Origin of the sequence: Vibrio sp. SG41-7 (genome assembly GCF_014164465.1) — a bacterium.
Taxonomy (GTDB): Bacteria; Pseudomonadota; Gammaproteobacteria; order Enterobacterales; family Vibrionaceae; genus Vibrio; species Vibrio splendidus.
Map to the genome: position 1 here is coordinate 1 of NZ_JACJFF010000026.1, position 53674 is coordinate 53674.

The 53674-nt window shown below is 45.3% G+C and carries 51 protein-coding genes; 47 read left to right on the top strand and 4 right to left on the bottom strand.

What is annotated here, in order from left to right:
* Window positions 1-793 precede the first annotated feature (793 nt).
* The 45 genes from H5300_RS09350 to H5300_RS09570 all read left to right on the top strand — a co-directional run bounded on the left by H5300_RS09350 (window position 794) and on the right by H5300_RS09570 (window position 44800).
* Entirely contained in the window at window positions 794-1924 is a 1131-nt protein-coding gene (locus H5300_RS09350; protein WP_182795832.1) for a flagellin, read from the top strand.
* 81 nt (window positions 1925-2005) lie between these two features.
* On the top strand, window positions 2006-2431 hold the full coding sequence (gene flaG, locus H5300_RS09355) for a flagellar protein FlaG (protein ID WP_182795833.1): 426 nt from the start codon (window positions 2006-2008) through the stop codon (window positions 2429-2431).
* Window positions 2432-2453: 22 nt separating this feature from the next.
* Complete coding sequence (fliD, locus tag H5300_RS09360) at window positions 2454-4481, top strand: flagellar filament capping protein FliD (RefSeq protein ID WP_182795834.1); 2028 nt, start codon at window positions 2454-2456, stop codon at window positions 4479-4481.
* A 3-nt stretch (window positions 4482-4484) separates the two neighbouring features.
* On the top strand, window positions 4485-4790 hold the full coding sequence (locus H5300_RS09365; RefSeq protein WP_017060688.1) for a flagellar protein FliT: 306 nt from the start codon (window positions 4485-4487) through the stop codon (window positions 4788-4790).
* 12 nt (window positions 4791-4802) lie between these two features.
* Window positions 4803-5213 (top strand): flagellar export chaperone FliS, encoded by a 411-nt coding sequence (gene fliS, locus H5300_RS09370; RefSeq protein ID WP_004736194.1) that lies wholly within the window; start codon window positions 4803-4805, stop codon window positions 5211-5213.
* Window positions 5214-5441: 228 nt separating this feature from the next.
* Complete coding sequence (locus tag H5300_RS09375) at window positions 5442-6908, top strand: sigma-54 dependent transcriptional regulator (protein ID WP_182795835.1); 1467 nt, start codon at window positions 5442-5444, stop codon at window positions 6906-6908.
* A 185-nt stretch (window positions 6909-7093) separates the two neighbouring features.
* On the top strand, window positions 7094-8134 hold the full coding sequence (locus tag H5300_RS09380) for a PAS domain-containing sensor histidine kinase (RefSeq protein WP_017076823.1): 1041 nt from the start codon (window positions 7094-7096) through the stop codon (window positions 8132-8134).
* Window positions 8135-8167: 33 nt separating this feature from the next.
* The gene (locus H5300_RS09385) at window positions 8168-9577 is read left to right on the top strand and encodes a sigma-54 dependent transcriptional regulator (RefSeq protein WP_182795836.1); all 1410 of its coding nucleotides are present in this window, start codon (window positions 8168-8170) and stop codon (window positions 9575-9577) included.
* Window positions 9578-9709: 132 nt separating this feature from the next.
* Window positions 9710-10021: a flagellar hook-basal body complex protein FliE gene (gene fliE / locus H5300_RS09390; RefSeq protein WP_004736198.1), complete on the top strand. Its 312-nt coding sequence runs from the start codon at window positions 9710-9712 to the stop codon at window positions 10019-10021.
* Between the two features lie 16 nt (window positions 10022-10037).
* Window positions 10038-11780: a flagellar basal-body MS-ring/collar protein FliF gene (gene fliF, locus H5300_RS09395; RefSeq protein ID WP_017091069.1), complete on the top strand. Its 1743-nt coding sequence runs from the start codon at window positions 10038-10040 to the stop codon at window positions 11778-11780.
* Window positions 11773-12834: a flagellar motor switch protein FliG gene (gene fliG / locus H5300_RS09400; RefSeq protein ID WP_004736200.1), complete on the top strand. Its 1062-nt coding sequence runs from the start codon at window positions 11773-11775 to the stop codon at window positions 12832-12834. The genes fliF and fliG overlap by 8 nt, the downstream gene beginning before the upstream one ends.
* A 125-nt stretch (window positions 12835-12959) precedes the next feature.
* Complete coding sequence (gene fliH, locus H5300_RS09405; RefSeq protein WP_182795837.1) at window positions 12960-13760, top strand: flagellar assembly protein FliH; 801 nt, start codon at window positions 12960-12962, stop codon at window positions 13758-13760.
* Complete coding sequence (fliI, locus tag H5300_RS09410; RefSeq protein ID WP_010439337.1) at window positions 13760-15079, top strand: flagellar protein export ATPase FliI; 1320 nt, start codon at window positions 13760-13762, stop codon at window positions 15077-15079. The genes fliH and fliI overlap by 1 nt, the downstream gene beginning before the upstream one ends.
* 19 nt (window positions 15080-15098) lie before the next feature.
* On the top strand, window positions 15099-15536 hold the full coding sequence (gene fliJ / locus H5300_RS09415; RefSeq protein ID WP_004736204.1) for a flagellar export protein FliJ: 438 nt from the start codon (window positions 15099-15101) through the stop codon (window positions 15534-15536).
* Window positions 15537-15718: 182 nt separating this feature from the next.
* On the top strand, window positions 15719-17848 hold the full coding sequence (locus H5300_RS09420; protein ID WP_182795838.1) for a flagellar hook-length control protein FliK: 2130 nt from the start codon (window positions 15719-15721) through the stop codon (window positions 17846-17848).
* 53 nt (window positions 17849-17901) lie between these two features.
* Window positions 17902-18390 carry a flagellar basal body-associated protein FliL gene (fliL, locus tag H5300_RS09425; RefSeq protein WP_182795839.1) on the top strand — a complete coding sequence of 163 codons (489 nt, stop codon included), beginning with the start codon at window positions 17902-17904 and terminating at the stop codon, window positions 18388-18390.
* 7 nt (window positions 18391-18397) lie between these two features.
* Entirely contained in the window at window positions 18398-19441 is a 1044-nt protein-coding gene (fliM, locus tag H5300_RS09430) for a flagellar motor switch protein FliM (RefSeq protein ID WP_017087925.1), read from the top strand.
* Window positions 19442-19470: 29 nt separating this feature from the next.
* On the top strand, window positions 19471-19881 hold the full coding sequence (gene fliN / locus H5300_RS09435; RefSeq protein ID WP_004736208.1) for a flagellar motor switch protein FliN: 411 nt from the start codon (window positions 19471-19473) through the stop codon (window positions 19879-19881).
* The gene (gene fliO, locus H5300_RS09440) at window positions 19881-20297 is read left to right on the top strand and encodes a flagellar biosynthetic protein FliO (protein ID WP_017091071.1); all 417 of its coding nucleotides are present in this window, start codon (window positions 19881-19883) and stop codon (window positions 20295-20297) included. The genes fliN and fliO overlap by 1 nt, the downstream gene beginning before the upstream one ends.
* Window positions 20284-21213, top strand: a complete 930-nt coding sequence (gene fliP, locus H5300_RS09445) for a flagellar type III secretion system pore protein FliP (RefSeq protein WP_017076815.1) — start codon at window positions 20284-20286, stop codon at window positions 21211-21213. Before fliO ends, fliP begins: the two co-directional genes overlap by 14 nt.
* 11 nt (window positions 21214-21224) lie before the next feature.
* On the top strand, window positions 21225-21494 hold the full coding sequence (gene fliQ, locus H5300_RS09450) for a flagellar biosynthesis protein FliQ (protein WP_004736211.1): 270 nt from the start codon (window positions 21225-21227) through the stop codon (window positions 21492-21494).
* A gap of 6 nt (window positions 21495-21500) precedes the next feature.
* Window positions 21501-22283, top strand: coding sequence for a flagellar biosynthetic protein FliR (gene fliR / locus H5300_RS09455; protein WP_182795840.1), 783 nt, complete (start codon window positions 21501-21503; stop codon window positions 22281-22283).
* A gap of 9 nt (window positions 22284-22292) precedes the next feature.
* Window positions 22293-23423 (top strand): flagellar biosynthesis protein FlhB, encoded by a 1131-nt coding sequence (gene flhB, locus H5300_RS09460; protein ID WP_182795841.1) that lies wholly within the window; start codon window positions 22293-22295, stop codon window positions 23421-23423.
* Between the two features lie 212 nt (window positions 23424-23635).
* Window positions 23636-25735 (top strand): flagellar biosynthesis protein FlhA, encoded by a 2100-nt coding sequence (flhA, locus tag H5300_RS09465; RefSeq protein WP_182795842.1) that lies wholly within the window; start codon window positions 23636-23638, stop codon window positions 25733-25735.
* A gap of 27 nt (window positions 25736-25762) precedes the next feature.
* Complete coding sequence (gene flhF, locus H5300_RS09470) at window positions 25763-27346, top strand: flagellar biosynthesis protein FlhF (RefSeq protein WP_182795843.1); 1584 nt, start codon at window positions 25763-25765, stop codon at window positions 27344-27346.
* Window positions 27347-27359: 13 nt separating this feature from the next.
* Window positions 27360-28247: a MinD/ParA family protein gene (locus tag H5300_RS09475; RefSeq protein WP_004736216.1), complete on the top strand. Its 888-nt coding sequence runs from the start codon at window positions 27360-27362 to the stop codon at window positions 28245-28247.
* Window positions 28240-28974, top strand: a complete 735-nt coding sequence (locus H5300_RS09480; RefSeq protein ID WP_017076812.1) for an RNA polymerase sigma factor FliA — start codon at window positions 28240-28242, stop codon at window positions 28972-28974. The genes H5300_RS09475 and H5300_RS09480 overlap by 8 nt, the downstream gene beginning before the upstream one ends.
* 42 nt (window positions 28975-29016) lie before the next feature.
* A complete protein-coding gene (cheY, locus tag H5300_RS09485) occupies window positions 29017-29385 on the top strand; it encodes a chemotaxis response regulator CheY (protein ID WP_016767062.1) in 369 nt (122 codons plus the stop codon).
* Between the two features lie 106 nt (window positions 29386-29491).
* On the top strand, window positions 29492-30223 hold the full coding sequence (locus tag H5300_RS09490; RefSeq protein WP_004736219.1) for a protein phosphatase CheZ: 732 nt from the start codon (window positions 29492-29494) through the stop codon (window positions 30221-30223).
* Window positions 30224-30232: 9 nt separating this feature from the next.
* Window positions 30233-32407, top strand: a complete 2175-nt coding sequence (locus tag H5300_RS09495) for a chemotaxis protein CheA (RefSeq protein ID WP_182795844.1) — start codon at window positions 30233-30235, stop codon at window positions 32405-32407.
* Between the two features lie 13 nt (window positions 32408-32420).
* A complete protein-coding gene (locus tag H5300_RS09500; RefSeq protein WP_017076809.1) occupies window positions 32421-33542 on the top strand; it encodes a chemotaxis response regulator protein-glutamate methylesterase in 1122 nt (373 codons plus the stop codon).
* Between the two features lie 10 nt (window positions 33543-33552).
* Window positions 33553-34335: a ParA family protein gene (locus H5300_RS09505; RefSeq protein WP_017076808.1), complete on the top strand. Its 783-nt coding sequence runs from the start codon at window positions 33553-33555 to the stop codon at window positions 34333-34335.
* Window positions 34322-35395 (top strand): chemotaxis protein CheW, encoded by a 1074-nt coding sequence (locus H5300_RS09510; protein ID WP_182795845.1) that lies wholly within the window; start codon window positions 34322-34324, stop codon window positions 35393-35395. Before H5300_RS09505 ends, H5300_RS09510 begins: the two co-directional genes overlap by 14 nt.
* 74 nt (window positions 35396-35469) lie before the next feature.
* Window positions 35470-35964, top strand: a complete 495-nt coding sequence (locus H5300_RS09515) for a chemotaxis protein CheW (protein ID WP_004736225.1) — start codon at window positions 35470-35472, stop codon at window positions 35962-35964.
* Entirely contained in the window at window positions 35964-36476 is a 513-nt protein-coding gene (locus H5300_RS09520; protein ID WP_017090989.1) for a DUF2802 domain-containing protein, read from the top strand. Before H5300_RS09515 ends, H5300_RS09520 begins: the two co-directional genes overlap by 1 nt.
* Window positions 36477-36754: 278 nt before the next feature.
* Window positions 36755-37372 (top strand): cytochrome c biogenesis heme-transporting ATPase CcmA, encoded by a 618-nt coding sequence (gene ccmA, locus H5300_RS09525; RefSeq protein ID WP_012603450.1) that lies wholly within the window; start codon window positions 36755-36757, stop codon window positions 37370-37372.
* Window position 37373: 1 nt separating this feature from the next.
* The gene (gene ccmB, locus H5300_RS09530) at window positions 37374-38042 is read left to right on the top strand and encodes a heme exporter protein CcmB (RefSeq protein WP_004736228.1); all 669 of its coding nucleotides are present in this window, start codon (window positions 37374-37376) and stop codon (window positions 38040-38042) included.
* A gap of 178 nt (window positions 38043-38220) precedes the next feature.
* The gene (locus H5300_RS09535; RefSeq protein ID WP_004736229.1) at window positions 38221-38961 is read left to right on the top strand and encodes a heme ABC transporter permease; all 741 of its coding nucleotides are present in this window, start codon (window positions 38221-38223) and stop codon (window positions 38959-38961) included.
* 14 nt (window positions 38962-38975) lie between these two features.
* Window positions 38976-39182: a heme exporter protein CcmD gene (gene ccmD / locus H5300_RS09540; protein WP_004736230.1), complete on the top strand. Its 207-nt coding sequence runs from the start codon at window positions 38976-38978 to the stop codon at window positions 39180-39182.
* Window positions 39179-39661, top strand: coding sequence for a cytochrome c maturation protein CcmE (gene ccmE, locus H5300_RS09545; protein WP_017076805.1), 483 nt, complete (start codon window positions 39179-39181; stop codon window positions 39659-39661). Before ccmD ends, ccmE begins: the two co-directional genes overlap by 4 nt.
* Window positions 39658-41628 carry a heme lyase CcmF/NrfE family subunit gene (locus tag H5300_RS09550; RefSeq protein ID WP_182795846.1) on the top strand — a complete coding sequence of 657 codons (1971 nt, stop codon included), beginning with the start codon at window positions 39658-39660 and terminating at the stop codon, window positions 41626-41628. The genes ccmE and H5300_RS09550 overlap by 4 nt, the downstream gene beginning before the upstream one ends.
* A gap of 5 nt (window positions 41629-41633) precedes the next feature.
* Window positions 41634-42185, top strand: a complete 552-nt coding sequence (locus H5300_RS09555; RefSeq protein ID WP_017076803.1) for a DsbE family thiol:disulfide interchange protein — start codon at window positions 41634-41636, stop codon at window positions 42183-42185.
* Entirely contained in the window at window positions 42182-42670 is a 489-nt protein-coding gene (locus H5300_RS09560; protein ID WP_004736036.1) for a cytochrome c-type biogenesis protein, read from the top strand. The genes H5300_RS09555 and H5300_RS09560 overlap by 4 nt, the downstream gene beginning before the upstream one ends.
* Window positions 42670-43890 (top strand): c-type cytochrome biogenesis protein CcmI, encoded by a 1221-nt coding sequence (gene ccmI, locus H5300_RS09565; protein ID WP_182795847.1) that lies wholly within the window; start codon window positions 42670-42672, stop codon window positions 43888-43890. The genes H5300_RS09560 and ccmI overlap by 1 nt, the downstream gene beginning before the upstream one ends.
* Before the next feature lie 124 nt (window positions 43891-44014).
* Window positions 44015-44800, top strand: a complete 786-nt coding sequence (locus H5300_RS09570; protein ID WP_017076800.1) for a VacJ family lipoprotein — start codon at window positions 44015-44017, stop codon at window positions 44798-44800.
* A 95-nt stretch (window positions 44801-44895) separates the two neighbouring features.
* On the opposite strand, the gene H5300_RS09575 is transcribed toward H5300_RS09570, so the two are convergent.
* The 4 genes from H5300_RS09575 to H5300_RS09590 all read right to left on the bottom strand — a co-directional run bounded on the left by H5300_RS09575 (window position 44896) and on the right by H5300_RS09590 (window position 49336).
* Window positions 44896-46218, bottom strand: coding sequence for an outer membrane protein transport protein (locus H5300_RS09575; RefSeq protein ID WP_017076799.1), 1323 nt, complete (start codon window positions 46216-46218; stop codon window positions 44896-44898).
* Window positions 46219-46514: 296 nt separating this feature from the next.
* Complete coding sequence (locus tag H5300_RS09580) at window positions 46515-47768, bottom strand: outer membrane protein transport protein (RefSeq protein WP_151407703.1); 1254 nt, start codon at window positions 47766-47768, stop codon at window positions 46515-46517.
* A gap of 298 nt (window positions 47769-48066) precedes the next feature.
* The gene (locus tag H5300_RS09585; RefSeq protein WP_017084531.1) at window positions 48067-48795 is read right to left on the bottom strand and encodes a DUF3379 domain-containing protein; all 729 of its coding nucleotides are present in this window, start codon (window positions 48793-48795) and stop codon (window positions 48067-48069) included.
* Window positions 48788-49336, bottom strand: coding sequence for a sigma-70 family RNA polymerase sigma factor (locus H5300_RS09590; RefSeq protein WP_004736042.1), 549 nt, complete (start codon window positions 49334-49336; stop codon window positions 48788-48790). The genes H5300_RS09585 and H5300_RS09590 overlap by 8 nt, the downstream gene beginning before the upstream one ends.
* Before the next feature lie 562 nt (window positions 49337-49898).
* On the opposite strand from H5300_RS09590, the gene fadI reads away from it, so the two are divergent.
* Together fadI and fadJ are read left to right on the top strand one after the other, a co-directional pair.
* The gene (gene fadI, locus H5300_RS09595; protein WP_017076797.1) at window positions 49899-51206 is read left to right on the top strand and encodes an acetyl-CoA C-acyltransferase FadI; all 1308 of its coding nucleotides are present in this window, start codon (window positions 49899-49901) and stop codon (window positions 51204-51206) included.
* Window positions 51206-53422: a fatty acid oxidation complex subunit alpha FadJ gene (gene fadJ, locus H5300_RS09600; RefSeq protein ID WP_054541687.1), complete on the top strand. Its 2217-nt coding sequence runs from the start codon at window positions 51206-51208 to the stop codon at window positions 53420-53422. Before fadI ends, fadJ begins: the two co-directional genes overlap by 1 nt.
* The last annotated feature ends 252 nt before the right edge of the window (window positions 53423-53674 follow it).

The window sequence follows — 53674 nt, forward strand, 5'->3', positions numbered from 1 at the left end:
TTACATCAGGGCCATGAACACAATAATAATGTGCTCAATAAATAGGCCGAATATATGAAGGCAATGACTCTATTACCAAACGTGTAAAATTACTTGCAAACTGGGTGGGTCCATATATGACGGGGTTGGGTTGTGGAGACTGTATCGCTGCTTTGGCAAGGTTAGATCGAGTAAATAATTACTCAGATTCAAACAATAGTTTTCAATCGTCATTCCAGAACCGAGTAGAACGAGGTATCAGGAATCTAGTTTTTTGAGGAAGGAGTTTGTTTCGTTCTTATCTACCACTGTAAGGAATGAAGAGTGGACCATAAGTCGGTGAGGGAATTAACCGTCATCCCAGAACTGAGCAGAATGAGATATCAGGAATCTAGTTTTTCGAGGAAGTGATTTCTTTAGTTTTTGTTTACCACGGTCAGAAATGAAGAGCTATCTGTAAGTCGGTTAGGGGAATTAACCGTCATCCCAGAATCGAGTAGAACGAGATATCAGGGATCTGCTTTGGTTTTTATGTGCAAGGCGACACTTATAAATGAGCGAGGATACGAAACTTTAGCGAATGATGACCTATTAATTGAAGCCTGATCACACTTTTCTTTGTTGTTGAAAAGAATACGAAAAAAATCGCATTTTTTATTAAAGCTTCTAATTAAGGGGCCGTTAAAGGGATTGAGAGAAATGATATGTACCAATGTAAGGTGAGAGAGACACTGGTGCATAAACAAATTGACATGTATTTGTGTGAGGTGAGAGTCACATAAGTGCATTAAAAAATGCCTAAAGGAGATCAACTATGGCGATTAATGTAAACACTAATGTGTCTGCAATGACGGCTCAGCGCTACCTGAATAGCGCGGCTGAAGGTACTCAAAAATCAATGGAGCGTTTGTCTTCTGGCTATAAAATCAATAGCGCAAAAGATGATGCTGCAGGCTTACAAATCTCTAACCGCTTAACGTCGCAAAGCCGTGGCCTAGATATGGCTGTGAAAAACGCGAATGATGGTATCTCTATTGCACAGACAGCGGAAGGTGCAATGAATGAGTCAACCAACATTCTGCAACGTATGCGTGACCTTTCTCTTCAATCTTCAAATGGTTCAAACAGCAAATCTGAACGTGTTGCGATCCAAGAAGAAGTCTCTGCTCTGAACAAAGAACTTAACCGTATTGCTGAAACAACTTCTTTTGGTGGTAACAGGCTTCTTAACGGAACTTACGGTAGTCAATCTTTCCAAATCGGTGCAGATTCTGGTGAGGCGGTAATGCTTTCTATGGGGAACATGCGCACCGATACTCAAGAAATGGGCGGTAAGAGCTACGGCGTAGAAGAAGGCAAAGATGCTTCTTGGCGTGTAGGTGCTGGTGCTGATCTAACGATTAAGTACAACGATAAGTTTGGTGAAGCTCAAGAGTTGTCTATTTCTGCGAAAGAAGGCAACGATATCGAAGAGCTAGCAACTTACATCAATGGTCAAAGCCAAGACGTTAAAGCGTCTGTGGGTGAAGGCGGTAAACTGCAACTTTTCGCTTCAAGCCAAAAAGTTGAAGGTGATGTTGAATTCGGCGGTAGCCTTGCGGGCGAACTAGGTATCGGTGCTGGTAAAGACGTTACCGTTAACGATATTGACGTAACTTCTGTTGCAGGTGCAAACGAAGCAGTATCTATCATTGACGGTGCTCTAAAATCTGTTGATAGCCAACGTGCTTCTCTAGGTGCTTTCCAAAACCGTTTTGACCACGCAATCAGTAACTTAGACAACATCAACGAAAACGTTAATGCGTCTAAGAGCCGTATCAAAGATACCGATTACGCGAAAGAAACAACAGCTATGACTAAGTCTCAAATCCTACAACAGGCGAGTACTTCTATCCTAGCTCAAGCAAAACAGTCACCATCAGCAGCTCTAAGCTTATTGGGCTAAACTTACCTCGGTAAGTAGCGGTAAACTCTACTCTGGGTAGAGTTTTACTGTTTGGCTCATAAAGGAGGGAGGGAGAGTGTTATGGAAATATCATCCAACGCATCGAACATCCAGCCTTATGGCTCACCTAATGGCATTAAAATTGCAAGCGATGAAGGTAGTAGTGCGTCGAGTATTTCGCGACTAAAAGAAGCAACATCTTATGACAAGGTAGAGAAATCGAAAGAGGAAGCTACCGAAGCGGCGATTCAATTAGCTCAACATAGACAAGAGTTAAATGATGAAGAGCGAGTCAAAATGGTAGAGAAGGTAAACGAGTTTATCTCCTCTCTCAATAAAGGTGTGGCGTTTAAGGTCGATGAAGAATCTGGGAGAGATGTGGTTACCATTTATGAAACCACAACCGGTGATATTATTCGCCAGATCCCTGATGAAGAAATGCTTGAAATTCTAAGACGCCTAGCAGCCCAAAACTCGAATAGTCGATTATTTGAGGTGAAGGTTTAAGTCGTATTATTGAGGTGATTTAATGAGTTTTGGCCCAATGGGGATTTCGTCTGGCATGGATATCAATTCCATGGTCAGCAAAATTGTTGATTCGGAGCGTGTACCTAAACAGCAACGAATCGACAATGAACGAACGCGAATCGATACCAGCATTAGTGCCTATGGAAGACTCAGAGAATCCCTTGATTCGATGAAAAACCTGATGACAAACTTTCGTCAGGAAAAAGCTTTTGCTGTGCGAACAGTCGAAAGTACCGATGAAGGTCTCGTCTCTGCAACCGCGACTACCGAAGCGATCGCTGGCAAATATGCCATCGATGTGTTGCAGCTTGCCCAAAGCCATAAAGTGGCTTCTGATGTACTGTCAGAGGACATGAAATTTGGCCCAGGTAAGCTGCAGGTTTCGCTTGGTGATGACAGCTTTGATGTGCAAGTTGGCGACAGATCGCGACTTATCGACGTTGTTCGTGGTATCAACGGTGCAGATAGCAACCCAGGCGTTCGTGCATCTATTATCAACGATGTCGAAGGTCCAAGACTTGTTATTGCCTCGAACCAGTCTGGTTCAGATCAGCAAATCAGCATTAATGTTGAGTCAGATGCTGCTAATCCCTTAAAAAAACTCGAATACAAAACGCTTGAAGAACGTGTTAAAGCGCTAGAGAAAGCGCGCGTTGCTGCTCAAGATATTCTAGCTCTAACCCCCGCAGGAAAAGCCGTCGAACTCATCGATGAAGTGATCGCTAGCGATGACCCAAATGTGAATGAAACACTCGATAAAGACGGAAATGTTATCCCAGCAACCCAAACCGATTCTGCCTCAGATGTTGACGGAGACTCTCAAAGTCTTAGCTACGGCGAGCAAGCTGCAGCAGATGGTCAAGCTGCCCTAGACGCAGCTAAAGCGTCAAAGTCTGTGATGCCCGAAGACAATATCCCAGGTTGGACTGAGACAGCCTCAGGAACTCTTTTAGATTCTTACTACACACCAGAACTTGAGCTTGATGAAAAAGCGATAGAGAAGGCGCCTGACGTGCCGGGGTGGTCAAATGCTGCCTCGGGTACTCTGACCGATTCCTACGTGACACCGAAAGAAGCTCAGCAAAAGCTGGAAGCTGAACAAGCGCGAATCGAAGATAAAATTTCACAAGAAAAAGCCGATTTGGCTGAGAAAGTTCAAAAAGGCGAATTGACCGCGGAACAAGCCAAAAAAATTGAGCGTGCGAAATTAGAACCCGAAGAGCGTGAGCTTTTAGAGAAAGTCGATAAAGTGCAAGCTGACCTCGCACAGGCACAACAATCTTTTGATACCTATAGCGGTATGACTGAAGTTCAGGCTGGCCAAGATTCTATGGTCGTCCTAGATGGTGTTGCTCAACTCTCTAGTAATAACAATGTGATTGAAGATGCCGTTGAAGGTATTGATATTACGGTGAAGGGAAAAACGCCAAAAGATAAGCCACCGGCAGAAATTGGTGTGGAGTACGACCGCAATAGTGTACGTCAAGACATTGAAGCCTTCGTTAACTCTTACAATCAGTTTTACCAGGTGTCTAAGAGCTTGGCCGGTGTTGATCCAACGACCGGTCAAAAAGGGCCGCTTTCTGGAGACAGTACGGTTCGTAACGCCGATTCTCGATTGAAAGGGGTATTTTCATCAAGTATCGAAGGTGCGCCTGACAACCTCAAGTCTTTGACTGAATTTGGTATCACGACCACAAGGCAAGGTTCGCTAGAAATCAACTACGACATGCTTGACCGTCAACTCAACAATAACTTTGATAAGTTAGGTGAGTTCTTTGGCGGTAACAACGGTTTCGCCAAAAAAGTGGAAGATGCGATTCAAGGTATCACAGGTATCACGGGCTCAATTCGTACTCGAGAAAAGAGCTTAGTCGAGCAAAACTACCGTTTGGTTGATGACCAGAGCGCCCTTGATCGCCGTATGGATAGCCTTGAGAACCGTACACACTCTAAGTTCACGGCTATGCAAGATGCGACCAGTAAGATGCAATCTCAGCTGGGCAGTATGATGAATGCGTTGGGCTAGTAGATGAATAGCCAGCTACAAGAGCTTTGTGAACTCGATCAATTAATTATCTCTAAACTTGAATTTAGTGAAATTAATGCTGAAGAAATAACGCAGCTTGTCGATAACAGAGAACAGTTATTGCAAAACGTGCTTCAAATAATCGACTCACATCCCGACGTTAAGCAAAGTTCTGAATGGTTCGAAGCCATTACCAGAACCAGAAAATTAGTCGAATTGATGCAGTCTGAGACGAGTCGAGTAGGTAAGACCTTACACAAATACCGTCACGGCGCTAAATCAGTTCAACAATACAAAAAGTTTTTATAGAAGAGGTTTACTATGCGCGGTTCTTTACAGGCATATAAAAAGGTATCAGTGGATAGTCAGCTAACGGCTGCCTCACCGCATAAGATTGTACAAATGCTAATGGCTGGTGCTATAGAGCGTTTGATTCAAGGCAAAGCGGCAATGCAAGCAGGCAACATCCCGGTGAAAGGTGAGCGACTTGGTAAGGCTCTAGATATCATTATTAGCCTACGTAGTTGCCTATCTATGGACGATGGCGGCGATATTGCAAAAAACCTAGATCAACTTTATGAGTTCATGATCACGCAAATTTCTGCGGCAAATCACAAAAATGACCCACAACCTATTGATGATGTTATCGATATTATTCGTGAAATTAAGAGCGCTTGGGACCAAATTCCGAACGAATATCACAACTTGACGTCCGCTGACGTAGGTATTTAAAGAAAAATTGCAGTTTTAACCAATCTCATATCCCTTAATTGGTTGGTTGCCTTATTTTTTTAATCAAATAAAATAGAAGCCATTAGATAGCCTAATGGCTTTTTTCGTTGCTGATTTCCTAAATTTGTCCACGTAGACCATAATCATTGATACTTTTCACTGTTTTATAGACTACGTCGCTCACCGTTTTTCCGCATCGCACCAAAATAAAGGCAATAATTCCTACTTATGCAAGGTTTGGCAAAACTGCTTGTCGTCGACGATAACGCTCAAGATCGTCACAATTTAAGCACAATATTAGAGTTTGTAGGAGAGAGCTGCGAAGTAATCAGCTCTGAACAAGCACGTAAAGTTGACTGGTCACTACAGTGGGCCGGCTGCATTATTGGTACCATTAAAGGTAAAGGCTTCAATGCATTACTGAATGAGAAGCTTGTTCACGCCAATCACATCCCTTTACTGGTGATTGGCAAAAACAATCACCCGGTTGACGAGTTGACTAACTATGTTGGTGAGCTTGAACTTCCTCTTAACTACCCGCAATTAAGTGATGCATTAAGACACTGTAAAGACTTCTTAGGCCGCAAAGGTGTTCAAGTTGTGTCTTCAGCACGTAAGAACACACTGTTTCGCAGCCTAGTAGGCCAAAGTGCTGGCATTCAAGAAGTACGTCATTTAATTGAACAAGTTTCTTCTACGGAAGCAAACGTGCTGATTCTTGGTGAGTCAGGCACAGGCAAAGAAGTCGTAGCGCGTAACATTCATTACCACTCTAAGCGCCGTTCTGGGCCTTTTGTGCCTGTGAATTGTGGTGCTATTCCACCAGACTTACTCGAAAGTGAGTTGTTTGGTCATGAGAAGGGCGCATTTACTGGTGCGATTACCGCACGAAAAGGTCGCTTTGAATTGGCTGAAGGTGGCACACTGTTTCTTGATGAAATTGGCGATATGCCAATGGCAATGCAAGTTAAGTTGTTGCGTGTACTGCAAGAGCGCTGTTTTGAACGCGTAGGTGGCAACAGCACCATAAAAGCTGACGTTCGTGTGATTGCAGCAACACACCGCAATCTTGAAGACATGATCGACGATGACTCGTTCCGTGAAGATCTTTATTACCGCTTGAATGTATTCCCGATTGAAATGCCGGCGCTTCAAGATCGTAAAGAAGATATTCCACTGTTGCTTCAAGAACTAATGACTCGAATGGAAGCGGAAGGCAGTATGCCTATCTGCTTCACGGCTCGTGCTATCAATTCTTTGATGGAGCACTACTGGCCAGGTAACGTTCGTGAGCTAGCGAACCTCGTTGAGCGAATGGTTATCCTGTATCCGAATAGCTTGGTTGATGTGAATCATCTACCCACTAAATATAGATACAGTGACATCCCAGAGTTCCAGCCTGAATTTAATCGCTTTGTGTCGGAAGAAGAGCAAGAACGTGATGCACTTTCTGATTTGTTCTCAGAAGATTTCAGCTTTGATCAGCAAGATGATCTTGCCGATAACGCCAATGCGCCTCAAGAGTTACCACCAGAAGGTGTTAATTTGAAAGAGCTGTTGGCGGATATGGAAGTGAACATGATTAACCAAGCTTTGGAAGCGCAGGGTGGAATTGTTGCCCGTGCTGCAGACATGCTTGGAATGCGCAGAACCACTCTGGTTGAAAAAATGCGTAAGTATAATCTACAGCGATAGAGCTCAAATTCGTGTTCAGCGATATCAAATTAAGACGGGTGTTGAGTTAAAGCATCGTTTTGGTTGAGAGAATAGAGAGGGCATAGTCGAGTTGTTGCTTGCTTAACTATGTGATAAATATAGCAAATAGCCTGACGCGTGTTTTACGTGTCAGGCTGTTTTAGTATTTGAGGCAAATTTTTGACATGCACGGATCTAACGAATCAGAAAATCAGTCACACCTAGATTCAGTTGAACAGCAGGTTGAGCGCTATAAGCAAGTGCTTGATGTGATGCCAGCAGGTGTCATCTTGTTAGATACTCATGGTGAAGTAAGGGAAGCGAACCCAGAAGCGCACCGAATTTTAGGTGTGGAACTGGTGGGCGAGAAGTGGTTTTCGGTGATTCAAAGTGCCTTTGACCCTAAAGACGATGATGGACATGAGATCTCACTGAAAAATGGGCGTAAGGTACGTTTGGCTATTTCAGCTTCTACCACGGGTCAACTTATCTTGATTACCGACCTGACAGAAACTCGTCTTCTACAGTCTCGCGTGAGTGATCTTCAGCGCTTGTCGTCGTTAGGCAGAATGGTGGCCTCGTTGGCACATCAGGTTCGTACGCCACTCTCTAGTGCGATGCTGTATGCATCCAACCTTGCCGCGCCGAACCTGCCGCCAGCAACAAAAACGCGCTTTCAATCTAAGCTTATGGATAGGCTCCATGACTTAGAGAAGCAAGTGAATGACATGCTGTTGTTTGCCAAAGGTGGCGACAACAAGGTTGTGAAGCCATTTACCGTCGCTGAACTGATCACTGAATTTCACCCAATGGTGGAAGCGGCATTAAAATCGAACCAGATTGATTATTGCCAGGAAGTTGAGGGTGAAGAGACTCAGATGTTTGGCAATGCTAATGCTATAGCTTCTGCTCTGAGCAACCTAGTTTTGAACGCAGTGCAAATTGCGGGTAAAGAATCGCAGATTGATGTTTTTTTTAGGCCCGTAAACGGTGAACTTAAGATATCAGTGCAAGACAGTGGCCCCGGCGTACCGAAAGAGCTTCAAGGTAAAATTATGGAACCCTTCTTTACCACTCGTTCGCAAGGTACAGGTCTAGGTTTAGCCGTTGTACAAATGGTCTGTCGAGCACATGAAGGTCGACTGGAATTGATATCAGAAGAAGGGGACGGCGCGTGCTTTACTATGTGTCTACCGCTGGAAAGAAGCGCTTCTTCTGAAGACTAATAAGTTTTAACTGAATTTACACTGGAGAATCCTATGGCTCAAAGTAAAGTGTTAATCGTCGAAGATGATGAAGGTCTACGCGAAGCCCTTGTCGACACTCTCGCGCTTGCTGGCTATGAATGGCTGGAAGCGGATTGTGCGGAAGATGCTCTGGTAAAATTGAAATCGAACTCAGTTGATATTGTTGTCTCTGATGTGCAGATGGCAGGTATGGGTGGCTTAGCACTGTTAAGAAATATCAAGCAGCATTGGCCAAATCTACCAGTATTGTTGATGACAGCGTATGCCAACATTGAAGACGCCGTTGCCGCAATGAAAGAGGGCGCTATAGACTATATGGCAAAGCCATTTGCGCCTGAAGTGCTGCTTAATATGGTGAGCCGTTACGCTCCCGTAAAATCGGATGATAATGGCGATGCCATCGTTGCCGATGAGAAAAGCATCAAACTAATGATGTTGGCTGATAAGGTGGCTAAAACCGATGCTAACGTCATGGTGTTGGGGCCAAGTGGTTCTGGTAAAGAGGTCATGTCTCGCTATATTCACAACGCTTCGAGCCGTAAAGACGGTCCGTTTGTTGCGATTAACTGCGCCGCGATTCCAGATAACATGTTGGAAGCAACACTGTTTGGCTACGATAAAGGCGCGTTTACTGGTGCTATTCAAGCTTGTCCTGGTAAATTTGAGCAAGCTCAAGGCGGTACTATTTTGTTGGATGAGATCAGTGAAATGGATCTTAGCCTACAAGCGAAACTACTGCGCGTGTTGCAAGAGCGCGAAGTTGAACGTCTTGGTAGCCGTAAGAGTATCAAGCTGGATGTTCGTGTTCTGGCAACCAGTAACCGCGACCTAAAGCAGTATGTTTCTGAAGGGAATTTCCGTGAAGATTTATACTACCGCCTGAATGTATTTCCAATTACTTGGCCAGCACTGTGTGAACGTAAAGGCGATATTGAGCCGCTTGCGAAGCACTTGGTTGAGCGCCATTGCACCAAACTTGGTATGCCCGTTCCTGTTCTGTCCGAGCAAGCCCTCAGTAAGCTCGTCAATTATCCGTGGCCGGGTAATGTGCGTGAACTGGATAATGTCGTGCAGCGCGCTCTAATTCTGAGTGAGCAAGAAAATATTTCAGGTGAGCACATCTTGCTTGAAGGTGTCGATTGGCAAGACGCAAGTGGCCTACAGCAAATTGTTGAAGGCAACAGTGTTGTAGCGCCAGATATCAAGCCGATTGCTGAAGCGAACCCTATTGGTAAAGTCTCGGCTGCCAGCGAAGGGCTTGGAAATGAGCTTCGAGATCAAGAGTATGCGATTATTCTTGAGACGCTGATCGCTTGTAATGGCCGACGCAAAGAAATGGCAGAAAAGTTGGGCATTAGCCCTCGCACATTGCGTTATAAGTTGGCGAAAATGCGCGATGCTGGAATAGATATCCCAAACTGAGGATAGATTAGTAGTGTCAGCTTTCTGACTAGTGTAATACGATGTCTAGTCAATTTAATGTGTGGCACGCTAATTGCTCTGTCAATAATACAGCTAAATAGATGGTCATAATTTTGACTCCTGAGGTAGTAGATGAGAATAGATGGTTTACAAGGCGAAATGCAGGCAATGATGGTTGAAGCTGCTAGCGCGCGTCCTGCTGCAACGGGGCAAGCGGTCGGTGCAGATTTTGGCAATATGCTGACGCAGGCCATTAATAACGTGAACTCATTACAAAAGACCTCAGGTGATCTTCAAGCTCGTTTTGATAGTGGTGACCAAAGCGTGTCTCTATCGGACGTGATGATTGCTCGTAATAAATCTAGTGTGGCTTTTGAGGCGACGATCCAAATTAGAAATAGATTGGTCGAATCGTACAAAGAGCTGATGAATATGCCGGTATAAGTTGGGTAATTAAATAGTGGCAGATAATAGTCAAACAACAGATTTAACCGTAAGCGACAGCAATGACCATGCACTCATTGCAGGTTCGGAGCTTGACGGAGAAGGGCAAAATCCCGATCTAGGTGAACGCAGTTCCTCTAAGTTCGATATGGCCGTTGGTGATCTCGATTTACTTCGTCAGGTCGTCTTAGTCCTATCTATTTCTATCTGTGTAGCGCTGATTGTGATGCTGTTTTTCTGGGTGAAAGAGCCAGAAATGCGTCCATTAGGGGCTTATGAAACAGAAGAGTTGATTCCCGTACTTGATTACTTGGATCTACAAAAGATCGAATACACTCTTGAAGGTAACACTATCTCGGTACCGGCTAGTGAGTACAACTCATTAAAGCTTAATATGGTACGAGCGGGTTTGAATCAAGAGCGAAACGCAGGTGATGACATCCTCATGCAAGACATGGGTTTTGGTGTATCACAACGTGTCGAGCAAGAGCGCCTTAAATTAAGTCGTGAAAGACAGCTTGCGAAAGCCATTGAGCAGATGAAACAGGTACGTAAGGCTCAGGTTTTATTGGCCTTGCCAAAGCAGAGTGTCTTTGTTCGTCACAATCAAGAAGCCTCAGCTTCCGTATTCCTGACTCTGAAAACGGGCACTAACCTCAAGCAGCAAGAAGTTGATTCTGTTGTCGACATGGTGGCAAGTGCCGTTCCGGGAATGAAAACCTCGCGTATCACGGTGACCGACCAGCATGGCCGACTGTTGAACTCAGGTTCTCAAGACCCGATGTCAGCTGCGCGTCGTAAAGAACATGAGTTAGAGCGTAATCAAGAGCAAGCACTGCGTGAAAAAATTGACTCTATCCTAATTCCTATTCTTGGGTTTGGTAACTATACCGCTCAGGTTGATATTCAACTCGATTTTAGTGCTGTGGAGCAAACAAGAAAACGGTTTGACCCGAATACGCCAGCGACTCGAAGTGAATACACGTTAGAAGATTATAACAACGGCAACACTGTGGCGGGTATTCCTGGCGCTTTGAGTAACCAGCCCCCTGCAGATGCTTCAATTCCCCAAGATGTCGCTCAGATGAAAGACGGTTCGATGACGGGGCAAGGCTCGGTTCACAAAGAGGCGACCCGAAACTTTGAGCTAGACACAACCATCAGCCATGAACGTAAACAGAGTGGCACGGTTAACCGACAGACGGTATCGGTAGCGATCAAAGACCGTCAATCACTGAACCCTGATACGGGCGAAGTGGTTCATACGCCAATCCCTGCCAGCGAAATTAATGCGATTCGTCAGGTACTGATTGGTACTGTCGGCTTTGATGAAAATCGTGGCGATTTACTCAATGTGTTAAGCATGCAGTTCGCACCACAAGTGACGGATGTTGTCGCTGATGTGCCAATTTGGGAGCATCCAAACTTCAATGATTGGGTACGTTGGTTTGCGAGCGCGTTGGTTATTATCGTCGTGGTATTGGTACTTGTTCGCCCTGCAATGAAGAAACTGCTTAACCCAGCAGCTGACGATGATGATCAAATGTACGGCCCTGATGGCATGCCAATTGGCGCCGACGGCGAAACCAGCTTAATTGGTGGTGATATTGAAGGTGGCGAGCTGTTTGAATTTGGTTCAAGCATCGACTTACCTAACCTTCATAAAGACGAAGACGTGCTGAAAGCAGTACGTGCACTTGTAGCGAATGAACCAGAGCTAGCAGCTCAAGTAGTTAAGAATTGGATGGTAGATGGCTAACGAAATAGTTCCACAACAAACGGAAGGCGGTGAAGTGCTTGATGTCTCTAGCGTGGATATCGATTCTATCTCAGGCGACGAACGCGCTGCGATCTTGTTGCTAAGTTTAAATGAAGAAGATGCTGCTGGTATTATTCGTCACCTAGAGCCAAAACAGGTTCAGCGTGTGGGTAGTGCAATGGCGCGAGCGACTGATCTATCCCAAGAAAAAGTGGGAGCGGTTCACCGTGCTTTCTTAGATGATATTCAGAAGTACACCAACATTGGTATGGGCAGTGAAGACTTCATGCGTAATGCACTGGTTGCTGCCTTGGGTGAAGACAAGGCGAATAACCTTGTTGACCAAATCCTTCTTGGTACTGGCTCGAAAGGTTTGGACTCACTTAAGTGGATGGATCCTCGTCAGGTGGCGAGTATCATCATCAACGAGCACCCTCAGATTCAAACCATTGTATTGTCGTACCTCGATTCTGATCAGTCGGCTGAGATTTTGTCTCAATTCCCAGAAAGAGTTCGTCTGGATCTGATGATGCGTATCGCTAACCTTGAAGAAGTTCAACCTTCGGCTCTTGCTGAATTGAATGAAATCATGGAGAAACAGTTTGCGGGTCAAGCGGGTGCTCAAGCTGCCAAAATTGGTGGCCTGAAAGCTGCGGCTGAGATCATGAACTACATGGACAATAATGTGGAAGGCGTCTTGATGGATCAAATCCGTGATCAAGATGAAGATATGGCAACGCAGATTCAAGATCTTATGTTTGTCTTTGAAAACCTTATTGAAGTTGATGACCAAGGTGTTCAACGACTGCTGCGTGATGTTCCACAAGACGTTCTACAGAAAGCGCTTAAAGGTGCTGATGACGGTCTACGTGAGAAGATCTTCAAGAACATGTCTAAACGTGCTGCCGATATGATGAGAGACGACATTGAGGCGATGCCGCCAGTAAAAGTCTCCGACGTGGAAGCGGCTCAAAAAGAGATATTAGGTATTGCGAGGAAGATGGCAGACAGTGGCGAGATTATGCTGTCTGGTGGCGCCGACGAGTTCCTTTAATACAGAAACCTCAAGAGCCCCACACTGTTGGGGCTTTTCTTTATCCAATCTCGAACCCAAGATTAACTCCGTTCAACGGCTTGAATTTACAATGCAGCTGGACGCATTCATAGATAGGTACTGATATGTCAGGTGATAGAAAACGCGGCTTCCTTCGCCCTGAAGAAGATAATACGGTTGCCCAACCTCAGAAATGGGGGTTGCCTGACTACACCTCTGATGTGAATAAACAAGCCAAAGAAACGGCCTTTAATTACGATCCTAGTTGGATGCCGACGGTTGAAGAAGCCATTGAAGACGAAGAGCTTGTTCTGACTGAAGAGCAAATCGAACTGATTAGGCAAGGTGCTTATCAGGAAGGGCTTCATCAAGGCCAAGAAGCTGGCTTTAAACAGGGTTACGAAAAAGGGAAAGAAGAAGGGTTTGCTGCAGGCCACGAAGAAGGCAACCAAGCCGGCAAGCTTGAAGGCGTGACTGCTGGTCAAGAGTACATTCAGCAGCAAGTTGCCATCTTTATGGGGCTAGCCAACCAGTTTGCTCAACCTTTAGAGCTGATGAACGCTCAGGTAGAGAAGCAATTGGTGGACATGGTACTGACCATGGTCAAAGAAGTGGTTCATGTTGAAGTGCAAACCAACCCACAAATCATATTAGATACCGTCAAAGAGTCGGTCGAGTCGTTACCGATCTCAGGTCATGCGATCACATTGAAGCTTAATCCCGAAGACGTCGCGATTATTCGTTCTGCGTATGGCGAAACTGAATTGGATTGCCGCAATTGGACGTTAGTTGCAGAGCCCGCACTCAACCGTGGGGACGTACAAATCGAAGCGGGTGAGTCGAGCGTTAACTACCGCATGGAAGACCGTGTGAAAAACGTCATTCAAAACTTCTGTGGCGCAAACCGTCATCAGGGTCATGAGTAATGCTTGAATTAGCAAATCGTCTTAGCCAATACAAAGTCGAAGGGCTAAAATCGCGACCAATAGCCTCTGGTAAGTTAGTACGCGTTGTTGGCTTAACGCTTGAAGCGACCGGTTGTAAAGCACCCATCGGCAGCCTGTGTTTAGTAGAAACCATGTCTGGTCAGATGGAGGCCGAAGTCGTCGGTTTCTCTGGCGATAACTTATTTTTGATGCCGAGTGAACAAATCACTGGGATATTACCTGGCGCTCGTGTGACCCCCGTGACCACTGAAAGCGGTATCCCTGTCGGAATGGAATTACTTGGCCGAGTGATCGACGGGGTGGGTAATCCACTTGATGGGCTAGGTCCAATCTATACCGAACAACGCGCTTCATTTAACGCTGAGCCAATCAACCCTTTAGCTCGAAAACCTATATCTGAACCGCTCGATGTTGGCTTGAAGGCCATAAACGGCTTGCTGACGGTAGGTAAAGGTCAGCGTATTGGTCTGTTTGCTGGTTCCGGTGTCGGTAAGTCGGTCACGCTAGGGATGATGACTCGAGGCACGACCGCGCAAGTGGTGGTGGTAGGTCTAATCGGTGAGCGTGGACGAGAAGTTAAAGAATTTATTGAAGAGATTCTTGGCGAAGATGGACGCAAACGATCTGTGGTGGTCGCTGCTCCTGCGGATTCATCGCCACTGATGCGATTGAAAGGTTGTCAAACTGCACTGGCTGTAGCTGAGTACTTCCGCGACCAAGGTTTAGATGTTCTTTTATTAATGGATTCATTGACCCGTTTTGCTCAGGCTCAGCGTGAAATTGCTCTGTCTGTGGGTGAGCCGCCAGCAACCAAAGGTTATCCGCCATCAGTATTCGCCAAGCTTCCTGCGCTGGTGGAACGTGCGGGTAACGGCAACGATGAACAAGGTTCTATCACGGCTTTCTTTACCGTTTTAACTGAAGGTGATGACTTACAAGACCCGATTGCCGATGCGTCACGAGCGATTCTTGATGGTCACATTGTTTTATCGCGTGAGATGGCCGATGCCGGACATTATCCTGCGATTGATGTTGAGAAATCCGTCAGTCGTGTTATGCCGCAAATCACCACCGAAGAACATGTATTGATGTCGAAAGCGGTGCGCCAAGTACTGTCTATCTGTCGTAAAAACCAAGATTTGGTATCGATTGGTGCTTACAAACCGGGGACTGACCCTGCCATTGATAGTGCCTTCACCTTGAAACCGAGGTTGGACGAGTACTTACAGCAAAAAATGAAAGAAACGGTTCCCTATGACATGTGTGTCAACATGTTGAAACATGTATTGGGTGGCTAACGAATGAATAAGGTTAGTCATGGATAACGCATTAGAATTTTTGCTCGATCAAGCCAAGGACCAAGAGAACCAAGCCGTATTGGCGCTCAGCAAAGCGAATTCAGAGCTTCAAGGCTACTATGAGCAGGTCGCTCAGATTGAAAAGTACCGACTTGATTACTGTCAGCAACTTATTGACCGCGGAAAAGCTGGACTCACAGCGAGTCAGTATGGTCACTTGAACCGTTTCTTAACTCAACTAGATGAAACATTATCTAAACAGAGAGAAGCGGAGCACCATTTTAAAAACCAAGTCGACAACTGCCAAAACTACTGGATGGAGCTACGTAAAAAGCGTAAATCCTACGAGTGGTTGATGGAGAAAAAACAGAAAGAGAAGGCAAAGCTGCAAGATCAAAGAGAACAAAAGCAAATGGATGAGTTCTCGACCCTGATGTATGGCCGAAAGAAGATGTGATCCTAAGCCCTGAATGACGAAGGTGTTGCCGTTCAGATTGTGAGAACAGAACTAATAGGCATGTTTCTTGCTGCGTTTTATATAAAATTGCGCGTTATGCCCAGCAAAGGCATGAAAAGCACCCGACTTTCTTTTTGTTGTCCGATTTATGGCAGCAAAGCTAGTAGATAGAGCTTGTATATATGAATGTTAGTCTTTCCTCAAATTCAGCGACCAACAAAACGTCATCGTTGTTGGATACCGGTTCTGCCTCTTCGAAGGTAGAAGAGACCGGCGACTCTAAAGGTTTCTTAGAGTCTTTTAAAGAAGCGCTAGGCTTTGAAGAAAGTGACAGCAAAGCGGCAGTAAAAGACACTGATGACGCCTCAAAATTAGACGAAAAACAGACCTCTGCGGAAGACGAAGTATCAGCTGAAAAGACTAAAGGTGATTCAACTGAGTCTAAGATCGCTGATGAGGCTAGCGAAGCTCAAACCAAGCAGGCTAAAGTAGCGACGGATGTTGAAAATACGGCTACTAGCAACGCAGCTACTGAACAGACGTCTGAACTAAATTCACAGTCGAGCGATAAAGCCTCGTCGAAACCGTCTGATGACGATACCTTGGCTGCGGCTCAGCCCAAAGGTGACCAGTCCCAGAAAGCTCTGGTCAATAGTTATTCTGATTCACAATCCGCAGAGCTGAATGCTCAGGGGGCATCTCAAGCTAGTGCAGCGATGAGTGAAGGCAATAAATTGCTTGGTCAGTTGGACGAGGCAAACAAAACACTGAATCAGCCTGACAACGGCAAAGGCTTGCCTCAGCAAGTGAAGGCCGATGAAGCTCAAGGCAAGATTGTAGGTGCAACTGCTGTGGGCGTTCTTGCGACCGACACGGTGGGTAAATCGGTACAACAAACCAATACAGCAAACCAAGAAAACAGTCTTGAGGTCGATTCTGAAATTGCCGCACTTACCGGAGGTAAGGGTGTTTCACAGCTGACTGATGCTGAAATTCGACAGTTGATGGATAAAGGCGTCACCCCAGAACAAATTGAAGCGAGTATGAGCCGAGAGTTGCGCCAAAAGAACGCGGCTAGTGTGGTTGCTGCCGATCAGAGTCAAGCACTCTCAGCAGCGGATATGGAACTTGCAAAACAGGTTGATACCCATATCAAAGCGTTAAACCAATTGAATGGACAAATCGAATCAGAACAGTCTGTTGTTGATGGTCTGGTTCAAAAGCAACAAAGTGGCACTAAGTTGACGGTCGATGAGCAAGCTGCGTTGGCTCAAGCAACCTCTAACTTAGAAGTCTTGAATCAACAGCTAACCAATGTTCAACAGCAAGCAACGGCTTTACTAAGCCAAGCTCCGAACGTGAACAGCACTCCCGGTGAACCCGCCGCTATTGATTGGGACAATACTGATTCAAATGAAGCCAAAGCCTTAGCCGCGGTGGCATCAACAGCGGCAGTAGCGACGGCTGCACAACAAGTATCAGCGCAGGTCGCTTCTCAATCAGCAAATAATGCTCTTACGGATAAGGCGGCAATGCTGCACGCCAATAATGCGCATGCGGCTCAACAGACAGCGGCTCAGCAATTACAACAGGGGAATGCAGCTCCAATGCAGCAGCAAGCGGCCTTAGATCCTAGCTTAACGGCACAAAGCCTAGCGATGAATGCAACGCCAGCGGCCACAAAAGCAGGCTCGACTGATGCGCTTCTTAAAGCGGGCGCTGGTGCAGCTGCATTGTCTGGTTTGGGTAAAGCGGGTGCTAAAGAAGATTCTAAAGACTCGACCTTTGCCCAGCAGATCGCGTCTGCGGCTGGCGTACAAGGAACAGCAACGGTTGGTTCAGCACCTACGCGAGCTGAAATTCAAGCAGCTCAACAAGCGCCTTTACAGCTAACTAAAGAGCTAGCCAATGAACAGGTCGCGGAAAAAGTCCAAATGATGATGTCTAAGAACCTCAAGAACTTGGACATCCGTCTCGACCCACCAGAATTGGGTCAGATGAAAATTCGCATGACCATGAATAATGACGTGGCAAATGTGCACTTTACGGTTAGTAATCAACAGGCAAGAGATGTGATTGAACAAACCTTACCTCGCCTGAGGGAGATGCTTGCTCAACAAGGTCTACAACTAGCCGATTCGTCAGTTCAGCAACAGAGCTCTGGTCAGGGGCAGGATAGATACAACAATGGTGAGCAACAATCCGGCGCTAACCGCACAAATGATGGCCAAGGTGATGAAAACCTTGATAGTGGCAGCAATCTTGAATTGAATGTCGCATCAAAGCGTGATGGAATTAGTTATTATGCCTAATATCAGGCTAAGAACGCTTGGTTAATAGAAAGAACAGGAAGTTAGAGTAAAGTATGGCAGAAGAACAAGATGCACCTAAAGGGAAGAGCAAGCTCCTTATCATCACTATTGCCGTAGTCGTGTTACTGCTTGGTGTAGGTGGTGCGCTGCTCTTTTTCTTAGGCTCCGATGATAGCGCCTCTGAATCTCCGTCTCAGCCAGCCACTGCTGTGGTCGCTGCAGAGCCAGTTATGTATGTTAATATCCCTCAGCCTTTTTTGTTCAATGTGACCGGGGATAAAAAAGATCGCCTAGTTCAAATAAAAGCACAGATGATGGTTCGGGGCAGTAAGAATGAAGACCTGGCTCGTTACCACTCTCCACTCGTGGAAAGTACGCTCTTGGCGACGTTCGCCTCGGCAACGGTCGATCAATTGCGTTCACCCACTGGGCGAGTTGAACTGCGTAACAAGGCAACGGAAGATATCAAAGCAAGCCTGACTCAAGCTGTTGGCCAGCCTGTTATTGAAAAAGTGCTATTCACTGATTTTGTGATTCAGTAGGTAATTTGTGACCGATTTATTAAGCCAAGACGAAATTGACGCGCTATTACATGGCGTAGATGATGTTGAAGAAGTTGAAGATAGCGTAGAAGCTGATAACGACAGTGCGGTTAATTTCGACTTCTCTTCACAAGATCGAATTGTTCGTGGTCGAATGCCGACCCTTGAACTTATTAACGAGCGCTTTGCACGTCATTTGCGTATCAGTTTGTTTAACATGTTGCGCAAAACGGCTGAAGTGTCGATCAATGGCGTACAAATGATGAAGTTTGGTGAGTACCAAAACACATTGTATGTACCCACCAGTTTAAACATGGTTCGTTTCCGCCCGTTGAAAGGCACGGCGCTGATCACTATGGAAGCACGCCTTGTATTTATTCTTGTAGAAAACTTTTTCGGTGGTGACGGCCGTTTCCACGCCAAGATTGAAGGCCGTGAATTCACGCCAACAGAAAGACGAATTATTCAGTTACTGCTGAAAATTGTTTTTGAAGATTACAAAGAAGCTTGGTCTCCAGTAATGGGGGTTGAGTTTGAATACTTGGATTCTGAAGTGAACCCAAGTATGGCGAACATTGTGAGCCCAACAGAAGTGATTGTTGTGAGTTCATTCCACATTGAAGTGGATGGCGGTGGCGGTGACTTCCACGTCGTGATGCCTTATTCCATGGTTGAGCCGATTCGTGAATTGTTGGACGCTGGTGTTCAATCAGACAAAATGGAAACTGACGTTCGTTGGAGTTCGGCATTGCGTGATGAAATCATGGATGTACCCGTTAACTTTCGTGTGAACTTGTTAGAGCAAGATATTTCTCTACGTGATTTGATGGAGCTGCGCCCAGGAGATGTCATTCCCATGAACATGCCTGAACACGCGACGATGTTTGTTGAAGAACTACCAACGTATCGTGTGAAAATGGGGCGTGCGGGTGAAAAACTCGCGGTACAGATTTCGGAAAAAATTCGAAGACCAAGTGTGGTCAAAACTGATCTCGCTTTTCTAGGCAAAGACCTAATGTCTGAGCTCGAAAACAGCGATGATGACGAATAGCAAAATAGATAAAAGTATAGGAATTGGTAATGGAACCTAGTGAAGATCAAAAGCTAGCAGACGAATGGGCTGCAGCACTTGGTGAAGACCCTTTAGCACCGTCAATTGATGTTGATGATGTGCTTGCGGCGCCACTTGATGAGCTAACTGATTCGTCGTCTCCGATTTCTGAAGATGAGCGTCGTAAACTGGATACCATCATGGATATCCCAGTGACTATCTCGATGGAAGTTGGCCGTTCTCAGATCAGTATCCGTAACTTACTTCAATTGAACCAAGGTTCGGTTGTAGAGCTCGATAGAATTGCTGGTGAGTCACTCGACGTGATGGTTAACGGGACTCTGATTGCTCACGGAGAAGTGGTTGTGGTGAACGACAAATTTGGTATTCGTTTGACTGACGTAATTAGCCAAACAGAACGAATTAAGAAGCTACGTTAATGCGCTTTTCGCCAAAAAGATTGGTGGGTTCGTCTCGCGGAACATTGGGAATAGGGCTGTTGTCTACGCCTTCTATTGCTTTTGCCGCGCCTCCTTCTCTTGATTTAGCGACCACTTTTGGGTCGCTAATTTTCGTTATCGCCTTCATCTTATTTATTGCTTGGTTACTCAAGCGAATGCAAGTGCCTGCGATGTCGAATCAACAAGGTTTGGCTATTGTTAGGCAAATTCCTGTTGGTACTAAAGAACGCATTGCGATTGTGCAAGCAGGTGATGAACAGTTCTTAGTCGGCATTACCACACAGTCGATTCAGCTGATCTCTAAGCTCGATAAACCTCTTACTCAGGAGATGCTGGAAAAAAGTACATTTTCAAGTCAGCTTTCCCAGCTAATTAAAAAAGATGCAAACAAGTAACGGACTTTTCACCTCATCTTACCTTTGCCAAATCGGATCTTTTCGAGCGGTAAAAGCGTTGTTGGTTCAGCTCATCCTCCTCTGTTCTTTCGTGTTCAGTGTGTCGGTATTTGCACAGGCAGAAGATGGCACCGTCATTCCAGCGAATACAGCAGGCTCAGAGTCGGTTACCATCAGCACGATGGAACAAGACCAAGCCAAATCACAAACCATGACCACTGGTAGTTTAACGGGTAATGGTGGTGGCATTCCTGCCTTTACCATGACCACCAACGCCAATGGCGGTGAAGACTACTCGATCAATTTACAGATATTGGCCTTAATGACCATGCTTGGCTTCTTGCCGGCAATGGTAATTTTGATGACGTCGTTCACCCGTATTGTGGTGGTGATGTCGATTTTGCGTCAGGCTATGGGTCTCCAACAAACGCCTTCAAACCAAGTGATTATTGGTATCGCGATATTTTTGACCTTTTTCATCATGTCACCAGTGATCAATCAAGTGAATGAGCAAGCGGTTCAGCCTTATCTCAATGAACAAATATCGGCACGACAGGCGTTCGACGTTGCCCAAGGCCCGATTAAGTCTTTCATGCTCAAACAAACCCGAATCAAAGATCTAGAAACCTTTGTTGAGATCTCGGGTGCGGAAGTGACTAACCCTGAAGATGTTTCCATGGCAGTTTTGATTCCAGCGTTTATCACGTCGGAGTTGAAAACGGCTTTCCAAATCGGCTTTATGCTGTTCTTACCTTTCTTAATCATCGACTTGGTGGTCGCCTCGGTATTGATGGCTATGGGTATGATGATGTTGTCACCGATGATTGTATCGTTACCATTTAAGTTGATGTTGTTCGTCCTTGTTGATGGTTGGAACTTGATACTCTCCACTCTCGCCGGCAGTTTTGCCTTGTAGCTGGGGGAATAATGAATCCTGAAATATTCGTAGAGTTGTTCCGAGATGCACTTTGGATGGTACTGATAATGGTATGTGCCATTATTATTCCTAGCCTATTGATTGGTTTAGTCGTAGCGGTTTTCCAAGCTGCGACGTCTATCAACGAACAAACATTGAGTTTCCTACCGCGTTTGATCGTGACGTTATTGGCGTTGATGATGTTTGCTCACTGGATGACTCAGATGATGATGGAGTTTTTTTTCGAACTCATCGAACGCTTACCGCAAGTTCTGTATTAAATCGATATGGAATACCCAACGAGCCTTGTACTAGAGTGGTTAGCCAATTATTTTTGGCCATACACTCGCATCTCAGCCATGCTGATGGTGATGACGGTAACAGGGGCACGCTTTGTGTCGCCGCGTATCCGTCTGTATTTAGGTTTGGCGATCACCTTTGCTGTGATGCCCGCAATTCCTGCTGTTCCTAAAGAGGTTGAGCTGCTGTCCTTCCAAGGATTCTTGACGGTATTTGAACAAATCGTGATTGGTGTTGCCATGGGGTTTGTTACTCAGTTTTTGATTCAAACTTTTGTTATGCTCGGTCAGATTTTAGGTATGCAATCGAGTTTGGGTTTTGCCTCTATGATCGATCCTGCGAACGGTCAAAATACGCCAGTACTTGGCCAACTGTTCATGCTGTTGGCGACCATGTTTTTCTTGGCGACCGATGGTCACTTGAAAATGTTGCAACTGGTGGTGTTCAGCTTTAAAACTTTGCCGATTGGCAGTGGGTCTTTAACCGCCGTCGATTTTAGAGAGCTGGCATTGTGGCTTGGAATCATGTTCAAAACAGCATTAGCGATGTCGTTATCGGGTATTATTGCGCTGCTGACGATTAACCTTTCATTTGGTGTAATGACACGTGCGGCACCTCAGCTAAACATATTTTCTTTGGGTTTTGCATTTGCGCTACTCGTGGGTCTGTTACTTTGTTGGTACATCCTTGGCGGCTTGTTTAGCCACTATGAGCTATTTTGGATACAAGGCGAGCAACAGATATGTCGTCTAATCCGGTTAGATTGCTAGGAGACTGAAATGGCAGAGTCAGACGGTCAAGAACGCACAGAAGACGCCACGCCCAAACGCTTGCAACAGGCCAAAGAGAAAGGGCAGGTTGCAAGGTCAAAAGAGCTGGCGTCAGCATCGGTATTGATAGTCGGTGCGATTTCTTTAATGTGGTTTGGCGAATCGATGGCGAAGGCTTTGTTCGAGGCCATGCAACGCCTGTTTTCACTCAGTCGTGACGAGATTTTTGATACTAACAAGCTACTGGAAATAGCGGGTGGCGCATTAGTAAACTTGTTGTTTCCACTGTTCTTGATTCTCATCACTTTGTTCGTTGCTGCTGTGATTGGCGCTGCGGGTGTTGGTGGGGTCAATTTCTCAATGCAAGCGGCTATGCCAAAAGCATCTAAGCTCAACCCTTTGAGTGGTATCAAGCGTATGTTTGGCTTACAAAGCTGGGTTGAACTGCTGAAATCTATCTTGAAAGTGGCTTTGGTATCGGGCATGGCCATTTACCTGATTCAAGCTTCTCAACATGATTTGATGCAGTTGAGTATGGATGTGTATCCACAGAATATATTCCATGCCTTAGATATTTTGCTCAACTTTATCCTATTGATCAGTTGTTCTCTACTCATCGTGGTCGCCATTGATATCCCATTCCAGATCTGGCAACACGCTGATCAGCTGAAGATGACCAAGCAAGAAGTCAAAGACGAATTCAAAGACACTGAGGGTAAGCCCGAAGTGAAAGGTCGTATTCGTATGCTGCAACGAGAAGCCGCTCAACGTCGAATGATGGCTGACGTACCTCAAGCGGATGTGATTGTGACCAACCCTGAGCACTTTTCAGTGGCGCTTCGCTATAAGCAGAATCAAGATAAGGCACCAATTGTGGTTGCTAAAGGTGTCGATCACATGGCGATGAAGATCCGTGAAATTGCACGAGAAAATGACATCTATATTATTCCAGCACCGCCATTGGCTAGGGCGCTTTATCACACCACAGAGCTAGAACAACAAATTCCTGACGGTCTGTTTTCGGCAGTTGCACAAGTGCTTGCATATGTTTTCCAGCTTAAGCAATACCGAAAAAAAGGTGGAGAGAGGCCAAAACTGCAAGATTCTAATATGCCGATCCCACCTGATTTACGACATTAGATCAATTGCTTGAGCTCAGCTTGATGAACCCTGATAATAGCAACTTAGCTACCCATCTTGTTTTCGAGGTGATGGCGATAATTTGACGTGAGATGTTGGTACAGTGTTTGCTATATCAATTCCGAACATATTAGCCCATAGCAACATAGCTTAGACCTAGGCCTCAATCTGCTTAGTGAGATAGCTACAACATAGCGAAACTGCCTAGATTTATGAAATTCACCCTGCCTTTTGCGGACAAGCTACCTAAAATTCCTAACCGTGCCATGCCTGCGATTGGCGCGCCTGTTATGGTGCTTGCAACGCTTGCTATGGTGGTGTTGCCCATTCCAGCTTTCTTGTTGGATATGTTCTTCACCTTCAACATTGCACTGTCTATGGTTGTGCTATTGGTTTCGGTTTATACCCGTCGGCCTTTAGACTTCGCTGCATTCCCGACCGTACTCCTGATTGCGACTCTGCTCCGCTTGGCCCTGAACGTTGCTTCGACACGTGTGGTATTGCTCCATGGCCATGAGGGTGGTGACGCTGCCGGTAACGTTATTGAAGCCTTTGGTAACGTGGTTATCGGTGGTAACTATGCGGTTGGTTTGGTGGTGTTCTTGATCCTGATGATCATCAACTTCATGGTTGTCACCAAAGGTGCGGGTCGTATCTCGGAAGTAAGTGCACGTTTTACCCTTGATGCTTTACCGGGTAAGCAGATGGCAATCGATGCCGACTTAAATGCAGGTTTGATCGACCAAGATCAGGCTCGTACTCGACGTTTTGAAGTGACCAAAGAAGCCGATTTCTACGGTTCAATGGACGGTGCATCTAAGTTTGTTAAAGGTGATGCGATCGCTGGTATCTTGATCTTGTTCATCAACATTATTGGTGGCTTGAGTATTGGTATGGTTCAGTTTGACCTTGGTTTTGGTGAAGCGATCGAAATCTACACGCTACTGACTATCGGTGATGGTCTGGTTGCTCAAATTCCGTCTCTACTCCTTTCTATCGCTGCTGCGATGATGGTAACGCGTCAAAATACTGATGAAGATATGGGGCAACAGCTCTTCTTCCAATTGTTCGATAACCCTAAATCCTTGATGATCACCGCCGCTATCCTTGGCATCATGGGTATTGTGCCGGGTATGCCTCATTTCTCGTTCTTGAGCCTTGCTGCCGTTGCAGGTGCAGGTGCCTATTACATTGATAAAAAGAACAAGAAAAAAGCTGAACAACCCAACCTTCCAGCTACGGTTGAAGCGAGTGGGGAGACGGGTTCTCAGAAAGAACTTTCGTGGGATGATGTTCAGCCTGTTGATATTATTGGCTTAGAAGTTGGCTACCGCTTGATTCCTCTAGTTGACAGAGACCAAGGTGGCGAATTGCTTGAACGCGTTAAAGGGGTGCGTAAGAAGCTGTCTCAAGATTTTGGTTTCTTGATCCCAGCAGTACACATCCGCGATAACCTAGAATTGACGCCAAACAGTTACCGACTCACCTTAATGGGGGTTGCGGTTGGTGAGGCTGAGATTAAGCCGGATATGGAATTAGCCATTAACCCAGGCCAAGTGTATGGAATGATCGATGGTGAGCCGACGATTGACCCTGCCTTTGGTCTAGAAGCTGTGTGGATTCGTGAAGAGCAGCGTGAACATGCGCAAGCCTTAGGTTACACGGTTGTTGATTCATCAACCGTGTTGGCCACTCACCTCAGTCAACAGCTAACGAATAACGCATCACAACTGATTGGTCACGAAGAAGTACAAAACTTACTTGAGATGCTTAGCCGTTCAACGCCTAAGCTGGTGGAAGGCTTTGTACCGGACCAGTTACAGCTTGGCGTCGTTGTGAAAGTGCTACAGAACCTATTGAATGAAGCCATTCCAATTCGTGATATTCGAACAATAGTCCAAACTTTGTCGGAGTACTCAAGTAAGAGTCAAGAACCTGACATACTTACGGCGGCTGTTCGTATCTCTTTGAAACGACTAATTGTTCAAGAAATCAATGGTATAGAGCCAGAACTACCCGTGATAACCTTGATTCCAGAGCTGGAACAAATCTTGCATCAAACCATGCAGGCATCCGGCGGAGAATCTGCTGGTATTGAACCTGGTTTAGCCGAACGTTTACAGACCTCACTCAGCCATGCCACACAAGAGCAAGAGCTGAAAGGTGAACCAGCAGTGCTACTGACCTCTGGTGTATTGCGTTCAACTCTGGCTAAGTTCGTGAAGAACACGATCCCAAGCTTGAGAGTGTTATCTTACCAAGAGATACCGGACGAAAAGCAGATACGTATAGTACAAGCTGTTGGTAATTAAGCCGCCTAATTAGAACGGACGATCGAATTGAAAATTAAACGATTTTTTGCAAAAGATATGCGAACCGCACTGCTCCAAGTTAAAGAAGAACTTGGCTCAGAAGCGGTGATCATGTCTAACAAAAAGGTCGCAGGTGGCGTGGAAATTGTTGCCGCTATTGATGGCGAATCTAGCCCGTCGACAGCGAGCCAGAGATTAAATAAACCTCAGCAGCCTGCGCAAAGCCAATATACGCAAATGGCCGCGCCCGCAGCACCGGCAGGGCGTCGTCAACTAGACGATGACAAGGTTAGCCTACAGACAAGTGCTGAAGGTGGACGCTCAATGACTAAACGCTTTGCGAATATGCTAAAGCAATACAGTCATGGCGCCGATGATGAGCCACAACACCGCGCTGAAAACGAAGACTCGTTGTCAGCATTGCTAAATCGCCAATCCAGCACGGGTCATAAGCCGCATAGCAATCATCAGCCACATAGTAATCGTCAGTCTCTTGGCAATCAACAATCTTCTGGCAACCATCAGTCTTCTGGTAACCAGCAATCTCACGGGAGCCTCGATTCAGCATTTGCTCGTGAAACAGGCTTATCTAAATTGATTGCCGAAGACCGCAGAGTAGAGCGTCCAACACCTCGTTTGGATCCTACCCGTTATGATCGTGGTCGTGAAAACCCTCAGTCGAAAGGTTCAGATGCTGAAATGGAGACGATGCGTGAAGAGATGACCTCAATTCGTCGTCTATTAGAGCATCAAGTATCAGGGCTAATGTGGCAAGAAGTTGAGCGTCGTGAACCGCTCAGAGCAATGCTTATCAAACGCCTTGAGCGTATGGGTGTATCTGCCGAGCTTGCCGATCAAATGGCCTGTTACATTCCTGAAGATACCAAGCCGGCACGTGCATGGAAGGCTTTGTTAGCACTGGTTGCTGACCAGATCTCTGTCACGCAAAAAGATATTTTAAAACGCGGTGGTATTGTGGCCTTGTTGGGCCCGACTGGCGTAGGTAAAACAACGACGGTTGCTAAGCTAGCTGCACGCGCAGCCATGGAATATGGCGCCGACAACGTCGCACTAGTGACAACGGATACATATCGTATAGGTGCACATGAGCAGTTATCGATTTATGGTCGAATTATGGGTTGTCCTGTAAGAGTTGCTAAAGATTCTAGTGAATTGGCCGATGTAATATATCAGTTACGTAATCGTCGCCTGATTCTGGTCGATACTGCAGGCATGGGACAACGAGATGTTCGCCTATCTGAGCAGTTAGACACATTGATGCAAGAGAGTGGTTCCGTTATCAATAGTTACCTTGTGTTGCCTGCAACCGCACAGCGCAAAGTACTACAAGAAACCATTGAACACTTTAGAAGAATCCCGTTGTCGGGATGTATCCTGACTAAGCTGGATGAATCCCTTAGCTTGGGTGAGTTCATCAGTGTGGTAATACAAAATGCATTACCAGTTGCTTACATAGCAAATGGTCAACGAGTTCCTGAAGATATCGTCATAGCTCAGCCAAAGTATATGATTGCTAAGGCTAATGAGTTATTAGAAAAATCTACAGAGAATGAACCTCATTACTGGAATAGCGATTCTGAAGGGCTCTAGGCGGCGGATAAATATGAATGAGAATATGATACACGATCAAGCTAGCGGCCTCCGTCGCTTAACCAAGCCTTCACTCACAAAAGTTATCGCTGTAACCGGTGGTAAGGGAGGCGTCGGTAAATCGAATGTGACGTTAGGTATGGCTATTTGTATGGCTCGCCAAGGCAAGAAAGTCATGGTACTGGACGCCGACTTAGGGCTGGCTAACGTAGACATCATGCTGGGCATTCGTTCTAAACGAAACCTGGGTCATGTGTTGGCTGGCGAATGTGAACTTAAGGATGCGATTGTCGAAGGGCCGCACGGAATTAGAATTATTCCAGCGACATCTGGCACGCAAAGCATGACTGAACTTTCACACGCTCAACATGCTGGGTTGATTCGTGCATTTGGTTCGCTTGAAGATGAGATGGATATCTTGTTGGTTGATACCGCTGCGGGTATTTCAGACATGGTAATTAGCTTCTCAAGAGCGGCGCAAGACGTGGTTGTTGTGGTCTGTGATGAGCCTACCTCAATCACTGATGCATATGCACTGATCAAGCTTTTGAGCCGAGAGCACCAAGTTCAGCGATTCAAAATTGTTGCAAATATGGTCAGAAGCTACCGCGAAGGCCGAGAATTATTTGCAAAGTTGACTTTGGTCACAGAGCGCTTCTTGAATGTGAGCCTCGAACTCGTAGCATGTATTCCTTTAGATGATAAAGTACGTCAATCAGTCAAGAGACAGAAAATCGTAGTAGATGCGTACCCTCGCTCTCCAGCTGCATTGGCAATCAGCTCTTTGGCTAATAAAGCATTGACCTGGCCAATACCAAAAACGCCAAGTGGACACTTGGAGTTCTTTGTTGAAAGGCTGCTGAATCGTACTGAATTTATAGAGGAACCATTTGGTGAATAAAGCGCTTACTTACGATCAACATGCTAATCACAATAGCCAACAGGCTTTTTTTGAGAAGTATTCTGTGTTGGTTAAACGTATCGCTCATCACTTGTTGGGGCGATTACCGCCTAATGTCTTGGTTGATGACTTAATTCAAGCTGGCATGATTGGCTTGATTGAAGCGCAACAAAACTATGATGGTACCAAAGGCGCAAGCTTTGAGACGTATGCAGGTATTCGGATTCGCGGAGCTATGTTGGATGACATTCGACGTGGTGACTGGGTGCCGAGATCGGTTCATAAAAACAATCGAGAAATCAGCAGTGCAATCGCGGAATTAGAGGGTACCCTCAATCGCGACCCAAGTGATGCCGAAGTGGCAAAGCACATGGGGCTGAGTTTAGACCAGTACCACAACGCTTTAACTGATATTAATTGCTCAAGACTTGTCGGAATCGAAGATTTAGGCGTCTCAGATGATGTAATATCTCCGAATGAAGACTCTCAAGATAACACGCCTTTTCAAGGGGTTGCTGATGAGTCATTTCGTCAAGCTTTGATCGATTCGATAAAACAACTTCCGGAAAGGGAAGGCCTCGTGCTTTCGCTTTATTACGACGAAGAACTCAATTTAAAAGAGATTGGGGAAGTACTAGGTGTCAGCGAATCTCGTGTCAGCCAAATACTGAGCCAATCTATGCAGCGTTTACGCACTAAGTTAAGTGCTTGGACACAGAACGACTAACAACACTGATTCTATTCAGTGGAGGCTAATTTGAACAAAAACATGAAAATTCTCATTGTTGATGATTTTTCAACGATGCGCCGAATTGTTAAAAACCTACTTCGCGATTTAGGTTTCAACAACACTCAAGAAGCAGACGATGGCTTAACCGCGTTACCTATGCTGAAAAAAGGCGAATTTGATTTCGTGGTAACTGACTGGAACATGCCAGGCATGCAAGGTATTGACCTGCTTAAACACATTCGCGCAGATGCAGAACTTAAGCACCTTCCAGTGCTTATGATCACTGCGGAAGCGAAGCGTGAGCAGATCATCGAAGCAGCGCAAGCGGGTGTTAATGGTTACATTGTGAAGCCTTTCACTGCTGCAACGCTGAAAGAGAAACTTGATAAGATTTTTGATCGCTTATAAGCATCAATAAGTTTTAGGCACTTCTAGGCAAGCACTGACCGATAAGATCTCTGTTTATCTCGATAGCCTAAGCGCACAAAGTATGTGGAGTAAGGCCGAACTCAGGATGATTTCATTAGAACAAGCAAAAAAATTAGTAGAGCTGCTTGAGAACGATAAGCAGCAAGATGCTGATTCTCTTGTTAGAAGCATTTATGAAGACAATTTTAGTCTTCAAGACAATCCAATGCTTCAAGAAATAGGAAGTTTGACTCGCGACCTCCATGACTCTTTGACTCAATTCAATTTCGATGAGCGCATTAGCGTTATCGCAAATGATGAAATCCCTGACGCAAGGGATCGCCTTCAATATGTCATTGATAAAACGGAAGTTGCGGCAAATAAGACGATGGACGCTGTCGATCGTTGTATGCCAATTGCAGACAACCTACACGAGTGTTTACTTCAAGTAAGGCCTCAATGGAATGAACTGATGCATGGCCGCATTGAGCTGGCACAATTTAAAGCTTTATGTCACCGCATTGATGGATTGCTTGTCCAAGTAGAAGGCGATAGTACTGAACTGCGTGGACAATTGACTGAAATCTTGATGGCTCAGGATTTCCAAGATTTAACTGGGCAGATAATTAGCAAAGTTATTACCTTGGTGAATGAGGTTGAAGGACGTTTGGTCGAGATTCTCACCGTATTCGGTGCGAATCAAACAGAGCCAACTCCAGAGTCAGAGAAGAAAGCATCTATTGCGCCTGAAGGTCCAATTCTGAACCCAGAAGAGCGTGAAGATGCTGTTGCATCTCAAGATGAAGTCGACGATTTGTTATCCAGTCTTGGATTTTAAAGGTAACGTATGAGCTACGATTTAGACGAAGATATTCTTCAGGACTTTTTAGTCGAAGCAGGAGAGATCCTTGAACTCCTATCAGAACAACTGGTAGAGCTTGAGAATAACCCTGACGACAAAGACCTATTAAATGCTATTTTCCGTGGTTTCCATACAGTAAAAGGTGGTGCTGGTTTCCTAGCATTGACTGAGCTGGTGGATACTTGTCATGGTGCTGAGAATGTGTTCGACATTCTACGAAACGGCCAGCGCAGCGTAACATCAGGTTTGATGGATACCATGCTACAGGCTCTAGATACAGTGAATGTACAGTTTCAAGCCGTGCAAGATCAGGAACCTTTAGTGCCAGCTGATCAAGCTTTATTGGATGAACTTCACCGCCTCTGTAAACCACAGTCTGCCGATGAAGCTGCTCAAGTAGAAGCCCCTGCACCAGTAATCGCTGAACCCGTTTTTGAAGCGCCTGCTGAACCGATCGTCGAAAGCGCAAGCATTAGTGCATCTTCAGTGGATGATATCTCTGAAGATGAGTTTGAGCGTCTGCTTGATGAGCTTCATGGTAAAGGTGGTTCACCAACAGCATCTTCTGTACCAACACCGCCGCCAGCTCCTGTTGCTCCTCAGCCGGTTGCTGAGAGCGGTGATATTACGGATGACGAATTCGAAAAGTTATTAGATGAACTGCATGGTGCGGGCAAGAGCCCGACGGCAGTAGGTTCACCGCCTCCTCCTCCGCCAGCACCTTCTTCCGCACCCGTTTCGGCGATGTCTGAAGGTGATGACCTGATGAGCGACGAAGAGTTTGAGAAGCTACTAGACCAGTTACATGGTTCAGGTAATGGACCAACTATTGAAGAGCTAGATGCAGCAACTAAACCTGCTGCAGCGAAGCCTATTGCTCCAGTGCCGGCTCCACAAGCAGCACCTAAGCCATCTGCACCGGTCGCTGTTAAAGAAGCACCAGCGAAAGCTGAAGTTAAAGCGCCAGCGAAGAAACAACAAGCCGACGCTACAGTTCGTGTCGACACGTCAACACTGGATACCATCATGAATATGGTGGGTGAGCTGGTGTTGGTTCGTAATCGACTTGTGAGCCTTGGCTTAAACAGTAACGATGAAGAGATGGCAAAAGCTGTCTCGAATTTAGATGTTGTTACCGCAGACCTCCAAGGTGCGGTAATGAAGACTCGTATGCAGCCGATCAAGAAAGTTTTTGGTCGTTTCCCACGAGTTGTCCGCGACCTTGCTCGTAGTTTGAAGAAAGACATTGTTCTTGAAATGCGCGGGGAAGAAACGGATCTTGATAAGAATTTAGTTGAAGCACTTGCCGATCCACTGATTCACTTAGTGAGAAACTCTGTGGATCACGGTATTGAAATGCCTGAAGCCCGTATTGCAGCTGGCAAATCACAAACGGGTAAAGTGATTCTATCTGCCTCGCAAGAAGGTGACCATATTGAACTGGCTATCGTTGATGACGGTGGCGGTATGGACCCTGATAAGCTTCGTGCTATTGCGGTTAAACGCGGTCTGATGGATGAAGATGCAGCGTCTCGCTTATCAAACAAAGAGTGTTTCAATCTTATTTTTGCACCTGGCTTTTCAAGCAAGGAGCAGATCTCGGATATCTCTGGCCGTGGTGTAGGTATGGACGTTGTGAAAACAGCGATCAACACACTGAATGGCTCGATTGATATTGATTCAGAAATGGGACAAGGCACCAAGATCACGATCAAGGTTCCATTGACGCTGGCGATTCTACCAACCTTGATGGTCGGTGTTGCCGGACATCCATTTGCATTGCCACTGGCTTCTGTAAACGAGATCTTCCACCTAGATTTAAGCCGCACAAACGTGGTTGATGGCCAGCTGACGATTATCGTTCGCGATAAGTCTATTCCGTTGTTCTACTTGCAAAACTGGCTGGCACCTAAAGCGGGTATTGTGGAATCGCGTAAAGGACACGGCCATGTTGTTATCGTACAACTTGGTAGCCAACGTGTTGGTTTTGTTGTTGATACGCTTATTGGCCAAGAAGAAGTTGTTATCAAACCACTTGATAAACTACTACAGGGCACGCCAGGAATGGCAGGCGCGACAATTACAAGTGATGGACACATTGCATTGATTCTAGATGTGCCGGACTTGTTGAAGCAGTACGCAGCTGCGTCAAGAATTTAATTTAAGGATAAATATGGCGATTAAAGTATTAGTCGTTGATGATTCGAGTTTTTTTCGTCGTCGCGTTAGCGAGATCATCAACTCAGAGGCTCGCCTAGAAGTCATTGATGTAGCAGTAAACGGTAAAGAAGCGGTTGAGAAAGCGAAACAGCTGAGACCTGACGTAATCACGATGGACATCGAAATGCCTGTCATGGACGGCATCACAGCCGTTCGTGAAATCATGGCTGCGTCGCCAACGCCTATTTTAATGTTTTCATCGCTAACGCATGATGGTGCGAGAGCAACGTTAGATGCGTTAGACGCTGGTGCTCTAGACTTCCTACCTAAGAAGTTTGAAGACATCGCACGTAACCGTGATGATGCTGTCGCATTGCTTCAACAACGTGTGATTCAGATTGCAGCAAAGCGTGCGTTTATGCGCCGTGCTCCTATTGCGCCACGCGCTACAGCTACACCAGCAACAACTTCAACACCATTGCGCCAACCGATTTCAGCAGCAGCTTCAGCAGTGAAACCAGCGGTTGCATCAACGGCGAAATTCAGAGCTTCGGGTAAAAAGTATCAATTAACTGCAATTGGTACCTCTACAGGTGGCCCGGTTGCACTACAGAAAATTTTGACGCGCATCCCTGCACACTACCCACATCCGATTGTGTTAGTTCAGCATATGCCAGCAACGTTCACCGCCGCTTTTGCTAGCCGACTGAATACCTTATGCAAGATTGAGGTTCGCGAAGCACAAGACGGAGATGTGTTGAAACCTGGAGTGGCTTATCTTGCTCCTGGTGGTAAACAGATGATGGTTGACGGCCGTGCAGGATCTGCTCGCTTAAGAATTATCGATGGCGGCGACCGAATGAATTACAAACCTTGTGTGGATGTAACCTTCGGCTCTGCAGCGAAGATCTACGGTGACAAAGTCTTGTCTATGATACTGACCGGTATGGGCGCTGATGGTCGAGAAGGTTCGCGTATGTTAAAAACTGCGGGCTCGACAATCTGGGCGCAAGACGAAGATAGTTGTGTTGTATATGGTATGCCTCAAGCTGTAGCAAAAGCTGGCATTTCTACTGAAGACCTCCCTCTAGACCGCATTGCGGAAAGGATTTTGGTTGAAGTTGGGTTAGCTTAGGTAAATCGAAATGATTGTTTGGAGTGTTGCAAACCAAAAAGGTGGTGTTGGTAAAACGACCTCGACCGTGACCCTGGCAGGTTTACTTGCGTTGAAGGGGCACCGTGTTCTGTTGGTTGATACTGACCCGCATGCATCACTAACCACTTATCTGGGTTACGACTCAGATACGGTGGAATCGAGTCTGTTTGATCTATTTCAGTTGCGTGAGTTTAACGCGCCGACAGTAAGACCTTTGATTTTACAAACGGAAGTCGAAGGTATCGATATTATTCCCGCGCACATGTCTTTGGCAACATTAGACCGTGTGATGGGAAATCGAAGCGGTATGGGGTTGATCTTGAAGCGTGCTTTAGCCGCTTTGAAAGACGACTATGACTATGTGCTTATCGATTGTCCGCCGATCTTGGGTGTGATGATGGTCAACGCATTGGCTGCCAGTGACCGTATTTTGATTCCGGTACAGACTGAGTTTTTGGCAATGAAGGGCTTAGAGCGCATGATTCGCACTTTGGCTATCATGCAGAAGTCTCGCAAAACACCGTTTAAGGTGACGATTGTCCCAACGATGTACGACAAGCGAACTAAAGCATCACTGCAAACATTAACTCAGCTAAAAGAAGATTATCCAAATCAAGTTTGGACATCCGCTGTGCCGATAGACACTAAGTTTCGAGATGCTAGCCTAAAGCGCTTACCAGCATCTCATTTTGCATCGGGTAGTCGTGGTGTATTTGCTTACAAACAGCTGCTTATTTATCTCGAAAGGCTGGCGATAAATGAGCGCGAATAAAGAATCAACAATGGCGCGATCAAGTTTATCAAGTGAACAAGCACTTGATGATTACTTTACTGCGCTGTTAGGTGATGAAATGCTGGATTCTGACGAATTTTTTGTTGACGAGACCAGCGATGAGTCATCATCTGCAGAGCCAGAGCCCAAACATTCGAGTTACTCGACCTATGCCGAGTTACGAGAAGCTGAATTTGAAGTGCCCAATCTGGAAGACGTTCAAAAATTACTGAGCCGCTTAGAAGCGACGAACGTGGTTGATGAACTGAATCTTGATGAATTAATGGATCAGAACACGCAGAAAATCGCTCAGCAAGCAGACATGCAGATGTTTGATGCGGCGGTGGAATCCGTTCAGCTTTCTGTAGAGCCTGAGATTCAAGATTGGAACCTCCCAGAGTCAGATTCGTCAATGGTTGTTGATCGACCTGTTGAACGACCAATTGAGCAGCAAGCTGAGTCACCAATAGCTGAAGAGTCGCACGTTGAAGCTCAGCAAGACGGAACTCACACTGAAGAGTCAGAAATTGAATCTATCAGTGAACCCGAGGTTGAGCTTGAAACTCAATCTGGCGGTATTGAACGGTTTACCTCTTGGGAAACTACGGCTCGAACAGAAGATTTTCAGGTACTGTATTTTGACGTCAACGGGGTAACATTTGCTGTTCCTCTTGATGAGCTTGGTGGTATTCATCGCCTTGAAGAGCTAAGCCATTTGATTGGTAAGCCTGCTTGGTATTTAGGTTTGCAAACAAATCGAGATAGTCAGTTAGATGTGGTCGACACCGCAAAGTGGGTGATGCCTGAGAAACTAACGAATGATGAATACAAAGAAAACTATCAATATATAGTGATGCTTGGCGAAAGCTTATGGGGGCTTGCGGGTACTGAACTTAAAGGTACCGAGCTTCTTAATACAGATAAAGTTCGTTGGCGAGAAATGGCAGGTAAACGCCCATGGCTCGCTGGTATGGTAAAAGAAAAAATGTGTGCTTTGATTCATGTTGAAGCATTGATCGCCATGCTAAACGCAGGGCTAGATGTAAAAGCATTAAGCTAGTAATAAGCATTAGGCTAACAATAAACGCATCAAGTTAATAATAGTGGTCGGTAACGACGGCAAGAGGATTAAATATGTCTCATATGAGTGAAATTGAAGTAAGAAAAGACCCAACCAATGATGAAGTACTTCAATGGGTGACATTCCAGCTAGAAGAAGAAACTTACGGCATTAATGTTATGCAGGTACGTGAAGTACTTCGCTACAGTGAAATTGCTCCAGTACCGGGTGCTCCAGATTACGTTCTAGGTATTATTAACCTGCGTGGTAACGTTGTTACTGTTATCGACACTCGTTCTCGCTTTGGTTTGATGCAAGGTGAAATCACAGACAACACTCGTATCATCGTTATTGAATCTGAGCGTCAAGTCATTGGCATTCTAGTAGACAGCGTTGCTGAAGTGGTTTACCTACGTTCTTCCGAAATCGACACTACTCCAAGTGTTGGTACTGATGAAAGTGCTAAGTTCATCCAAGGTGTAAGTAACCGTGATGGCAAGCTGCTTATCTTAGTAGATCTAAACAAACTACTAAGCGAAGACGAATGGGATGAGATGGCTCACCTGTAATGTTTGAAGCGCTTCCTTTAAGCCCTGTTGCTCTGATTGCCGGAGTCGGGGTTTTTACGTTATTCATCGTGATTTTGATTAGCAAAGTAAAACGTGCGATTCAAAAGCAGCTCGATCAGTCACGCCTGCAAGTTCGTAACTTGGACAAAGAGCTTCAAAAATCGAGCAAGCAATTGCTTGAGGTTCGCTCTGTCGTGGTTGGCCTTGGTCAGAAAGTGACGGAACAGCAAGATCTAATAAAGCACTTGAATGAACGCATTGTAGAGCTGGAACATGTTGATACCGATGGGCGCTTGTACACGCGTGCAACGAAGATGGTTCAGCTTGGTGCAGGGATAAACGAACTGATCGAAGAGTGTGAATTACCTAAAGCTGAAGCTGAGCTGATGATGTCTCTGCAGAATAAGCTCGCGGGTAAGGAAAAAATTCCTTCGCTAAGAAGTAACCCTTCATCGTACGATGAGCAACCAGATGCATCTCATAAGCGCAGAGACCCAACTCGACGTCGTTAAATCGAGCGCTCGCTGCGTATTGAGTAATTGATGTTTATCGTGCACTCCTCTTAAAAGAAGCTTCGGCTTCTTTTTTTGTGCCTGACAGCTCTATATAGAACGATGTTTATAAGTGCTTGTATCTAAGGCAGTATCTTGTTTGTTGATGAAAATGTGTAAATTGTGATGCGGTGGTAACAGTTTCTTACGGAGTTTGTTCTATCGAAAACGCCTAGTCCTGTTTTGTCACCATATTGGTGTGCTACTATAGCCCTTTCATTACTCGACTAAATTTACCTATGCTTGAAGTCTCAAATTTAACTGCTATTCGTGACGACAGGGTTCTATTTGAATCGTTGTCTTTTCAATTGAAACCCGGTGAGCTGGTTCAAGTTGAAGGTCGTAACGGTACTGGGAAAACGACACTCCTTAGGATTATCACCGGCTTAGGTGATCGTGATGAAGGCACTATCTCTTGGGATGGTGAGTCCATTGAAACGAGTCGAGATGTGTATCACCAAAATTTGCTTTTTCTTGGTCACCAAACTGGCGTAAAACGCGAGCTTAGTGCCTATGAAAACCTGAGCTTCTATCAATCGATTCACAGCAGTGGAACGAGTAAGGAAGAACTTTACAATGCATTGGCTCAAGTCGGCCTTGCTGGACGAGAAGACGTGCCTGCAGGTCAACTTTCGGCGGGTCAACAGCGCCGTGTAGCATTGGCTCGTCTGTGGTTAAGTAAGCAAATGTTGTGGATTCTAGATGAACCGCTGACTGCCATTGATAAGCAGGGCGTTAAAGTTCTTGAGTCTCTTTTTTCTCAGCATGCAGACAACGGTGGCATTGTGTTATTAACCACACACCAAGACATGTTTGCTGATAGCCCGAAACTAAGAAAAATAAAGTTGGGTGAGTAATATGATTTCTTCAATGACAACGATCATTCGACGTGAGCTGTTGATCGCATTTCGTCGCCAAGCCGATATCTTTAACCCTCTGTGGTTTTTTATCATTGTCATCACCCTTTTCCCATTGAGTATCGGCCCTGAGCCAAACCTACTTGCGCGTATCGCAGCGGGCATTGTTTGGGTTGCTGCTTTACTTTCTGCATTACTCTCTCTCGAACGATTATTCCGAGATGATTTCCAAGATGGCGCCCTCGAGCAGATGATGCTGATGCCCATCCCGTTGCAGTTGGTAGTATTGTCCAAGGTCATAGCGCACTGGTTATTGACAGGGTTACCATTAATATTGATCAGTCCGTTGTTAGCGGTACTGCTGTCCTTGGATTTCGATACTTGGTTATCGGTGGTCTTAACGTTATTGGTTGGTACGCCTGCATTAAGCTTTATTGGTGCGATTGGTGTCGCTTTAACGGTTGGATTACAAAAAGGCGGTGTGCTGTTAAGTCTGCTTATTTTGCCGTTGTATATCCCAATTCTTATATTTGCTACATCCGCGATTGATGCGGCAGCACTAGGCGTTGCGTATAACGGACAATTAGCTGTGTTAGGGGCAATGCTAATGGGCGCAATGACGCTCACACCATTTGCCATAAGCGCAGCGCTGAGAGTGAGTGTTAACTAGTTAATTATCTGATTAAAACTAGCTAACCAAGCGCTCACTTCCACTTTGTTTGTTCAGAGTGAACTAATTGAAGCTTTTAAACTCATAGAGTCACTGAAAGAGACAGTAAGCCAAATAAATTATAATAATTATAGCTGTGATAGCTGTAAGCAATATGAAGTAAGAGTGAGATTACAACATGTGGAAATGGCTCCATCCCTATGCCAAAGCAGAAACCTCTTATCAGCTTGCTGGTAAACTTCTGCCATGGTTCTCTATCCTAGCGCTATTGTGTCTATCAGTAGGTACTGTGTGGGGGCTTGCATTTGCGCCTTCTGATTACCAACAAGGCGATAGCTTCCGTATCATCTATATCCATGTTCCGTCTGCAATTTGGTCGATGGGCGTATACATGTCGATGGCAATTGCGGCATTTATCGGCTTGGTATGGCAGGTGAGATTATCAGACATGGCTGCATTGGCTATGGCGCCTATTGGTGCTGTTTTTACCTTCATAGCGCTGCTAACTGGTGCTGTTTGGGGTAAACCAATGTGGGGTGCTTGGTGGGTTTGGGATGCACGTTTGACCTCAGAGCTGATTCTTCTATTCCTATACTTGGGTGTGATTGCACTACACCACGCGTTTGACGACCAAAAAACCGCAGCGAAAGCAGCAGGTATTTTGGCGATCGTTGGTGTCATCAACCTACCTATCATTCACTTTTCAGTAGAGTGGTGGAATACACTTCACCAAGGCGCGACGATTACTAAGTTCGATCAGCCTTCTATTTCAAGTGACATGCTATGGCCGCTTCTTCTCAACATCTTCGGCTTCGCCTTTTTCTTTGGTGCTGTGACTATGGTTCGTTTTAGAAACGAAATCATCAGTAAAGAAAGTCACCGTCCGTGGGTTCGTAAACTCGCGGCTGATAAAGCGTAGTAGGGTAGGTAATTATGTATTTTGAATCTCTGAGTGATTTCTTTGCCATGGGTGGCTACGCCTCATATGTATGGAGTGCATTTGGAATCACATTCCTCGCGATGATCATTTTACTGGTCTTAAGCGTTCGTCGTGGTAAGCAATTACTAAATGAAGTACAAGCTAAGATTGATCGTCAAGCTCGTATCGATGCAGCAAAAAATATGGAGAACACTCTATGAACCCAAGACGTAAAAAGAGGCTGGGCATTGTCTTAGCGATCTTTTTTGGTATCAGTGCAACTGTTGGATTAATGGTTTATGCGCTTAACCAGAACATGGATCTGTTCTACACGCCAACTGAGCTTGTTAACGGCAAAGACGGCAAGAAACCTGAAGTTGGCCAACGTCTGCGTATTGGTGGCATGGTTGTAGTCGGTTCTGTAAGCCGTGACAACGAATCACTACGTGTAAGTTTTGACTTGAAAGATGTTGGTCCTAAAGTAACGATTTTATACGATGGCATTCTTCCTGATCTTTTCCGTGAAGGGCAAGGTATTGTTGCTCAAGGCGTTCTGAAAGATGCGACAACAATTGAAGCTTTCGAAGTCTTAGCGAAACACGATGAAGAGTACATGCCTTCTGAAGTTGCTGAAGCAATGAAGAAAACCCATGAGCCAATGCAGTACTCGACAGAACAAAAAGAAGGAAGTGCTCAATGATAGCCGAGATCGGCCACTTTGCCATGATCCTGTCCTTAGGGCTGGGATTGCTATTGAGTGTGCTCCCGCTGTATGGGGCAGCTCGAAATAACACATTATTAATGAATAGTGCACGACCGCTATCATGGGGTATGTTCGGATTCCTAGCGATTTCGTTTTTTATCTTGTGCTACGCGTTCTACACCAATGATTTTACGGTTCAATACGTAGCAAGTAACTCGAATAGCCAACTTCCTTGGTACTACCGAATCACAGCGGTTTGGGGTGCTCATGAAGGTTCATTACTGCTTTGGGTTCTTATCCAAGCGGGTTGGACGGTTGCAGTAGCGACGTTTAGCCGTGGTATGCCTCAAGAGTCTGTGGCTCGCGTACTGGCTATCATGGGCTTGATTACTGTCGGCTTCTTGCTGTTCATTATCGTAACGTCTAACCCGTTCTTACGTACACTGCCTTACTTTCCTGTCGATGGCCGTGACTTGAACCCATTACTGCAAGACCCGGGTTTGATTATTCACCCGCCTATGCTTTACATGGGTTATGTAGGTTTCTCGGTTGCGTTCTCTTTCGCTATTGCTTCTCTAATGAGCGGTCGTCTAGATACGGCTTGGGCTCGTTGGTCTCGTCCTTGGACAATCGCTGCTTGGTTATTCCTAACGGTAGGTATCGCACTTGGTTCATGGTGGGCTTACTACGAACTTGGCTGGGGTGGCTGGTGGTTCTGGGATCCAGTAGAAAACGCTTCATTCATGCCTTGGTTGGCTGGTACAGCGCTGATGCACTCGCTTGCGGTAACAGAAAAGCGTGGCACATTTAAAGCCTGGACAGTATTGCTGGCTATCTCTGCATTCTCTTTAAGCTTACTAGGTACATTCTTAGTTCGTTCGGGCATCTTGGTATCGGTTCACGCATTCGCGTCAGATCCTGCTCGTGGTATGTTTATTCTAGGTTTCCTAGTGTTCGTTATCGGTGGTTCACTGCTGTTGTTTGCTGTTAAAGGCGCATCGGTTCGTGTCCGTGGTAACTTTGATTTGGTTTCTCGTGAAAACGCACTACTCGGCAACAATATCTTATTGATTGCTGCGTTAGTGGTTGTGCTAGTGGGTACGTTGTTACCACTTGTTCATAAGCAATTAGGGCTGGGCTCGGTTTCAATCGGTGCACCATTCTTTGATATGTTGTTCTTCTGGTTAATGATCCCGTTCTCGTTCCTATTGGGTATCGGTCCACTGATCCGTTGGAAACGTGACAACCTGTCTAAGCTTATTAAGCCAATGTTAGTTTCGGGTATCTTCTCGTTAGGTTTAAGTGCACTAATGGTGACCATGCTAGCTGACCGCTTCAGTGGTACTGCTTTTGCTGGTTGGGTGATGGCGTTCTGGATCTTCTTCATGCACGGCTTTGAGCTGCATGAGCGTGCAACACACCGTCATACCTTCATGAAAGGCCTAACTAAGCTACCTCGTAGCCATTGGGAAATGATCTGTGGTCACATGGGTTTAGCTGTAACAGTGATCGGTATCGCGATGGTACAAAACTACAGCATCGAACGTGATGTGCGTTTAGCGCCAGGCGAAAGCTACCAACTTGAAGAATATAGCTTCCTGTTTACAGGGGTTCGTGACAAAGACGGCCCTAACTATGATGGTTACATTGCTGACTTTGAGATTACCAAAGAAGGCAAATACATCAACACGCTTCACGCTGAAAAACGTTTCTACACTACAGCTAAGTCTATGATGACTGAAGCGGCGATTGATCGTGGCGTAACGCGCGACCTTTATATCGCAATGGGTGAGCGTTTAGACGACAACAAATCTTGGGCTGTACGTATCTACTACAAACCATTTGTACGTTGGATCTGGGCAGGTTCTTTGATCATGTCGATTGGTGGTGTGATTGCCATTAGTGACCGTCGTTACCGTTTCCGTAAGCCAACGAAAAAATCGGCTCAAGAGCAGGAGGCTTAATTCGAATGAACAAGAAGATTTTATTCATTCCATTGATTGCGTTCATGGTTCTAGCTGGAATCTTTGCAACTCAATTGATGCGTAACCAGTCGGGTGATGACCCGACTAAACTTGAATCCGTATTGATTGGTAAGCAGGTTCCTGAGTTTGGCCTAGAGGATTTGGAACAGCCGGGTAAGTTTCATGATCAAGCTATCTTTAAAGGTGAGCCTCTGCTTCTTAATGTGTGGGCGACTTGGTGTCCTACTTGTTATGCAGAGCACTCTTACCTGAATAAGTTAGCGGATCAAGGCGTTAAGATTATTGGTCTTAACTACAAAGATGATCGTAATAAAGCGGTTGGTTGGTTAAAAGAACTGGGCAACCCGTACTTAATCAGCTTGTTCGATGGTAACGGTATGTTAGGTCTTGACCTTGGCGTATATGGCGCTCCTGAGACCTTCCTCATTGATGCCAGCGGCGTGGTTCGTTACCGCCATGTTGGTGACGTGAACCCGACTAACTGGGCATCGACGCTTCAGCCGATGTACCAAGAGTTATTGGAGGAGGCGAAATGATTAAACAAACACTTGTAGCAATGTTTGCCACCTTCGCTATCTCTGCGTCGGTAACGGCTGCGCCTATCGAATTTCATGAGTTTGATACGGTTGATCAAGAGCAACAATTTAAAGATTTGAGCAATACGCTTCGTTGCCCAAAATGTCAGAACAACACGATTGGTGATTCGAACGCGGAACTTGCGGTCGACTTGCGTCAAAAAGTGTATGAGATGACAAAAGATGGCAAGTCTGAGCAAGAAATTATTGATTATATGATTGCTCGTTACGGTAACTTTGTAACGTACAACCCACCACTGACCTTAGCCACATCGATCCTATGGGTTGGTCCGTTTGCGGTTGTTGTATTAGGTTTTGGTTTGATTGTTTTACGAAGCAGAAAGTCAAAATCAAAAGCAGTAGAGTCCAATAAAGACTGGGATGCAGACAAAGAAGCACGTTTAAAAGCGTTACTCGACGAAGAGAACGACGGAGATAAACAGTAATGACTCTATTTTGGATTTCTACAATTGTCCTTTCGCTAGCCGCAGTTTTATTGATTGTTCTGCCTTTCTTGAATAAGAAAGAAAACAACGATGACGTGCTTCGCGATGAGTTGAATAAAGCCTTCTATAAAGATCGCTTAGTTGAATTAGAAGTAGAAGCTGAAGAAGGCCTTGTTGATAACCAGCAAGAACTGATCGCTGACTTAAAACAGTCGCTACTTGATGACGTTCCAACGCAAGAAAAAATCAAGAGAACACAAATATCTACGCTGGGTGTCGTTGTACCATCAGTGATTCTTGTTTTGGTTGTTACCTACGGTATGTACTTTCAGTTTGGTGCATTAGACAAGGTTCAACACTGGCAAGAAGTGAGTTCGAACCTTCCTGAGTTGTCTAAAAAGTTAATGTCATCAGAAGGTGGAACGCTTACCGATGATGAACTTGAAGATTTGACTCTAGCGCTTCGTACTCGTCTTCACTATCAACCAAAAGATTCAACTGGTTGGTTACTGCTTGGCCGTATTGCATTAGCAAACCGTGACGCTGAAACAGCGAAAGATTCTATGGAAAGAGCTTATAAACTTGAGCCTAAGAATGAAGATGTTCAGCTAGGTTTTGCTCAAGCACTGATGCTTTCACCTGATGAAGCCGATCAAAACCAAGCGCGTTTGATTTTGAGCCGTTTGATCCAAAACGATTATGTCGACCTTCGAGTGTTCTCACTGCTAGCGTTTGATTCTTTTGAACGTCAAGATTACCCGGGTGCTGTGAAGTACTGGAGCATCATGCAACAGATGATTGGTCCACAAGACAGTCGCTACGAGATGTTGTCACGCAGTATTGAAAGTGCTCAGAAGAAAATGGGCGACACTATGGGTGTTGACCAAGGTAAGAGTGTTGCAGTAACACTTGAGCTGTCTGGCGATGTGAACGCTGACCCTAAGTCTGTGTTGGTTGTTTCAGTACATAGAGCTGATGGCTCACCAATGCCGGTCGCTGCAGCCCGTTACCCATTGGGTTCTTTCCCACGCACTGTTGTTCTCGATGATGGTAACAGCATGATGGAAGGATCTAAGTTGTCTAGCCTTGAAACTCTGATGGTTAGAGCTAGGCTTGATACAGATGGTAACGTTTCAACTCGCGATGGTGATTGGTACGGTGAAAGTGAAGTGGTTGAACTGGGTGCTCCAGTGGCCATTAATATCAATAAGCAATATTAATCATCATTTTGCATAGGTGTTAGCTATTCCGATTTTGCAACAAACGGTATAGACTTACGCAACCAATTGAGGCCAGCGATTGCTGGCCTTTTTTATTATATGAATTCCTTATGGAAAAGGTGATATGTCTGTCAGTGTTTTAAGACTCTCGAGTTTACTTTTTATCGCAAGCTTAACGGTGGGCTGTTCTAGCGCGCCAGATGAAAGCACGAACGATAATAACCTCGAAACCTCTGAATACGTCGAAGAGTCCCACCCGAATGACCCTTTCGAAGGGTTCAACCGAGCAATGTGGGATATCAACTACGAATATCTTGATCCTTATTTAGTTCGTCCTGTTTCACTCGCTTATGTTGGCTACACCCCTGTTCCAGTTCGTTCTGGTATATCAAATTTTTTAGCCAACTTAGACGAACCTGCGAGCATGGTGAACAACATATTCATGGGTAATGGCGAGAAAGCACTCGACCATTTCAACCGTTTTTGGATTAACTCAACTTTTGGCCTGTTGGGCCTAATCGATATTGCCAGTGAAGCGGGTATCACCAAATATGACGACAAGTCGTTTTCTGATGCGATTGGTCATTATGGGGTAGGGAATGGGCCGTACTTTATGGTGCCGGGTTATGGTCCTATTACGACTCGTGAAGTGACGGAGCAAGTGGATAGTTTATATGTGCCTTTAGCTCTGTTGAACTTCTGGGCGAGCCTCGGAAAGTGGGCATTTGAAGGTATGGAGACTCGAGCTCAGTTAGTTTCTCAAGAAGCTTTGTTGGATGACTCGCCAGATCCATATGCTCTGACTCGTGAAGTTTACATTCAGCGTCGTGACTTTAAAGCCGAAATCGAACCGGAAGAAGTCGATCTGGAAGAAGAAGATTTCATTGACGGATACCTAGAAGATTACTAGATATAAGATTTTGAATAACTGATAAAAGAAAGGCTTGATGTTGAAAATAACATCGAGCCTTTTTTATATTTGCTACTTTAGATTAAGTAACCAGATTAGAAACGGTAGTTAGCTTGGATACCTACTAGCCAAACATTACCAGTCGTTGTGCCGATAAATTGACCGCCAACAGCTTCGGCTGCATCGTCAGATGCGTAACCACGAGATTCTGTGATTGGAGCATCTTTAGCAATGATGTAAGTAAAGCCAGCATCCAATGAAAGCTGTTCAGACCATTGGTAACCAGCACCAACACTTAACCATGTGCGATCAGTTTCTGGAATAGTGATAGTACGGTTTTTGTCGCTAACTGCAGAAGTATCGTAAGCTACACCAGTACGTAGTGCTAGTTTTGGGTCAACTTGGTAAGTTGCACCTAAAGCAAGGCGGTAGTTATCTTCCCAGTTTTCAACTTTAACTGTATGGCTGCCATATGTGTTCAGTTCTGCTTGAAGCTTCTCGAAAGAGCTCCAATCAGTCCAGTTGAAACTAGCGTGAACTGCCAATGCTTTTGTTAGTTGATGGAAACTTGCAAGTTCTGCTGTTGCAGGAAGTGCTAACATCATATGGCCGTTGTCACGTTGACCTGGTGTCATGCCAAAACCAATGCCTTCTGCGTGACCTTCTAATTTTAGTTCAACCTCAGACTTGTAAGCAAAACCGATGCGGTGGTCTTCGTTGATCTGCCACGCTGTACCTACTTGCCAACCCCAAGCTGTATCATCGCCTTCCATATATTTCAATGTAGTACCAGCAGGAACGGAGATTGGCATTTTATTTGAGTCTAGTGCGACTGCGTTTTTTGCTGGTGCTGTTGCGCCAAAGCTACCTTCACCCATAACGTAACGAATGCCACCACCAATGCTAACTTGCTCAACAATTTGGTAAGCAAAGTTTAGGTTAGCTTCTTTAGTGATTACGCTTGCTTCGTTACCGAAATGAGAAGCATTGAAGTCATCTCCTAGATTAGTTTCCATGCCGTAGTTTGTGCCAAATGCAAAACCGACAGCGAACTTTTCATTATAACGGTGAGAAATGTAAAGATTCGGGATAATAGCGTCATCTGCGAAATCGTTTGAAGATGCTTGGCTTGTACCTATAGCAGGGTGAGCGTGGTTTACTTCACCTTTAACATCAATGTTAGGGTTAACGTAGATACCACCAACAGAAACTTGAGTACCTTCTAGGTAAGTCAGCATTGCAGGGTTACGCCATTGTGCATCTGCACCGTCTGCCATTGCTGCTTCACCAGCATACGCACGGCCAAGGCCTGTTGCTGAGTATTCTGCTAGTTGAAAACCAGCCGCGTGAGTTACGGTAGAAGTCGAAAGTAATCCAACTGCCACTGCAGCAGATAGAAGAGTCTTATTCATTTTCATTATTATGTTCGCTGAATCATAAGTATTTAGTGTCGTGATTCTACGTTTAGAGTTATTACTTTAAAAATGAAATTCGAATAAAACAGTGTTTTAGGGATTAAATGAGTAAATGTGTTTAATTATTAGAGAAATAATCTAAATGTTTCGGCTGTGTTGCGAGGTTTGAGCGTACACTTGTAGGCATATTTAGCCTCTGCAGGCTACAGCTGTAAGCTTAAATTGATGTTGGTCAGTGGGTTATGCAATAAAAAAGGGTCGCGTAATGCGACCCTTTGGGATTGTTAACTTCGATTATATTAGAAGCTACGGCTGTACTGCAGACCTAGTAGGATTGCATCAGCATGTGTAGTTGCTGTAAGCGGAGTTCCTGAAGAGGTTTCCTTAACATCTACGTCATCACCTAGTAGGTATGTAAAGCCAAAGTCTACATTAGATGCTGTATCGATGTGGTAAGTAAAACCAGCAGATAACCACTGACGATCAGAATCAGGTACAGAAATTGAAGTCAGCTCGTCTTGTGCACTTGTGTCGTACATGTAACCAGTACGAAGTGTCCAAGTATCGTTTAGGTAGTATGTACCACCAATTGCATAGTGCCAGCCATCTTGCCATTGGTACTCTTTATTGTATGTACCTTGGATAGCGCCTTGAGTTAAGTTTTCGAATTCGATTTGGTCGAAGTCACCCCAGCCGATCCATTGTACTGAATAGTGGACTGCAAATTTGGTATCTTCAATTTTGTGGTAACCAGAGAATTCAGCAATGTCTGGTAGAGGAAGAGTAATCTCTTGACCTTTATCGTCTTTAGCTGTGATTTCAGGGCTGTAGCGGTAAGACAAGCCAAAGCGGTTGTTCTCATCCAATTCGTAAACAGTACCAACGTTGAAGCCTACTGCCCAACCATCAGCCTCGTCGACGTTTAATAAAGGAGTTCCTGCCGGTGGGATCCCCATTGATGGAGCTCCAGGGCCAAAACCTGCGCCAGCTGTACGTTTCATTGTACCTTGGCCGTAGATAAGATCTAAGCCAGCACCAAAGCTCCATTGAGAGTTTAGGCGGTATGAACCAGCAAGACCAAAGTTGATGCTCTTAACATCAGTCAAGCCGCCGTATTCAGCCGCAGGATAGCTGTCTTCAAACTCTGTTTTGGTACCGAAGTTTGAGTAAGCATTCACACCCCAAGCAAATTTGTCGTTTACTGGAACGATTAAGTGGATGTTCGGAGCGATTGACGTATCACCTACATCATCTGTATCACCGACAGGCACTGCACCACCCATATAGTTGACATCGTTTACTTCAATCATTGAAGTAATACTTTCAAAACCAAGAGATAGTTCAGTTTTATCAAATAGTGCCATTGCTGCAGGGTTACGTGCCATTACTGACGCGTTATCTGCGATTACTGCATCACCAGCGAAAGCACGGCCGATGCCGGTTGCTGATTGTGCGTTAAGTTGGAAACCTGCTGCCATCGCTTGCGAAGACGCCAGTGTGATTGTTACTGCTAAAAGAGACTTTTTAAACAGACGCGTGTTGTTGGTAGTCATTCATTTATTCCTTTATATATCCGCCTCTACAGGGCGATTAATTTGAGCAATTGCTCAATGGTGGCTGATCCTATTCGCAAGTATACGATATACAAATCCGACCATTGGGAATTTTGAGGGTAAAATTATGGAAATGACGCCTATCTGGCACGAAAATGGTGTGAAATGCTGTTTTTTTAGAGTTTTAACTCTAGAGGTATTGGTGTGGTGAATGGTTTTTCGGTTTATTGATAAATAAAGCCCAGCAATATCAGTGATATACTTGCTGGGCCTTTTGTTACGGGGCTTTGAGAGTAAATTAGCTCATTGGTTTGATCATTTTTGTCAGCTTTTCGGCGATTTTAGAGACATCCTCGCCATCTTCGCCTACAAGGATCAAACTGCTGCCATCGATCGGTGTTACTGAGCCTGACATGCCTTCTTCATCAAAGTCGATAGACTTGTCAGTCGGAATTCCAGTTAAAAACAGAGTGACCTTGCCTTTTTCGCCTTGGAAAACCATGTGCATTGCGTTGGACTTGCCAAAGCCACAATGGTTCAGGTAATAGACGTGGTAAGGGAAGGCTTCATCAAACTGAAAAGCAAACGGATTCATCTTGGCATTGATTTGTTGTGAAGTAACATTCTCATCAAGCGCACTCACAAAGCTCTTTTCATCGACAACATGTTTCATTGCCGTATCTGCCAAACTTGCTTGCGCGGGTGAAACGAATGCATTGCCCCAGTTAACTTGGCCAACCAATAAACCAGCAACAAACGCCACCGAGGCTGCCATTGCCATCGCTCGTCTAGCAAACGTAGGTCTTACTACTTTGCTTTCTTCGCTTGAGGTCTGATTGAACAGTATACGATCAGCAAGATCGTCTGGCACATCCACATTCATTGCTGAATGGATCTGTTTATCAAGCGATAGTACATCGTCTAGAAAGTTACTATTGGCTTCGCTGCTTGCTGCTGCATCAATAATATCTTGTGTACGTTGCTTAGGTTCCGACAATACACGACGACGAAATTCCAAATCATCCATTATGTTGCCCCCTCTCTGCCTCTTCTGTATCCAGCATCTCTTTCAACTGATTTCGAGCTCTGAATAAACGTGTCATCACCGTGTTTTTGTTGAGGTCGAGAATATCCGCGATCTCATCACCACTAAAACCACCAATCACTTGTAAGAAGAGGGGTTCACGGTAATCGATTTCAAGTTTCATGATCTGAGCTTGCAACCACAGGTGTTGATGATGTGGGTCATCGCTGACACTTGCATCGTTACCATGATCGTCGATATCAACCAGATCAAACTGTTTGCGTTCAAAACGTCGAGCGTTCTCGCGTCGCAAGATGGTGATCAGCCAAGATTTAGCGGCTTTTTCATCTTGTAAGCTATCGAGTGACTTCCATGCACGAAGGCAAGTCTCTTGTACTAAATCTTCGGCAATGCTTTTGTCTTTACATAGCCAATAGGCGTAGCGAAAGAGGTCACGATGATAGGCACGAACGAGTGCTTCGTACTTTCTTTGTTTGTCCATATCAGAGTTGACCGGACGCTTGGCTGTTTTCTTTCCAAACATTTTTATTATTGACACACGAGCCTCCATAATTGCTCTGCGTATAGCTGTCCTCTATACGTTGTGCTTCGTTTTTATATTCTGTTTCGTTTTTAGGGCTAACGATCGGCAGGAAACCGTAAAATCACATTAAAATTGATCTACTTCAAAATCTAAGGCCTCGAACAAGCTATAGTACACCTTGTCGTCTAGTTAGTCATTCGTGGCTAGCATGTTGAGCAAGACGACACTTCCTTTTGAAGGCTGACTTTACTTTCTCCTAATCAGGAAACTGATTATTTCAATTGGCGTTAAGTTAATTGCTTTATATACATTCCGACCACACAGTTTTGTGTGGTTTTTTTTTGCCTCAAGAAAACCATTCCCTACACAGCGATAACAGTCTTTGCTTACAATAGTTTAGTCTCTTACGACAACCTTTCCCCCAAAAAGGTTCGCCTGAATACGCAGTTATATTTTCAAACAGTGAGATACTCGTATCACGTTTATTTAAACGCTCGTTTGATTTAATTAACAACTTCTTTACAATGCTTCAGGTCAGACCTCTTAACTTTAAGGAGAAACCATGGGCAAACAGGAAGTCAAAACGCGTTCTGGAGAACGTGTTGCCGTTGTCGCTGGACTACGAACCCCATTCGCTCGTCAGAGTACAGAATTTAGCCAAGTGCCTGCGGTTGACCTAGGCAAAATGGTTGTGAGCGAAATGCTTGCAAGAACAGATGTCGATCCTGCGCTTATCGAACAAGTGGTGTTCGGCCAAGTCGTACAAATGCCAGAAGCACCGAATATTGCACGTGAAATCGTGTTGGGTACGGGCATGGACATCAATACCGATGCCTACAGTGTGACACGAGCATGTGCGACCAGTTTCCAAGCGGCAGTTAACGTGACCGAGAGCATTATGGCTGGCACGATTGATGTTGGTATTGCAGGCGGTGCGGATTCTTCTTCAGTATTGCCTATTGGCGTTTCGAAAAAGTTAGCGGCAAATTTATTAGCGCTGAGTAAAACGAAAACCATGGGTCAGAAGCTGAAGATTCTTAAAACACTTTCAGTCAAAGATCTGATGCCAGTGCCACCGGCCGTCGCAGAATACTCGACCGGTTTATCTATGGGGCAAACGGCTGAGCAGATGGCGAAGACGCATGGTATTACTCGCGAAGCTCAAGACGCACTTGCTCACCGTTCTCACTCTTTGGCTTCTCAAGCATGGAAAGAAGGCAAGATTAAAGACGAAGTGATGACGGCATTCCCAGCGCCTTATAAAAAGTACCTAGCGGAAGACAACAACGTTCGCCACGACTCAACGGTTGAAGGCTACGCGAAACTGCGCCCGGCATTCGATAGAAAGTACGGCAGTGTAACGGCAGCCAACGCAACACCTCTTACCGATGGCGGTGCTGCGGTGATGTTGATGCGCGAAGGTAAAGCTAAAGAGCTAGGCTTAGAAGTGCTTGGCTATATTCGTGGCTATGCATTCTCAGCGATTGGTGTTGAAACGGATATGTTGATGGGGCCAACCTACGCGACCTCACAAGTGTTGAAGAACACAGGTCTAGAGTTGTCAGACCTAACTCTAATCGAGATGCACGAAGCATTTGCAGCCCAAGTTCTAGCGAACGTCAAAATGTTTGCAAGTGACGAGTTTGCTCAGAAGAATCTTGGCCGTGACAAAGCGATCGGTGAGATTGATATGGAGAAATTCAACGTGCTGGGTAGCTCAATTGCTTACGGACACCCGTTTGCTGCGACTGGCGCGCGTATGATGACTCAAACACTGCGTGAACTTAAACGTCGTGGTGGCGGCTTGGCACTGAACACAGCGTGTGCGGCTGGTGGTTTAGGTGCAGCAATGATCTTGGAGGTAGAATAATGTCTACGACTCTTGATGCAACAACAGAAAAAGAAACCGTCGCTCAACCAGATTCAACGTCGGCGACTGAATTAACCAAAAAGAAAGCGACAGCATTTACTCTTAATATCGATGAGCAAGATATTGCTTGGTTAGCGATTGATGTGCCAAACGAGAAAATGAACACGCTGCAAGCGGCTTTTGCTGAAGAAATGAAAGCCATCTTCGAGCAGTTAAAAGAAAAGCAAAGCCGAGTTAAGGGCTTAATCGTTCATTCACTAAAGCCAGATAACTTTATCGCTGGTGCTGATGTACGAATGCTTGATGCTTGTAAAACGGCTGACGAAGCACAGTCTCTTGCTCGTCAAGGGCAGGAGATGTTCCAAACACTCTCAGATCTTCCATATCCAGTAGTAGCAGCGATCCACGGTCCATGTTTAGGTGGCGGTTTAGAACTTGCGCTGGCGTGTGATTACCGTGTATGTACCGACTCAGACAAGACTCGCCTTGGCTTGCCAGAAGTACAGTTAGGTCTGTTACCAGGCTCTGGTGGTACACAGCGTTTACCTCGCCTTATCGGGTTGCTGCCTTCTCTTGACCTTATTCTTACGGGTAAGCAGTTGCGTGCTAAGAAAGCAAAATCGCTCGGTGTTGTCGATGCTTGTGTGCCAGAAACTATCTTGCTTGAAGTCGCTAAGAGCTTTGTTGAAAAGAACTCAGGCGGAAAAAAAGGTAAGCGTCTTGCGTCTAAAAGCCAAGCTTCGACCAAAGAGAAGCTTATTTCACGCACGGGTCTTGGTCGTAAGGTTATTTTTGAACAGGCTTCGAAGAAAACCAACCAGAAAACACGCGGTAATTACCCTGCAGCCGATGCGATTCTTGATGTGATTCGTTACGGCCTTGAGAACGGTTTTGATAAAGGCCTTCAGTATGAAGCGAAGCGTTTCTCTGAACTGGTAATGACTTCAGAATCTAAAGCCCTGCGTTCGATTTTCTTTGCCACCACTGAAATGAAAAAAGAGCACGGCGCAGACGCAGAACCCAAAGCGGTTAAGCGTGTTGGTGTGCTGGGCGGTGGCCTTATGGGGGCTGGTATCAGCCATGTTAGCGTTGCCAAAGCGAAAGTGCCTGTTCGCATTAAAGACGTATCCAATGAAGGCGTGCTGAACGCGCTGAACTACAACTTTAAGTTGTTCGATAAGCAGCGTAAGCGTCGCATTCTGACTAAAGCTGGTCTGGAAAGTAAGATGCTTCAGCTTTCTGGTGGTATCGACTTTACGAGCTTTAATCACACTGATGTGGTGATTGAAGCGGTATTTGAAGACCTCGATCTTAAGCAATCAATGGTTGCGGACATTGAAGCCAATGCAAAGCCAGAGACTATCTTTGCGACGAATACGTCTTCATTGCCAATCCATAAGATTGCGGAGAAGGCGCAGCGACCTGAAAACGTGGTCGGTCTTCACTACTTCAGCCCTGCTGAAAAAATGCCGTTAGTTGAAGTCATTCCTCATGAAGCAACCTCAGAAGAGACGATTTCGACGGTTGTAGCATTAGCGAAGAAGCAAGGCAAAACGCCGATTGTTGTTAAAGACACGGCTGGTTTCTATGTGAACCGTATTCTTGCTCCGTACATGAATGAAGCCGCGCACTTATTATTGGCAAACGAGCCGATTGAAAAGCTCGATAGCACGTTATTGGACTTCGGTTTCCCGGTTGGCCCAATTACTTTGTTAGACGAGGTGGGTGTTGATATCGGCGCGAAGATTATTCCAATTTTAGTGAATGAGCTAGGCGACCGTTTCCAAGGCCCTGATGTGTTCGATATTCTTTTGAATGACAACCGTAAAGGCCGTAAGAGTGGCAAAGGTTTCTACACTTACAAAGGTAAGAAGAAAGAAGTCGATAAGTCAGTTTATAAGCTGCTTAAGCTGCAACCCGATCCTAAGTTGAGCGATAACGATATCGCGATGCGCTGTGTGTTACCTATGCTAAACGAAGCGGTTCGTTGTTTGGATGACGGTATTATCCGCAGCCCACGTGATGGCGATATTGGTGCTATTTTCGGTATCGGTTTCCCTCCATTCTTAGGAGGTCCGTTCCGATACATGGATCAAATTGGTATTAAGTCATTGGTCGAAATGATGAACGACTTCGCCAAGAAGTACGGTGATCGTTTTGCGCCATGCGATGGCCTACTGACACGTGCTGGTTTGGATGAGTCTTTTTATAAATAACTCTCTCTACAAGTAACGTTCTAGCACATTGATTATCAAGCTCGTATCAAGCAATTGATGCGGGCTTTTTTATTTTTTTGAGTGTGCGAAAGGAAGGAGATTCCCGACTCAGTCGTTCCTCCTTCTCGGGAATAATGAAATGGACCCACCCTTCTAAACGGCGTCGCAATGCGCCAAGATGAATATTAAACACAATCATCTAACTGAGGGTAGGTCCATATGAAAACTATAACGATCGGATTAGATATAGCC

Excerpts from the sequence above, each read along its gene's own strand:
- H5300_RS09350 (WP_182795832.1), top strand. The coding sequence starts at position 794 with ATGGCGATTAATGTAAACACTAATGTGTCTGCAATGACGGCTCAGCGC.
- flaG (WP_182795833.1), top strand. The coding sequence starts at position 2,006 with ATGGAAATATCATCCAACGCATCGAACATCCAGCCTTATGGCTCACCT.
- fliD (WP_182795834.1), top strand. The coding sequence starts at position 2,454 with ATGAGTTTTGGCCCAATGGGGATTTCGTCTGGCATGGATATCAATTCC.
- H5300_RS09365 (WP_017060688.1), top strand. The coding sequence starts at position 4,485 with ATGAATAGCCAGCTACAAGAGCTTTGTGAACTCGATCAATTAATTATC.
- fliS (WP_004736194.1), top strand. The coding sequence starts at position 4,803 with ATGCGCGGTTCTTTACAGGCATATAAAAAGGTATCAGTGGATAGTCAG.
- H5300_RS09375 (WP_182795835.1), top strand. The coding sequence starts at position 5,442 with ATGCAAGGTTTGGCAAAACTGCTTGTCGTCGACGATAACGCTCAAGAT.
- H5300_RS09380 (WP_017076823.1), top strand. The coding sequence starts at position 7,094 with ATGCACGGATCTAACGAATCAGAAAATCAGTCACACCTAGATTCAGTT.
- H5300_RS09385 (WP_182795836.1), top strand. The coding sequence starts at position 8,168 with ATGGCTCAAAGTAAAGTGTTAATCGTCGAAGATGATGAAGGTCTACGC.
- fliE (WP_004736198.1), top strand. The coding sequence starts at position 9,710 with ATGAGAATAGATGGTTTACAAGGCGAAATGCAGGCAATGATGGTTGAA.
- fliG (WP_004736200.1), top strand. The coding sequence starts at position 11,773 with ATGGCTAACGAAATAGTTCCACAACAAACGGAAGGCGGTGAAGTGCTT.
- fliH (WP_182795837.1), top strand. The coding sequence starts at position 12,960 with ATGTCAGGTGATAGAAAACGCGGCTTCCTTCGCCCTGAAGAAGATAAT.
- fliI (WP_010439337.1), top strand. The coding sequence starts at position 13,760 with ATGCTTGAATTAGCAAATCGTCTTAGCCAATACAAAGTCGAAGGGCTA.
- fliJ (WP_004736204.1), top strand. The coding sequence starts at position 15,099 with ATGGATAACGCATTAGAATTTTTGCTCGATCAAGCCAAGGACCAAGAG.
- H5300_RS09420 (WP_182795838.1), top strand. The coding sequence starts at position 15,719 with ATGAATGTTAGTCTTTCCTCAAATTCAGCGACCAACAAAACGTCATCG.
- fliL (WP_182795839.1), top strand. The coding sequence starts at position 17,902 with ATGGCAGAAGAACAAGATGCACCTAAAGGGAAGAGCAAGCTCCTTATC.
- fliN (WP_004736208.1), top strand. The coding sequence starts at position 19,471 with ATGGAACCTAGTGAAGATCAAAAGCTAGCAGACGAATGGGCTGCAGCA.
- fliO (WP_017091071.1), top strand. The coding sequence starts at position 19,881 with ATGCGCTTTTCGCCAAAAAGATTGGTGGGTTCGTCTCGCGGAACATTG.
- fliP (WP_017076815.1), top strand. The coding sequence starts at position 20,284 with ATGCAAACAAGTAACGGACTTTTCACCTCATCTTACCTTTGCCAAATC.
- fliQ (WP_004736211.1), top strand. The coding sequence starts at position 21,225 with ATGAATCCTGAAATATTCGTAGAGTTGTTCCGAGATGCACTTTGGATG.
- fliR (WP_182795840.1), top strand. The coding sequence starts at position 21,501 with ATGGAATACCCAACGAGCCTTGTACTAGAGTGGTTAGCCAATTATTTT.
- flhB (WP_182795841.1), top strand. The coding sequence starts at position 22,293 with ATGGCAGAGTCAGACGGTCAAGAACGCACAGAAGACGCCACGCCCAAA.
- flhA (WP_182795842.1), top strand. The coding sequence starts at position 23,636 with ATGAAATTCACCCTGCCTTTTGCGGACAAGCTACCTAAAATTCCTAAC.
- H5300_RS09475 (WP_004736216.1), top strand. The coding sequence starts at position 27,360 with ATGAATGAGAATATGATACACGATCAAGCTAGCGGCCTCCGTCGCTTA.
- cheY (WP_016767062.1), top strand. The coding sequence starts at position 29,017 with ATGAAAATTCTCATTGTTGATGATTTTTCAACGATGCGCCGAATTGTT.
- H5300_RS09490 (WP_004736219.1), top strand. The coding sequence starts at position 29,492 with ATGATTTCATTAGAACAAGCAAAAAAATTAGTAGAGCTGCTTGAGAAC.
- H5300_RS09495 (WP_182795844.1), top strand. The coding sequence starts at position 30,233 with ATGAGCTACGATTTAGACGAAGATATTCTTCAGGACTTTTTAGTCGAA.
- H5300_RS09500 (WP_017076809.1), top strand. The coding sequence starts at position 32,421 with ATGGCGATTAAAGTATTAGTCGTTGATGATTCGAGTTTTTTTCGTCGT.
- H5300_RS09505 (WP_017076808.1), top strand. The coding sequence starts at position 33,553 with ATGATTGTTTGGAGTGTTGCAAACCAAAAAGGTGGTGTTGGTAAAACG.
- H5300_RS09510 (WP_182795845.1), top strand. The coding sequence starts at position 34,322 with ATGAGCGCGAATAAAGAATCAACAATGGCGCGATCAAGTTTATCAAGT.
- H5300_RS09515 (WP_004736225.1), top strand. The coding sequence starts at position 35,470 with ATGTCTCATATGAGTGAAATTGAAGTAAGAAAAGACCCAACCAATGAT.
- H5300_RS09520 (WP_017090989.1), top strand. The coding sequence starts at position 35,964 with ATGTTTGAAGCGCTTCCTTTAAGCCCTGTTGCTCTGATTGCCGGAGTC.
- ccmA (WP_012603450.1), top strand. The coding sequence starts at position 36,755 with ATGCTTGAAGTCTCAAATTTAACTGCTATTCGTGACGACAGGGTTCTA.
- ccmB (WP_004736228.1), top strand. The coding sequence starts at position 37,374 with ATGATTTCTTCAATGACAACGATCATTCGACGTGAGCTGTTGATCGCA.
- H5300_RS09535 (WP_004736229.1), top strand. The coding sequence starts at position 38,221 with ATGTGGAAATGGCTCCATCCCTATGCCAAAGCAGAAACCTCTTATCAG.
- ccmD (WP_004736230.1), top strand. The coding sequence starts at position 38,976 with ATGTATTTTGAATCTCTGAGTGATTTCTTTGCCATGGGTGGCTACGCC.
- ccmE (WP_017076805.1), top strand. The coding sequence starts at position 39,179 with ATGAACCCAAGACGTAAAAAGAGGCTGGGCATTGTCTTAGCGATCTTT.
- H5300_RS09550 (WP_182795846.1), top strand. The coding sequence starts at position 39,658 with ATGATAGCCGAGATCGGCCACTTTGCCATGATCCTGTCCTTAGGGCTG.
- H5300_RS09555 (WP_017076803.1), top strand. The coding sequence starts at position 41,634 with ATGAACAAGAAGATTTTATTCATTCCATTGATTGCGTTCATGGTTCTA.
- H5300_RS09560 (WP_004736036.1), top strand. The coding sequence starts at position 42,182 with ATGATTAAACAAACACTTGTAGCAATGTTTGCCACCTTCGCTATCTCT.
- ccmI (WP_182795847.1), top strand. The coding sequence starts at position 42,670 with ATGACTCTATTTTGGATTTCTACAATTGTCCTTTCGCTAGCCGCAGTT.
- H5300_RS09570 (WP_017076800.1), top strand. The coding sequence starts at position 44,015 with ATGTCTGTCAGTGTTTTAAGACTCTCGAGTTTACTTTTTATCGCAAGC.
- H5300_RS09575 (WP_017076799.1), bottom strand. The coding sequence starts at position 46,218 with ATGAAAATGAATAAGACTCTTCTATCTGCTGCAGTGGCAGTTGGATTA.
- H5300_RS09580 (WP_151407703.1), bottom strand. The coding sequence starts at position 47,768 with ATGACTACCAACAACACGCGTCTGTTTAAAAAGTCTCTTTTAGCAGTA.
- H5300_RS09585 (WP_017084531.1), bottom strand. The coding sequence starts at position 48,795 with ATGGATGATTTGGAATTTCGTCGTCGTGTATTGTCGGAACCTAAGCAA.
- H5300_RS09590 (WP_004736042.1), bottom strand. The coding sequence starts at position 49,336 with ATGTTTGGAAAGAAAACAGCCAAGCGTCCGGTCAACTCTGATATGGAC.
- fadI (WP_017076797.1), top strand. The coding sequence starts at position 49,899 with ATGGGCAAACAGGAAGTCAAAACGCGTTCTGGAGAACGTGTTGCCGTT.
- fadJ (WP_054541687.1), top strand. The coding sequence starts at position 51,206 with ATGTCTACGACTCTTGATGCAACAACAGAAAAAGAAACCGTCGCTCAA.